The sequence below is a fragment of the Streptomyces sp. NPDC048196 genome (assembly GCF_040652715.1).
Taxonomy (GTDB): Bacteria; Actinomycetota; Actinomycetes; order Streptomycetales; family Streptomycetaceae; genus Streptomyces; species Streptomyces siderophoricus.
Genome location: NZ_JBEZMM010000008.1, coordinates 112,853 through 169,129, shown reverse-complemented (window position 1 = coordinate 169,129; position 56,277 = coordinate 112,853). Strand labels below are relative to the sequence as shown.

Sequence of the window (56,277 nt, the reverse complement as noted above, 5' to 3'; positions counted from 1 at the left end):
CCCGAGCGGAGCGCCCGTTGCGACCCCCTAGCGGCCCGCGTGGTGTGCCCGTCGCGTCGCGTAGGCAATGCCCGCCGCGACCGCGGCGAGCAGGGCGACCGTCGTGAGGGCGACCGGTAGCGTGCTGGTCTCGGCGAGGAACCCGATGGCGGGCGGGCCGAGCAGCATGCCGCCGTAGCCGACCGTGGAGGCCACCGCGACCCCGTGGGACCCGCCGGCCTCACCGGCCCGGGCGATGGCGATCGGGAAGATGTTGGCGAGCCCGATCCCGGCGACGGCGAAACCGAGGCAGGCCGCCCAGGCGGTGGGGGCGAGGGCGCCGAGCAGCATGCCGGCGGCCGCCGTCGTACCGCCCGCGATCAGCGACCGGGCGGCCCCGAACCGCTGCACCACCGCGGTCCCCGACAGCCGCCCCGCGGTCATCGCCAGCGCGAACACCGCATAGCCGGCCGCCGCGAGCCCCGGCCCGGCGGACAGGTCCTGGGAGAGGTGCAGCGCACCCCAGTCGGCCATCGCGCCCTCCCCGTAGGCGGTGCAGAGCGCGATCAGTCCGAAGACGAGGACGAGACGGCGCCCGCGGGACGGGCCGGCGTTCTGCGGGCGGTCCGCGGACGCCGGCAGCCGCTCGGGGACGACGGGGGCCGGGTGGGTGTGCAGGACGTGCCCCGCAACGGCCGTCACCAGCAGGCCGATCACGGCGAGCAGCAGCAGGTGCACGGTGGGGGAGAGGCGGCCCGCGATCAGGCCTCCCAGGCCCGCGCCGAGCATGCCGCCCAGGCTGAAGGCCGCGTGGAAGCTCGGCATCACGGGGCGGCGCAGCGCCTCGATCAGGTCGACGGCGGCACTGTTCATCGCGACGTTGAGCGAACCGTAGGCGGCGCCGAAGACCAGCAGGACGAGTCCCAGAGCGGTCGCCGAGTGGGTGAGCGGCGGGAGCACGATGCTCAGCGCCATGGCGGCCCCGGAGGCGGTCGTCACGGCATGGCTGCCGAACCGGCGGCACAGGCGCCCGGTCAGCATCATGAACGCGACCGCGCCCGCCGACACGCCGAGCAGGGCGAGCCCGAGCGCACCGGCGCCGGCGCCGGTCTGCTGCTTGATCGCGGGGATCCGCACGACCCAGCCGGCGAACAGGAAGCCGTCCATGGCGAAGAACGCGGTGAGGGCGAGCCGGAGTCGGGTCAGGGCGGTGCGGGACGGATCGGAGGGGGACGGGGTCAGGTGTCGATCGGCGGGGGCGGGGCCGTGGTGCTTCCTCCAGGCCCACCGTATTTTGTTTAGCGTCGGCACAAAGTCAGAATAGGGGGGTGACCCAGATTCGGACAACCAGGTTGGAGCGGGGCCGTGGCGCCCTCGGACCCGCACTGGAGCTCGTACACACCGGACGCGCGCCCACCCGTGCCGTGCTGACCTCGGAACTCGGCGTGACCCGCGCGACCGCGGGCGCGGTGGCCGCCGAGCTCGAAGCGCTCGGATTGATCACCGTCGACTCCCGGCCGACCGCCTCGGCCGGCTCCCAAGGGCGCCCGTCCCACCGGCTGTTCGTCAACGAGAACGGCCCGGTGGTGCTCGCCGCACAGATCCACGCCGACGGGTACCGGGTCGCCCTGGTCGGCCTCGGCGGGCGCATCGTGGCGACGACGAGCGGCTGCGGCACCATCCCCGCCGATCCGGCCCTGGTCCTCGCCGAGGCCGTCGCCGCAGGCTCGGAACTGCTGCGCGAGACGGGGCGGCGCTGCCTCGGCGCCGGGTTGGCGGTGCCGTCCGCCGTCGCGGAACCGGACGGCGAGGCCCTCAACCCGCTGCACCTCGCCTGGCCTTCGGGCGCGCCGGTACGCGCCCTCTTCCTCCGGGCGCTCGCCGATGCCGGCATCCCCGGCGTCACCGAGGCGATCGGTTTCACCGGCAACGACGTCAACCTCATGGCGCTCGCCGAACACCGGCACGGCGCCGGCCGGGGTGCCCGTGACCTGCTCTGCGTGGCCTCCGGCCACCGGGGCGTGGGCGGCGCGCTGGTGCTCGACGGGCGGCTGCACAGCGGCAGTTCGGGGTTGGCGCTGGAGGTCGGCCACCTCACCGTCAACCCCGAGGGCGCACCCTGTCACTGCGGCAGCCGCGGCTGCCTGGACGTCGAGGCCGACCCGCTGGCCTTCCTGGTCGCGGCCGGCCGCGAACCGGGCCCCGAGGTATCGCTGCTCCGGCAGGCCGCCGACCTGCTCCGGGACGAGTACGCCGACCCGGGCGTACGCGCCGCCGCCGACCTCCTCGTCGACCGGCTCGGCCTCGGGATCGCCGGGCTCGTCAACATCCTCAACCCCGACCGCATCATCCTCGGCGGACTGCACCGCTCCCTGTTGGAGGCCGACCCGGAGCGGCTGCGCGCGGTGGTCGCCGACCGCAGCCTGTGGGGCCGCAGCGGCGGCGTACCGATCCTGCCGTGCAGCCTCGACTACAACAGCCTGGTGGGCGCGGCGGAACTGGCCTGGCAGCCGGTGCTGGACGATCCGCTGGCGGTGCTGGAGCGGTAGCGATCGCGGCGGCATCGCAGCGGTGGGGATCCCGGCAACGGCCGAGATCCCCGGCAACGGCCGAGATCCCCGGCAACGGCCGAGATCCCCGGCAACGGCCGAGATCCTCGGCAACGGTCGAGAGCCGCGCAACGGTCGCCTGTTTCCCCGCAACGGTCGCCCGTTTCCCCACAACGGTCGCCCGTTTCCTCGCAACGGTCGCGAGCCCCGCAGCGCTGGCGATCTTCGCAGCGGTCGCGGGTGCCGGAACGCTCGCGCCGGCCGCGGCGCGGAAGTGGACCACATACACCCGCCCACCCCCGAAGGGGGGTGGGCGGTGGGGAAAAATGAGGCGGCGGAAAAGCGGAGGAGAGGCGGCGGAGAGGCCGCGGAGAAAGATGCAGCCCAGCGCCGCGAACTAGGCCGAGGAGGCCGCCACTCGCCCCCCACTCCCCTCCCCACTCCGCCCCCACTCCGCCGCGAACGCCCGCGCCGGGTTGTCCGTCAGGAAGCGGGTCACCAGGTCGGCGCCCAGGGCGAGTTCGAGCCGGGCCCGGAGGCGGCGGAGCAGGTGCGGCATTCCGGGGCCGCCGTCGACCGAGCGCGCGGCGGCCGTCGTGGTGTCCCCGCCGAGCAGGATCCGGTCACCGAAGCCCGCCTCCGCCAGTGCGGCCAGCGCCTCGGGCAGCCGCCAGTCCGTCGCGTGGTTCGCCCGCGACGGCCCGTCGAAGGCCAGATACGCGCCCGCCTCCGCGGCCGCCCGGTGGACCGCGAGATCGGGCGAGCGGTTGAGGTGCCCGAGGATCACCCGGTCCGGCGACACCGCCAACTCGCCACAGAGGAGCTCCAGTACGTCCAGCGCCCCGGTGCCCAGCTCCAGATGCACCCCGATGGCCGCACCCGTTGCCCGCTGGGCCTCGGCGGCCGCGGCCATGGTGTACCGGGCGTGCGGGTCCAGCCCGTGGAACCCGCCCGCCACCTTGATCATCCCGGCCCGTGTCCCGGTGCCGCCGATACCCTCGGTCAGCTCGGTGACGAACAGGTCGGCCAGACCCGGACGGACGCGTTCCACGGTCCCCGGCGCGTAGTGCACCGCCTGATGCAGCCCGGTGGCGGCGACCACGGTGACCCCCGACTCCCGTGCCAGCCGCGGCAGTTCGGCAGCACCCCGGCCCATACCGTACGGCGTCCACTGGATCACCGCGGCGCCGCCGGCCGCCCGGAACGCGGCCAGTTCCGCGGCCGCGGCACCGGCGTCGGCCAGCTCCTGCCCCGGCAGTTGGGGGCTGCGCAGGAACAGGTGGTCGTGTGCGTCGCAAACGCCGAGGTCGGCGGGCGAGATGTCGCCCAGGACCGTACGGATCGTCGGCCCGGTCACCACTGCCGCCCCGTACCGAGCCCGGCGATCCCCGGAGCGGACAGATGCAGCACCTGATAGCGATCGCCTGCGGACGGCGGAACGTCCGCCGCGGCGTCCGCCCAGAGGGTGAAGCGGATCAGTTCCCAGTGCCGTGGGTCGAGCGCCACCACGGCACTGTGCACACCGTCCGACGAGGCCAATTCCTCCTGTTCGGCGGCCGTGTCCGCCACTACGGTGGCCAGGTCGGCGCCCTCGGGGACGACCTCGGCCCGCCGTGTGTACGCGCGGGGAACGGCACCGGCCGACGGGCCGGGCCGGTGGAAGAGCCCCCGCCAGTGCTGGACGACCGGCCGCCCGAAGTCCCGCACCACACCGCGGAACCCGTCACCCAGCAGGAAGCGGTTCATCGCCTCGGCGTCCGCCCAGAGGTAGAACGGCGCGTACTGATTGACCGGCGAGCCGTCGACACCCCGCTCCCGCATCCCGTACGCCTTGAGGCCGAGCCCCTCGTAGGCGTCCAGAAGGTGGCCCTTGGACCGCACCCGCTCTCGGATGATCCCCATGTCGTAGTCGGCGGGCAGGGTGACGGCGTATTGCATGGCATGCATCGGATCTCCGAAGTCTCAATACGGGTGCGGAGGGACGGCCGGACGGCCGGGCGGACGTGTGGCCGGGCGGAGGGGCGGACGGGCTTAGGGCGGCGGCGTTCACCGGCCGTCGGCGGCCGGGGCGGGGCCGGGGGCGCTTCCGGTGGCCTGGGCCGCGAGCAGGGCCAGGACGCCGCGTACGGCCGCGTCGAACGGCGCCGGGTCGTCGGCCGCCTGCGCCAGTACGTAACCCCCCTGGACGACGGCTGCGACGGTGGCGGCGGTGGCTTCGGGATCGAGTCCGGCAGCCAGTTCGCCGCGGCGCACTCCCTCGGTGAGGACCTCGGCGATCCGTTCCTGCAGCCAGCCGAACATCTCGTCCAACGGGGCCCGCAGTTCGGCGCTCTGCACCACGTCGCGGTCCTGCGTCATCCGCCCGATCGGGCAGCCGCGCAGCACCCGCCGCTCGCGCAGCAGATAGGCGGCCACCCGGTCGTACGCCGTACCGGGAGCGGCCAGGCACTCCTCGGCGGCCGCCTTCATGTCCTCCGCGGTCCGCCGGATGGCCGCCAGGGCGAGGTCGGACTTGCCGGAGAAGTGGTGGTACATGCTGCCCTGTCCGACGCCGGCCCGCTCCAGGATCGCCTTCGGGCTGGTACCGACGTAGCCGCGCTCCCAGAGGAGCTCCTGAGTGCTGCGCACCAGCCGCTCCTGCGCGCCGGGCCGTGGCTGCGCTGCCGGAGGGGCGGGCGGGTGCTCCTGAGTGCTCATGATCAGGACTGTACATACCAGTAGTTACAGAAATCAAGGGAGAGTGTGGCTGTGGCTGTGGCTGGGGCTTGCGGGGCGGGGGAGCCGACGAAGTAGCCCGCTCGCCCCCGTGTACTCCCCGCGTGGTACCGGCGAAGCCGCTGGCCGTACGACGACGGACGGGCCGCGGGAGACCAGGCTCGGAAGGGCAACGACACCCGTCCCGCAAGGACGGCGGTCCCGTCCTCCCGAGGAGCTGATTGCGATGTTCGAGCTGGCTCAACCCTGGTCCGGTGGCGGCCCCGGCCCCTGGATCCTCTTCGTCCCGTTCCTCTGGGCGCTGGCGGTCTTCGGCGTGGTCACGCTGCTGCGCCGGACGGTCTGGCGCCACGGCGGGCCCGGCCCGCGGTTCGCCGGCGGCCCGCGCTCCGCCACCCGTACGGGCCGCACCGCCGGCCCTTCCGGTGCGGACGTCCCGTCCCCGATCGCCGTACTGGGGCGTCGATTTGCGGCGGGCGAGATCGACGAGGAGGAGTACTGGCGCCGGCTGTCCGTCCTGGAGGAGCACTTCGCCACCGGCGGCCCCAAGGGCGGCGCGGCCTAACCGGCCGCAGCGTCTTCGTCGCGCCTGTCCGCGGCGGCCGGTGGTCAGTGGCCCGGTGGCCCGGTGGCCCGGTCGTCAGCGGGCCGGTGGCCCGGCGCCCGGCGGCTTCCTCGGCTGGGCGCCGGTACGGACCGCCGGCCGTGAGCGGGGTGTCGTTTCCGCGTTTCTGCCCTACCTCCAGGGCAGTTGGCGGCTGTCGCCCTGTCGCCCTGTCGCCCTGTCGCCCTGTCGCCCTGTCGCCCTGTCGCCCTGTCGCCCTGTCGGATCGGCGGGGGCGGCGGGGTCGGCGGGGGTCGGCGGGATCGGCCGGATCGGTCGCCCGCTGGGTCAGCCGACCCGGGCGCCCCGTACGCCGCTCCGGTGTGCGGTCTCGGCGGGCGTACGAGCGGGGGCGCCGTCCAGCGGCAACGGGTCCCAACGGGAGCGGACCGTGCGGGCCTCCCCGGGCGCGGCGGTCAGGGCCGGAAGGGTGAACCACACGACCTTGCCGCCGCCCTCCGGGCGCATCCCCCAGCTCTCGCTGAGCGCTGCGATCAGCGCCAGGCCGCGACCGCAGGTCTCCCAGTTGCCGGCGGTCCGGATCCGTGGCAGCCGGGGGTCGTCGTCGTGCACGGAGACCGTCAACTCACCGATGAGCAGGCACAGTTCGACGGTGCAGCGTTTGCTGGGGCTCGCGTGCCGGTGGACGTTGGCGAGGAGTTCGGTCACCCCGAGCGTCACGGGGTCTATCAGGGCGTCGAGATGCCAGCGCCGCAGCTGGGCGGAAACCATTCTTCGCACATGTCCGATGCGTGCCGGAACGGCGTGGAGCTCCACCGTGCAGTGCCTGCTGGGCTGCGTGATCACGACCGCGACTCCCTGATGAGGCCGGGCGCCCCCCGTTCCTGGCAGGGCGAAGATCGGATCCAGCGATGCCCGCTGCACCACAGCGTCACCGCTGGTGAACCCTCAGTGATACGAGTCCAGGGTCAGTCAGACGGTGCGCAACCGCAACCGCACCTCACCGGTCGCGCCGGCGGGTCAGGAACGCGGCGGGCGGGCCGTTTCCAGGGCCTTGAAGAAGAGTTCCGGGGTGTCGAGGGTGAGCGAATAGCGGTGGCCATTGAGGGTGGCCAGCGCCCGGTCCCGCGCCGCGAACAGCGGTTTGTGGGCCTCGACCGACCGCAGCGGGGCGCTGTCGATCTCCGTGCCGTAACTGGTCAGCAGTACCAGTCGGCCGTCGCTGATGACCACCTGTCCGGCGCGGGTCAGCGACCGCAGCGAGCGCTCGATCCGTACGCCGGTCGCGGTGAACTCCGGCTCCGCCATGGCCGGCACCTCCTCGGTGAGACGGGCGGATCCCCTCCACCGCCCCTTGTGCGCAGTTTGCCGGGAGGGCGCCCGGCGCACCAGTGCCGCAGGTCACCGGGCGGGGGCCCGGCCCCTCGGGCGCGCCGGTCGCGGCGGTCCGACGCTCGCCGGCCGCCGCCCTCCTGTACCGGGCAACGCCGCCGGCGATCCCGCCGGGAACTCCACCGCAAGAGGCCCGCCCCAGGGCTGCCTTGGGGTCTCTCAAAGTGATGTTTATGCAGGTGAGAAGGGTGCGGCCGATGGCTATAGTCGGAAACAGGCCCGGCGTCGTGCGCGGGCTCGCAACCGTCTGAGGAGTGCGCCGGTGAGTACCGCACAGCAGCCCACGAGCCGGCCCGGCGACACGGTCGCGGCCGGGGCCCCGATGCCGACCGTCGACGTCGACCGCTCGGATCCGGACTACCGGGACTGGCTGAAAGAAGCCGTACGCAAGGTCCAGGCGGACGCCAACCGCACCGCCGACACCCATCTCCTGCGCTTCCCGCTGCCCGAGGAGTGGGGCATCGACCTCTACCTCAAGGACGAGTCGACGCACCCCACCGGCAGCCTCAAGCACCGGTTGGCCCGTTCGCTGTTCCTCTACGGCCTGTGCAATGGCTGGATCCGGCCGGGCAAGCCCGTCATCGAGGCGTCCAGCGGCTCCACGGCGGTCTCCGAGGCGTACTTCGCCAAGCTGATCGGCGTCCCCTTCATCGCGGTCATGCCGGCCACGACCAGCCGCGAGAAGACCCGGCTGATCGAGTTCCACGGCGGCCGCTGCCATCTCGTCCAGGACCCGCGGACGGTCTACGAGGTCTCCGCCCGCCTCGCGGCCGAGTCCGGCGGCCACTACATGGACCAGTTCACCTACGCCGAACGGGCCACGGACTGGCGCGGCAACAACAACATCGCCGAGTCGATCTACCAGCAGCTGCGGCTGGAGCGGTACCCGGAACCGGCCTGGATCGTGGCCACCGCGGGCACCGGCGGCACCTCCGCGACCATCGCCCGCTACGTCCACTACATGCAGTACGACACCCGGATCTGCGTCCCCGACCCGGAGAACTCCTGCTTCTTCGACGGCTGGCTCACCGGCGACGCCAAGACGGACTGCGCCACGGCCTCCCGCATCGAGGGCATCGGCCGGCCGCGGATGGAACCGAGCTTCGTGCCCGGCGCTATAGACCGCATGATGAAGGTCCCGGACGCGGCCAGCATCGCCGCCGTACGCGCCCTGGAGGCGGCGATCGGCCGCAAGGCGGGCGGCTCGACCGGAACGGGGCTGTGGAGCGCCCTGAGGATCGTCGCCGAGATGGTCGCCGAGGGCCGTACGGGCTCCGTCGTCACCCTCCTCTGCGACCCCGGCGACCGCTACCTCGACAAGTACTACTCCGACGACTGGCTGGCCGCGCAGGGCCTGGACATCACGCCCTATGGGCGCACGCTCGACGAGTTCCTGGCCACGGGGCGCTGGCCCTGCTGAGGCCGCGGGGGCTCGCCTCCTGAGCCCGCTTCGGGGTGAGGGGGGGCCTGGGGTGGCGGGGGTGACGGGCTGACGGGGGCGACGGTGGGTGGCATGCGGCGGCATGCGGCCGACGGGAGGGGCGCGGCGCCGACAGGGCTTGGGCTTCGGGCCGACGTCAGCTACGAGCGGGCCAGGCGGTGGTCCAGCGCCCGTGCCGACTCCCGGAAGGCCCGGCCCAGTCCTGGCCTGGCCAGCGCCATCACCCAGCGGAACGGTGCCGGGCCGTCCGCCGCGAACGTCCACCGCAGTCGGGTACCACTGCCCGTCGGCGTCAGCCGCCAGTCCTCCAACAGGGCACGCAGCCCAGGGACGTTGGTGGTGTCGACCCGGTAGGCGTAGTGCGCGTCCGGCTCGGCCGCCAGCACGGTCTCGGCGAAACGGGTACCTCCCGTGAGCCGTACCTCGCGGCCCCGGCCGTCGTGCGTCGACGACGCCCACGCCACCCCCGTGAACCAGGACGACCACCCGGCCACGTCGTCCACGAGCGCCGCATAGACCGCCTGGGGCGGCGCGGCGACCTCTCCGGTGAACACCAGCCGCACTGGCGCGGACTCGACGAAGTCCAGCTCGACGGCGCGAAGTCGGCGTGCCATGGACGAGCACCCCCTGGGGGACGGGAGAGAACGGGCCGGGACGGGAGGGAAGGGGCCGGACGAGACGGGAGGGAAAGCCGCTGGGCGGCGGTGCGGCGGCGCGGTGGACGAGGTGACGGGAGCGCACACCGTACCTGACGCCCCATCAGGTGACCAGCCCTTCACCGTCCAGGTGGGCGCCGCAGCCGTCAGAGGTCTCCGTCTTCCGGGAGCTCGCCCGCCACCACCAGCTCCGGCGGCAGCTCCGCGAACTCGGCCCGGGCTTCCGCGGGCAGCCCCGAGTCCGTCACCAGCACATCGACCTCGTCCAGCGTCGCGAACGAACTCAGCCCGACCGTGCCCCACTTGGTGTGGTCGGCGACCACCACCACCCGTCGCGCGGACCGGACGAAATGACGGTTGGTCTCCGCTTCCGCCAGATTCGGCGTCGACAGCCCGGCTTCCACCGATATGCCGTGCACCCCGAGGAACAGGACGTCGAAATGGAGCGAGCGGATCGCGGCATCGGCGACCGGCCCCACGAGCGTGTCCGACGGCGTACGCACCCCGCCCGTCAGCACGACCGTCGCGGCCCCCGCACGGGGCGCCGCACCGCCGCTGGCCGCCGCCCGCTGGGCGGTGTAGAACACATCGGCCACCCGGACCGAATTCGTCACCACCGTCAGATCCGGCACGTCCAGCAGCTGCTGCGCCAGTGCGAAGGCGGTCGTGCCGCCCGCGAGCGCGATCGCGCTGCCGGGCGCTGCCATCTGGGCCGCCGCCTTGGCGATGTCCTCCTTGGCGCTCAGCTCCAGCCCGGACTTCGCCTCGAACCCGGGCTCATGGGCGCTCGGCTCGCTGACCGGCACCGCGCCGCCGTGCACCTTCTCCACCATGCCCTGGCGGGCCAGCGCGTCGAGATCGCGACGGACCGTCATGTCCGACACGCTCAGCTTGCGGGTGAGCTCATTGACCCGCACCCCGCCGCGTCGCCTGACCTCGTCGAGAATCAGGGCCCGCCGCTGCTCCGCGAGGAGGTTCTGGTTGTCGCTCACCCCACCCGTCCCTTCCGCCCGGCTCGCCACGTCGGGTCGTACGCGCCGGCTCCCGCTTGCGATCACTGATGCCCTCATCCTCGCACGAGGCACTGACACCGCAGCCGTCCCGACGAACACCGCCGAAGCCGAGGCGATCGACGACGCCCCCTGGAGGCTTCTCTGCGCCTCCGGTTCGCCCGCCCTACCCTCGCGGCGCCCGCCGCCCCGCCCGCCCCCGCTTGCCGCGCCTGCCGGCCCTGGCGGGCCCGCCTGGCCGCCTCATGGCGCCGCTGCACCCGGCGTCCCGCCGCCTGCTGGGCCCGCTGGCCTGGCCGGGGCCCTGCCGGCTTGCGGGGGTCCTGCCGCGCCTGGCTGGTCCTGGCGGCCTGCCAGGCCGACTGCTGGCGCCGCTGCACCTGGCCTCCCGCCGCCTGCTGGGCCCGCTGGCCTGCCGGGGCCCTGCCGGCTTGCCGGAGTCCCCGGCTGCCGCTGCCCCGTTGCCTCCCGGCGCCCTGTTTGCTGCTCTTCGAGGACCTTGCAGGTCCGGGCGCCTGCTGAACGTCCCTCCCGGGGCCGTGTACGTCGCCGCGCCTCGCTGGCCGCCCCTCGGGGCCCTGTGTGTCGCCGCGCCTCGGCGACCGTCCCTTCCGGGGCCATGTACGTCGCCGAGCCGCGGCGACCGACCCTTCCGGAGCCTGTGCATCCCGGGCGCCCGCTGACCGTCCCCCGGGGCCTGTGCGTTCTGGCGCCCGCCGACCGTCCCCCGGATCCCTGTGAGCCCGGGGCGCCGCCGCCCTTCCCCCCCGCCCCTGTGCGTCCTGGTGCCTGTCGATCTCCCCCCGGGCCCCTGTGCGCCCCGGCGCCTGCCGACCGTCCTCCCGGAGTCCTGTACGTCCCGGCGCCTGCCGACCGCGCCTCCCGGGGCCTTGTGCGACCCGCTCCGCGGGCCACCCCTCCCGCCAACCGCCCGCGCGGCGCCTCGGCCCGTCGCCTGCCTCAACCCGCAGTCCCCTGGCCTGGTCCCGGCGCTGCCGCGCCTCCAGCCGCCTTCCGGCGCTTCCCCCGCCCCCTCCCCCTCTCCCCCTTCGGGGGAGGGGGCGGGGGGTGGGTTCGGGGGTGGGGGGATGGGCGTCGCGCGCGAAGCGCACCCGCGGGCGTCCAGGGTCCGCGCAGCCCGCGCAGCCCCCGCAGCCCCCCCCGCAGCGCCTGGAACTCCCGGAGCCCCCCGGAACTCCCGGAACTCCCGGAACTCCCGGAACTCTCGGGACTCTCGGAACTCCTGGAGCCCCCCGGAACTCCTGGAGCCCCCCGGAACTCCCGGAGCCCCAGAACCCCCAGACCCCCCAGAACCCCCGGGCACTCGCTCAAGTCGCCTCCGTCCCACGCGGCATGGCGCGGATGCGTTGTCAGCGGGCCGCCGCGCCGGTCCGTGTCTCAGTTCGGGTGGATGGGCTCCCGCCGGAAAGGGACAATCCTTGGTGCGCCGCAATCACGTTCGCGGGCGCACCAAGGGGCCAAGCCCGTACCGAGAACCAAGCCCGCACCAAGACCAACGCAGCACGAAGACAACGCAGCACGAAGACAACCCAGTACGAAGACGATGCAGCACCAAGACCAAGTGCCGCACCACATAACAGGCATCACACAACAGGCATCACACCCCAGGCGCTCCAGGCACCCCACAACAAGCAGTCAGGCACAACAAGCAACCACACACAGCCACCACCCACACCCCACCACGGCCACACCGCACAGGCACCGCGCCCAGTCGCCCCGCCGCCGCGCGGCCGGGCCACACCGACACACACCGACACGGGGGACACCAGTGGAGACCGCAAAACCCACACCGGCCGACGCGCTCGAAAAACATCCTTCAACCGCCCACGTACCAGCCCCAGTTGACGGCCCCACGGACACCTCGCAGCCACAGCCGCAGCCCCAACCCCAACCCCACCCCCGGCCCCACCCCCAGCTCTCCCTGGAGCTTCTGGTGCACGGAGTGGGTGGCACAACCGCCCAGGACATGCTCGGTGATCCGCGGGTGCAGTTGATCACGGGGGACGACACCGCCGCCTGTTACCGGCGTACGGAGGATGCCGACGCAGAGGAGCGGCCCGGTGACTACCGGGGCGAGCCGGTGCGGGAGGCGTACTGCTGGTCCAACCTCACCTCGGGCAACGGGGCGCGTGCCCTGTGGCTGATTCTGGTGCCCTTCATGGTCGCCAACCTCGCGCACTGGATGCGTCCGGCCGCGCCACCCGACCACCGGGCGCAGCGGATCTACGACCTCCTGGTGCGGATGCTCGCCCTCACCCTGACCGTCCTGCTCGCCGCCGCGGCCTGCGAGGTCGCCCTGGACCTCACGGCCTGGCAGTGCGCCGGAACCCCCGTGTGCGTGGCCGGGAAGTCCTGGCTGGGGTTTCTCAGCCCGGACAACGGCGGCTGGTGGAGCGCCCCCGGCCGGCGGCTGGCGCTCGCCGCTGTGGTGCCGCTGCTCGTCATCGGCTTCCTGTGGTGGCTCTCGCACCGCACCTGGAGCGCCTACGAATCCGCCTCGCCGCCACCACGGGTGCCGGGCAGCTCCCGTTACACCCCGGACGCCGAACGCACCGCGCTGAGCCTGGAGGGCTTCTGGTACGGCCGTCGGCTGGTCGCCCGGCTGCGTGCCGCGCACACCACCGCGGGGGTGCTCACCATCGCCGCGGTGCTGCTCGCGGCCGGTGCGAAGGCGGACGGGGCCGGAGGCCACTATTCCGTTCTCGCGGTCACCGGGCGGGCGCTGACCGCCGTGGTCATCCTGCTCGCCGCGGCCACCCTGGTGGTCGTCTGGCGCACCGCGCGCAGTGAGGCCGCGCCGGACGAGGAGTCCGACCGGCTCGTCGTCCGCGCGCTGCCCTACGCCGCCCTCGTGGTGCTCGGGCTGATCGCCGTGCATTCCGGTTGGGCGCGGCCCGGATCGCACAGTTACGGCCCGCTGCCCGGCGCCGCGGCCTTCGGCGGTATCGCCGTCTTCCAGGGGGTGCTGGTCCTCGCCCTCGCGGTGACCGCCTGGGTGCTGCAGCGCGCCGCCGCCCGGGACGACGACGCACGGACGGCGCTACGAGGCATGGGCGGCCCGGCCGTCGCCCTGCTGGCGTGCGCGGTCGGCGGGGTGCTCTCCGGGGGAGTGGCCCAGCGCTTCGCCGACTGGATGGACGGCGGGGCGACGCCGGGTCAGGCGCACGCGCCCATTCCCGGCCCGCCGGTGCTGCTGTCCTGGCAGGCCTCGGTCATCCCGGCGCTGCTGGTCGTGTGCGCGGTCGCCGCGGTGCTCGCCGCCGTCCGCGTGCTGATCGTCCGCCGCCGCGTCGCCGCGGACGTGCCCGGCCTCTACGACCCGCGCGAACACCCCGACCACCGCCGTACGCGGGCGATCGCGGGCACCATCGCCCGGGCCGGGCTCACCGACGCGGCGCCCGTCCTGGTCGCCGCCACCTCCGCGGTCACCCTCGTCCTCGGCGCGGGCGCGGTGGCCGGCGCCTGGCTGACCGACCGCGCGCCCGGCCGCGCCACCGAGGGCGCACCGCCCGTCGTGCACGCCGCCGCCGAGACCGCCGAGTCCCTCGGTTCCTGGCTGATGAGCGCCGGCGTCATACTGCTGCTCGCCATGGGGCGGCGTGCCTACCGCGACCACTCCGCCCGCCGCACCATCGGCATCCTCTGGGACGTCGGCACGTTCTGGCCGCGCGCCGCCCACCCCTTCGCGCCGCCCTGTTACGCCGAGCGCGCCGTACCGGACCTCACCTGGCGGATGGCCACCTGGACCGAGCGGTTCGACGGCCGGCTGGTGATCTCCGGGCACTCCCAGGGCAGCGTGCTCGCGGCCGCCGCCGTATGGCAGCTGGACCTGGTGACCCGCAGCCGGGTCGCCCTGCTGACGTACGGCAGCCCTCTGGAGCGGCTCTACGGACGCTGGTTCCCGGCCTTCTTCGGGCCGCCCGCGCTCACCGGACTCCACCGCGAGATGGACGACTGGCGCAATCTGTGGCGGTTCACCGACCCCATCGGCGGGCCGATCCGGCTCACCTGCGAGGACGGCCGCCGGGTCGACCAGGGGCCGCTGCGCGACCCGCTCGCCTTCGGCCGTACGCTGCGGAACCCGCTGCCCGCCCAGATACTGGGCCACGGCGACTACCAGGCCGACCCGGTCTTCGACACCGTCCGGGCCGAGCTGATCGCCCGCCTCGGGCCGGGGCTGCCGGGGATGCCGGAGCAGCGGCCGGCCGGCGGCCACCCGGACGGCCGCCCCGCTCAGGGCAGTTCGGGCAGGTCCTCGGCGTAGAGCAGGGTCAGGTCGTCGGTGCTCGGGTCGGTCAGCTGCGCCACCCGGCCCGCGTGCCGTTCGACCATCGCCTCGAAGGTCTGCCGCGCGGTGCGGCCGTTGCCGAACGACGGGCCCTTCGGCAGTACGGTGAAGTACTTCAGCAGCGCCTCGCCGGCCCCCTCGGCGAGGTGGTACTCGTGCTCCTCGCCCTGCTGCTCGACGATCCGCAGCAGCTCCTCCGGGGCGTAGTCGCCGAACCTGATGGTGCGTGAGAAACGCGACGCCACACCGGGGTTGACCGCCAGGAAGCGTTCCATCTCGGCGGTGTAGCCGGCCACGATCACCACCACGGCCTCCCGGTGGTCCTCCATCAGCTTCACCAGGGTGTCGATGGCTTCCTTGCCGAAGTCCCGCCCGGAGTCCTCGGGGGAGAGGGCGTACGCCTCGTCGATGAACAGCACCCCGCCGCGCGCCCGGTCGAACGCCTCCTGGGTGCGGATCGCGGTCGACCCGATGTGCTCGCCGACCAGGTCCACCCGGGACACCTCGACCAGATGGCCGCGCTCCAGCACCCCGAGGGAGGCCAGGATCTCGCCGTAGAGCCGGGCCACCGTGGTCTTGCCGGTGCCGGGGGAGCCGGTGAAGACGAGGTGGCGGCGCACCGAAGCGGCCTTCAGGCCGGCCTGCTGCCGGCGGCGGCCCACCTCGATCATGTTGATCAGGCTGCGCACCTCGCGCTTGACGCTCTCCAGCCCCACGAGGGTGTCCAGTTCGCCCAGCACCTCGTCGGACGGCCGGCTGTGCACGGCCGGCTCCGGTTCGGGGACCGCGGCGGCCGGCGGCGGGCTCTGTGACGGGACGTTGCCCAGCAGCCCGGCGGTCTGCGTCGCGTGCTGCACGGTGGGCGCGGTGCCGGTGCCGGGCGCGGGCACGGCCCGGCTCTCGTCACTGGTGCAGTCCTGGACGGTCGGCCCGTCGCCCTGTCCGGCGCCGCCCTCGGCGAACTCGTAGCCGCCGCGCGCGCACCGCTCCGTACGGCACCGGGTCAGCGTCGTACGGCAGCCGTCGATCACATGGAAGCCGAAGCCGGAGCTGCCGGTGACCCGGCAGCCGTGGAACGTGCCGCGCCCCTCGGCGGAGACGTAGAACCCGGCCTCCGCCGGGGAACTGACCGTGCAGCCCTCGATGGTGGGGTCCGCGCCCTTGGTGACGATCACGCCGGTCTGGGCGCCGTCGATGGTGCAGTTGGCGAGCGTGCCGCCGCTGCCGTGGTCGCGGAACCAGGCGCCGGTCGCGGCCTCCCGGATCCGGCAGTCGTCCAGCTGGACGGTGGCCCCGTCGCTCACCGACACCGCGGTGTTCCGCACCTGGGCGAGGTCGCAGTCCACCACGTCGGCCCGGGAGCCGCGGTCCAGGACGAACAGCGCGTCCGGTACGTCGTGGACCCGGGTCGCGTCCAGTACGGCGGTGGCGCCGTCGCTGACCCACACCGCCGGGTAGTCGCCCGTACTGTCGTGGATCTCGCACTGGTTGGCGTCCACCCGGGTGCCCGGGTCCCATACGGACAGGCCGTTGCGCCCGAAGTGGCGCACCGTGCTGCGGGTCAGCGTCAGCACCGAACGGGAGCGCAGATCGACCGCGTTCTCCGGGATGTCGTGGATGTCGCAATCGGCGAGGGTGAGCACCGCGTCGGTGTCCAGGGTGACGCCGTCGGCGGAGGTGCGGTGGACGGTGCAGTCGGTGAGATGGCCGGTGGCCCGCGCGGCCACCTGGATGCCGGTGCCCTTGATCTCGTACAGCTCGCAGCCCACCGCCTCGACCGCGCTGCCCTCGCCGTTGACCGCCAGGCCCGCGCCCGAGGCGTGGTGGACCTTGCAGTTCTCCAGGCGGGGGTGGGCCCCGTCGCGCACCGTGATCCCCGCCTGGCCGGCGGCCATCACCTCGCAGCCCTCGAAGAGCCCGCCGGCGCCGTCCAGGACGCTGATGCCCACACCGCCCGCGTTGTCGACGGTGCAGCGGCGCACCGTCGGGCGGGCCCCGCCGCGCACCTCGATGCCGGACGCGGACCGGGTCACCACCCGCAGCCCGGACAGCTCGGGGGCGCCGTCCTCCACCAGCAGCGCGGGCGCGGCCGAATCGGTGGCCTCCAGGTGGAGGTCGTGCACGGTCGCCGACGACCGTATCGTCAGCGCCACGCCGTCCGGCGGCGCGATCCGCACCGAGCCGCGCGACCCGTCCGCGCCGCGCAGCGTCACCGCGCGCGCCAGGACCAGGTTCTCGCGGTACGTACCGGCCGGGACGGTGAGCACATCACCGTCCCCGGCGGCCTCCAGGGCTGCGGCGAGCGAGCTGTACTCCCCTGTACGGCGCCGCCATCGCGACGTGCCGGAGTGCGTCACCTGGACCGAGCCCTGTGCCATGGCGCTGTCGTGTCCCCACTTCGTGCGGCTGATGTCGGCCCGGCACGCTCCGTCCGCGGATGTCCGCATTCGGGTCCGCCGGGCCCCAGCCGGGAGGCTGGCGCCCCCACCGTAGCGCGCCCGGAGGGCGGCAGTTGACACGGTCAGCCGCTGGTCAGCCGGCGGGGCCCCGGGGCCTCAACTCCCGGCGTCCGCCCGGCCCCAGGTCTGGCCCGCGCGCTCCCACTCCTGGTCCCACCGGCGGAAGCGACGCGCCATCAGCTGCCCGACGAGCAGCCGCCGGCCGGCCTCGATCAGTCCGCCGGCCGCGGCGGCGGTGCCCAGACCGGCCAGCACCGCATGCGTACCGGCCGTGCTGACGTCCATCGGGCGCGGCATCACCCGGCCACGGCCGTCCGTCCAGATCCGGAACCCTTCGCCCGGCTCCACCGGATGCGGCGCCGCGATCTGCCCGATGTGCCCACTGCCGTCGACGGCCGTCCAGCGGGCGATGACCCGGAGGTGCGCATCGCGCTGCGACGACGTCTCCGGATCGGGGTCGAGCGGGGCGCGGGAGACCAGCCGGTCGACGCTGACCCGGACCAGATGCCGCTGCTGGTGCTGCAGCCGTACGGTCTCCAGCAGGGCGCCGTGCGCGGCCCGGCCGGTGAACCAGCCCGCCAGGGGCGCCGCGAGGACGATCAGGAGCGCGGCCGTGAGGGCCGCCCAGGCCTCGATCCGGTCCGTGCGGCGGCGCAGCGGATTCCGCCGCCAGCGCCAGACTCCGGTCATCGCGCGCATCGTCGCCCCCTCTCGTGTCCGTTGAATACCGCATCAGGGGCGGTCCACGCGAGGGTTGTGCGAAGAGAGAGCGACATCACGCCCCCGGCGCACGGCGTCCGGCCGCGGGCGGAAGGGCGGTCCGGCCGTGCGGCACGGGCCCGCCGTACGGCGCCGGCGGGGTCAGCGCAGACGGACGGCCAGGGTCACCTCGGCCCCCGGCATGCCCGTCCCGGCCGGCCCCGAGGCCACCGAGAAGCGGTCCGCCACCAGGCGCGCGAGCCACAGCCCGCGCCCCTTCGGCGCGCCGTCCAGACCGGGCAGCAGCTCGGGGATCACCGCCTCGCTGAACCCGGGGCCGGTATCGGTGATCCGGCACTCCAGTTCGTCGCCGATCCGGCGCAGCACCAGCCGTCCCGAGCCGCCCGCGTGTTCCACGGCGTTGCCCGCGATCTCGTCGACCGCGAGCACGAACTCGCCCCGCCGGGGCTCGCACAGGCCCTCCCGGGCGGCGCATTCCTCGACCAGCAGCCGCAACTGCGGCAGCAGCCGGGCGGTGAACCGCCGCTGGAGCAGCCGGCGGCCGGACCCCTCGGTCGGGTCCGCCGGATCCGCGTTCACCACGGCCGTACCACCTCCTCGCACACCAGCCGCGGCAACTCGTCGCCGCCCAGCCGGCACAGCATCCGGCGCTGCCCGCCGTCGCAGCGCACCTCGACCACATCGTGGCCCACGGCGCCGCGGACCAGTAGGAGCAGGCCGACGGCGCTGCCCACCGACAGGAAGTGCAGACCGGTCAGATCCACCGTCAGCCGCCGGGCCGGTGCGGTGTGCGCCAGCGCGAGCTGCAGCGCCCGGGTGAAGGCGTCCTGCTGGGCGGCGTCCGCCTCACCGATGAAGCGCAGCGTGCCGTCCGGCTCGCGCTCCCGGCGCAGGCTGCCCAGCCGCTCCAGCAGCGCGCGCGGATGCGCCCGTTCCATGGCGGTGAGCACCGCGCGGTCGAACCGGCGGCGGTCGTAGGCGCAGATCTCGGTGTACGGCCGGCCGGTGAACAGTGCCTCGGCGTCGGTCTCACGGTGCATCATCGCCTCGACGCCGGCGCCGAGCGCGGCCACCCAGCCCATGTCGATGAACGCCCGCAGTCCCGCGTACCCCTCGGCCGTCGCCCGGTCCGTCTCGGCGTGCAGCCGGCCCATCTGGCGGGCGGCGGTGAACTCCGCGTCGGGGCGGATCACTTCGCGCATGCTGCTCACCACCAGCTGACCGCGCCGGCGGGCGCGCAGCGTGCTGCGGCTGGGGAAGTCGAGGCGGGCCAGCACCTCTTCCTCGGGCACGTCGGGGCAGGGCAGCACCAGGACCTTCTCGCCGCGGGCCAGTCCGAGCCGTACGAAGGCCGTGACCACGTCCCAGCGCACCTCGTCATTGCCGTAACTCACAAAGGCGTGGTCCCCGGGGCGCAGCTGCTGGACGGGAAGGAGATGGACGCTCCCAGGGGCGTTCGCAGGCATCGACACGCAGTTCTTTGTCTCCCGTCGCGCTGCGCCGGCGGCGGGCGCGGCCGGGTGGGGGCCGCGCCGGCCCGTCAGTCGAGTATCTCGAACGGGTCGCCGACGCGGATCGTGCCGACCCCGCGGGGTATCAGGTTCTGGCCGAAGACCAGACGGTCACCGAAGCGGCGGTGCCGGGCGAGGGTACGCAGCGGTTCCTTGCCGCGCTCCGCGGTGAGCTGGTCGGTGGTCGTGACGACACAACGGGAGCAGGGCTTGACGACCTGGAAGACCACCTCGCCGATCCGGACCCGGCGCCAGTCGTCCTCCGCCCAGGGGGCCGTGCCGTCCACCACCACATTGGGCCGGAAACGGTTCATGGGCAGGGGGCCCTCGTCGGCGTGGTCGCCCTGCGCGATGAGGGAGTTGAGGGCGTCGAGCGAGGACGTCGTGGTCAGCAGCAGCGGGAAGCCGTCCGCGAAGCTGACCGTGTCCCCGGGCGCGGAGTACTCCGGATCGACCGGCCGGCGCTTCTCCGGGAGGTCGAGGTACATCAGCCGGCACTCGACGCCCAGATACGCGCTGAACCACTCCGCGGCGGCGGTGCCCGCGGGCACCGCCTCGACCACGTCCCGCCAGACCTCCACCGGGAGGGTCCCGGTGTACTCGGGCACCTCCACCGTCAGCGGCTCCTTGCCGGGCGCGGTGAGGCGCAGGCCGCCGCCCGGCAGCTCCTCGGCATGCGCCAGCGCCAGCGTCGGCTGCTGCCGCTGGGTGATCTGCCGGCGCTCGGCGTCCACCAGCAGCCACCGTCGGTCCCCGGCGAGCCCCCACGGCTCCACGACCGCCTCGCCGGGACCGGACCCCGCAATGGATTTGACCGGATAGAGATGGATCGACTGGAGCGCAGGCTTGAGCATGCGTTCCATCCTGCCAGGCACCTCTGACAGCCGATCCGGTGACCGGGTCAGTACCCGCGCGGATACTGCCGGCCGTACGGATCGTCGTACGCCGGGGCCGGCCGGGGCGCGACCGGAGCGGCCGGCCGCATGGCCTCGTAGCCCGTGCCCATGCCCGGGGCCGGGCGCTGGGGTTGCGGCGCCTGCTGCGGCTGGTAGCCGCCGCGGGACCCCGCCTGCTGGGGGATGTAGGGCGCCGGCGCCTGCTGCAGGGGGGCGACCGGATGCGCGGAGGCAGCCGGGTAGCCCTGCGCGGGCGACGAGTGGGACGGAGCGGCCGGAAGTGCCGGCAGCGCCGAGGGCAGCGCCGGCAAATACGACGAGCCCGTGTCGTAGGGCGAGGGGTTCACCCTGATCGGCGCGATCTGCGGTGTGCCGCGCTCGGCCACGAGGCTGTCGTAGATCGGGGTGTCGGGGAAGGAAGGCGAAGCGTAGTAGCCGCCGCCGTAGGTAGAGCGGGGGGAGGTCATGCGTCATAAGTTAAGCCCACGATGTGTCGATTGGGGAGCCTGAAAAGAAGGTTGTTTTACGTGTGCGGAGTGGCCATGGATCCCCAATGCGAGCGAACTTGGGAAAATCGGTCGCGATCGCCCGTTGGAATCGTGTAAAGACCTCGCTTCTCACGGGTGAACAACGGACGTTCGGCGCGGTCCGGGGCACGTTAGGTTGAGGGAGGTCGCGTACGTGGGGCGCCACGGGTGGCACCGCGCGCGGCCGGCGGACGAGAGGAAGGCGCAGCATGTCGATGCCCAAAGGCGGCAACGTTCCGGTCCCGGCCCCGGCGGTACGGGTGGAACTGGGCTGGCGGGCCGGCCCCGGCACACCGGCCGTCGACGCCTCCGCGCTCCTCCTTTCGTCCGGAAAGGTCCGCGACGACGGCGACTTCGTCTTCTACAACCAGCCCGTGCACGCCTCCGGCGCGGTGCGCCACGAGGGCAAGCACGCCGCGGGCGGGGCTCCGAGGGACGGCCTGACGGTGACCCTCGGCGCCGTGGAGCCGGCCGTCGACAAGGTGGTGCTGGCCGTCTCCGCCGACGGCGGCACCTTCGGGAGCGTCCCCGGGCTCCACATCCGCGTACTGGACGCGGCCGACGGCACCGAGCTCGCCCGCTTCGACAGCCAGGACGCCACCACGGAGACCGCGTTCGTGCTCGGGGAGCTCTACCGGCGCCAGGGGGCGTGGAAGTTCCGCGCGGTCGGGCAGGGGTACGACAGCGGACTCGCCGGTCTGGCCACCGACTTCGGCATCAGCGTCGAGGAGCCGCCCGGGGCCCCGGCCGCCCCCGCAGCGCCCGTTCCGCCGCCCGCCGCACCCCCGGTCGCGACGCCCGCGCCTCCCGTCGCGCCGCCGCCCGCGGCGTTCGCGCCCCCGTTGCCGGCCGGTCAACCGGCGGTGTCAATGGCGCCCCCGTCGGGGCAGCCCGCGCCGGTCCCCGCGCCCCCTGCCGTTCGTCTGACAAAAGTCACCCTCACGAAGGAGGCCCCCGCCGTCTCGTTGACGAAGCAGGGCGGCACCTCCGGGGTGATGCGGGTGAACCTCAACTGGAGCGGCGGCAGCGCCGGCAAGCGGCTGACCCAGAAGCTCGGCCGCAAGGCGATGCAGGCCATGGGCGCCCGCGGCGCCCTGCTGCCCCCGTCCGGCGAGCTGGACCTCGACCTGTGCGCGCTGTACGAACTCACCGACGGCGCGGCCGGGGTGATCCACCCGCTGGGCAACAACTTCGGTGCCCTGCACGCTCCGCCGTACATCCAGCTCGACGGGGACGACCGCACCGGCGCGGTCGCGGCCGGCGAGAACATGACCATCAACCTCGACCACCAGGCGCGCATCAGGCGCATCCTGATCTTCGTCACCGTCTATGCCGGCGCCCGCACCTTCGAGGGCCTGAACGCGACGGTCACCCTCCAGCCGCAGCACGGCGCCCCCGTCGACTTCACCCTCGACGCCTGCACGGTCCCGTCCAACGTCTGCGCACTGGCCCTGATCACCCACACCGGCGGCGAACTCGTCGTCCAGCGCGAGGCCCGCTACCTCGTCCCCCAGCCGGGCGTCAGCCCGCAGCGCACCGTCGACCACGCCTACGGCTGGGGGCTCAACTGGTCGCCGGCCAGCAAGTGACCGCACCCCGGCGGGCGCGGCTCACGGCGCCCCGTACGTCCGGCCCTTCCAGGCCGCGCCGCGCCCCCGGTAGTGCTGCACCGCCGAGTCCACCGTCATCAGGAGGTAGAGCAGCGCCGTGAACGGCAGCAGGGGCGCGGTCCACAGCGGCTGACCGTAGTAGCGCAGCATCGGCAGGTACGTCCCGCACATCACCGCCCAGGCCGCCCCGCCCAGCGCCGCGAGCACCGGCCCGCCGCCGGCCAGCCCCGCCACCAGCGCCACCGGCGGCGCCAGATAGACCAGGGCCAGCCCCAGGACCGTGCCGAGCAACAGCACCGGCCGGTGCAGCAGCTGGGCGTACGCGCTGCGCGAGACCATCCGCCACAGCTCGGCCAGCCGCGGATACGGCCGCACGCTGTCCACCCGGTCCGCCAGCCCCAGCCAGACCGCGCCGCCCGACCGCTTCACCGCCCGCGCCAGCGTCACGTCGTCGATCACCGCGTGCCGGATCGCCTCCGGGACGCCCGCCCGCTCCGCCGCCTCCCGCCGCAGCAGCACACAGCCGCCGGCCGCCGCCGCGGTCCGGGCCCCCGGCCGGTTGACCCGGCGGAACGGATACAGCTGCCCGAAGAAGTACACGAACGCCGGCACGATCAGCCGCTCCCAGAACGTCACCACCCGCAGCCGCGCCATCTGGGACACCAGGTCCAGGTCCGCCGACCGGGCCGCCGCCACCAACTCCCGCAGGCTGTCCGGGGCGTGGGCGATGTCCGCGTCGGTCAGCAGGAGATAGTCCGGTGCGGTCCGCTCCCGCGCGAGCGCGATCCCGTGCCGGAGGGCCCACAGCTTCCCGGTCCACCCCGGCCCCGGCTCCCCGGGCGAGGTGACCGTCAGCGGCAGCCCGCCCCGCGCGGCCGCCAGCTCCCGCGCCAGCGCACCGGTCCCGTCGCTGCTGCCGTCGTCGACCAGGAACACCTCCGCCCGGCCCGGGTACTTCTGGCCGAGCAGCGAGGGCAGGCTCGCCGGCAGCACCGCGGCCTCGTCCCGGGCCGGCACCACCACCGCGACCGACGGCCAGCGGTCCGGGTCCCCCCGTTCCGGCAGCCGGACGTCGGTCCGCCAGAAAAAGCCCTGGCCGAGCAGCAGCCACAGCCAGGCCAGCAGCGACCCGGCACCGATCCACTCCATCGCTCCCACGGCCGCAGTCTGCCGCACCGGCCCCGCCGCCGGACGTCCCCGGCGCGGGCCCGGACCCACGTGTCTCTCCGGACGGGGCGCGTTCCGGGGGAACGTGAGGCCCGGGCCACCCGCTCGCCGGGCCGGTATGACAAGTGGGACCCGTCGCCCGGTAAAGTGTCCGGGTGAAGATCGCGCTGATGGACTCCGGAACCGGCCTGCTCGCGGCGGCCGCGGCCGTACGGCGACTGCGGCCGGACGCCGATCTGATCCTCTCCTCCGACCCCGACGGCATGCCCTGGGGCCCGCGCACGCCCGAGGACGTCACGGCACACGCCCTCGCGGTGGCCCGGGCGGCCGCCGCGCACCGCCCCGACGCGCTGATCGTGGCCTGCAACACCGCGTCCGTGCACGCCCTGCCCGCGCTGCGCGCCGAACTGGAACCGGCCGTCCCGGTCATCGGCACCGTCCCGGCCATCAAGCCCGCCGCGACCGGCGGCGGCCCGGTCGCCATCTGGGCCACCCCCGCCACCACCGGCAGCCCCTACCAGCGGGACCTGATCGAACGCTTCGCGCGCGGCGTGGACGTCACCGGCGTCGCCTGCCCGGGGCTCGCCGACGCGGTGGAGCAGGCCGACGAGGCCGCCATCGACGCGGCCGTCGCCGTCGCCGCGGGCCGCACCCCGCGCGACGTGCGGGCCGTCGTCCTGGGCTGCACCCACTACGAGCTGGTCGCCGAACGCATCCGTGCCGCCCTCCAGCAGCCCGGCGCCCCGGCGCTCGTCCTGCACGGCTCGGCCGAGGCGGTCGCCGCCCAGGCGCTGCGCCGTATCGGTGCCGAGCCGGCGCCCGCGGCCACCCCGGCCGGCGGACTCACCGTGCTCCTCAGCGGCCGTACGGCGGAGCTCCCCGCGACCACGCTCGCCTACGCCGAGGGCCGGCTGCTGGCGCAGTCCCGTACGGACACCGCCGGGGCGCTGAGCGGCTGAACGGGGCGTTCGACACCCTGCCGCAGCGTGCGAAGACGCGTACGCTGCGTCTCATGAGGGACCACCCCCACGAGGGGGCAGCAGCCCCCGGCGCAGACGGCAGCACGGACGACGGTACCGACGGCGGTACCGACGGCACCGGCCGGCCCGTGGGGCCGGGGCGGGTGCCCGGCGGCTCGCACGCGGAGATCCCCGAGGTCTGGCACGGCAGCGCCACCAACCGCGTCCAGTGGCTGCTGGCCGCGATCGGGGCGGCCTGTCTGGCGCTCGGCATCGAGCTGGCCGTCGACAGCAGCTGGACCTCCGGTCTGGCGCCGCTGGTGATGGCGGTGGTCGGTTGTGTCGCGGCCGGCCTGCTGGTCCTGTTCGGCACGCTCGCCTTCGTCCACGTCGCGGTACGGGTCGACAAGGAATGCCTGGAAGTGCGCTGCGGCCACATCGGTGTGCCGCGCCGCCGGATCCCCCTCGACACCGTCGTGGGGGCCGAGTTCGCGCCCCGGGTCACGCCCCGCCACTGGGGCGGCTGGGGCTACCGCTGGCGCCCGGACCAGGGCACGGCGGTGGTCGTCCGCCGTGGGGAGGCCGTGGTCCTCCGGCTCGGCGACGGGCGCACCTTCACGATCACGGTCGACGACGCCGAGGGCGCGGTCCGGGCGGTCCGCGGCCGGCTGCGGCCGCGCAAGGGGAGCCCGGCGGGCGCCTGAGCGCGCGGCGGGGGTGTGCGGGGCGGGCCGCGCTCCGGGATCGGGGAGCCCTCCGGGTCGTCCCGTAGGGTCGGAGCATGGCAACACCCGAATTCATCCGTGACCTCCGGAGCTCCATCGGCCGGCAGCTGCTGTGGCTGCCCGGGGTGACTGCGGTGGTCTTCGACGACGACGGGCGGGTCCTGCTGGGCAAGCGGGCCGACACCGGCGGCTGGTCGGTGATCGGCGGCATCCCCGAGCCCGGTGAGCAGCCCGCCGAGACCGCGGTGCGCGAGGTCTACGAGGAGACAGCGGTCCGGGTCGTCCCCGAGGGGGTGGTCCTCGTCGAGACCATGCCGCCCACGGAGTACCCCAACGGCGACATCTGCCAGTTCATGGACGTGACGCTGCGCTGCCGCGCGGTCGGCGGCCGGGCCCGGGTCAACGACGACGAGTCGCTGGAGGTCGGCTGGTTCGCCATGGACGCCCTGCCGGAGCTGGACACGTACGCGCTGACCCGCATCCGCCGGGCCGTCGCGGCCGGTCCGACGTGGTTCCACGGGATCGACGAGGTCTAGAAGGGCCCGCCCGAAGGCACGGCTGCCTCAAGCTCTTTCGTCGCCGACAGCTCCTCCGTCGACCACCGCTCTTTCGTCGACTACAGCTCCTCCGTCGACGGGTCGTCCATCGGGGCGGAGGGATCACCGGGCAGCGGGGGCAGCTGCGAGCCGTCCGGGGCGTCCGGTTCGTCCGGCCCGTCCGGGCCGGTGTCCTGGTCGTCCGCCTCCTCCGTGTGCATCTCCCGTTCGTCCTTGCTGCAGGCCGAGATCCAGGTGCCGGTCGGCCCGCTCTCGTAGTGGCAGAACCAGCCGCGTACGGACAGCGTGCCGCGGTCGTCACCGGCCTCCCGCGGTGCCCGCAGGAAGAACTCGGTCATCACGTCCCGGGCCTGCGCGCACGGCACCGTGCCCCCGGCCCCGGGATCCGCGTACAGCGCGACGTCCCCCTCCTGGCCCAGCGCGTCCTTCAGCCGCCCGCAGCTCACCGGCTGGCCGGGCACCCCCGGTGAGCCCTCACCGGTGCGCTGCGGCCCGGGCCCGGTACCGGTGGACGACGCCGAGCGGGTCCCGCTGTCGTCCCCGTCCGCACAGCCCGCCGCGGTCAGCGCGAGCAGCACGGTCGGCACGGTGATCAGCCTGCGCATGTGGGACTCCCTCGTGGCGGCGGTGCAGGCGGCGCGCTGCGTCGTACGACGCTAGGAGCCCGGCGGAAGCGCGGCGAACCGGGACGGCCGATCAGGTGATCCGGCGCGTCGCGCCCACCGGCACCGGGCCCGGGCCGCCGCGCACCGCCCGCTGCCCCGGCCGCCGTCCGGTGCCGCGCTTCCCGGGTGGCCGGCCCCCATCTCCCGCCCGCGAACTGTGGTGCCACGGCACATCGGTGCCGGGTCCGCCCGTGCCTAAGGTGCGGTCATGACCACGATCGGCACCCCGGGCCCGGTATCCCTCGACCTCGGCGGCCGCACCGCCCTCGTCACCGGCGCGGCCGGAGGCATCGGACGCGCCTGCGCCCTGCGGCTGGCGGCGGCCGGCGCCACGGTGCGGGCGGTCGACCGGGACGCCGCCGGCCTGGCCGCACTGGCCGCGGACCTCCCGGACGGCGCCGGCGGCACCATCGAGCCGCAGGTCCTGGACCTGACCGACCTCGACGCCGCCGAGCGGGCCGCGGCCGGCACCGACCTGCTGGTCAACAACGCCGGACTGCAACTCGTGCGCCCCATCGAGGAGTTCCCGCCCGAGGTCTTCCACCAGGTGCTGACCGTGATGCTGGAGGCGCCCTTCCGGCTGCTGCGCGGTGCCCTGCCCCACATGTACGAGCGGGGGTGGGGGCGGATCGTGAACATCTCGTCGGTGCACGGGCTGCGGGCCTCACCGTTCAAGTCCGCCTATGTGGCGGCCAAACACGGTCTGGAGGGCCTGTCGAAGACCGCCGCCCTGGAGGGCGCCACGCACGGCGTCACCAGCAACTGCGTCAACCCCGGCTACGTCCGCACCCCGCTCGTCGAACGGCAGATCGCCGACCAGGCCGTCGCGCACGGCATCCCCGAGGAGCGGGTGCTGGCCGACGTCCTGCTCGCCGACACGGCCCTCAAGCGGCTGCTCGAACCGGAGGAGGTCGCCGAGGCCGTCGCCTACCTCTGCACCCCGCAGGCGTCCTTCGTGACGGGGACCTCGCTCACCCTGGACGGCGGCTGGACCGCGCACTGACGATCCAGGGGGCGCCGAGCGGCAGCAGGGGAGAGGCCCCCGAGCCCCTGGCGCCCGGCGACGACCCGAAGGTATCCCTGTGACCATGCCCACCGATCCGTCCTCGTCCGCGCCCACCACCGAACCGGCCGAGGCCCCCTTCCTCGCGCTGCTCGCCGCCGACGCCCCCGCCGAGGACTACGAGCGGCCGGTGCTGCGCGCCCGTGCCGAGGGTGCCGCGCCCGGCCGGCTCGCCGCCCTGGAGCGGGCCAAGCGCCAGGCGCTGCGGATACGCACCGAACTGGAGGGCCGCCGGCGGCGCGAGGCCGAACTGTCCGCGCTCTACGCCACCGCGCACGACCTGGCGGGACTGCGCGACCTGGACGCCGTCCTGCGGGCCATCGTGCGCCGGGCCCGCTCCCTCCTGGGCACCGAGGTCGCCTACCTCACCCTGCACGACCCGGCCGCCGGCGACACCTACATGCGGGTCACCGACGGCTCGGTCTCCGCGCGGTTCCAGCAACTCCGGCTCGGCATGGGTGAGGGACTGGGCGGACTGGTCGCACAGACCGCCCGCCCGTACGTGACCGACAACTACTTCCACGACGAGCGGTTCCGGCACACCGGCACCATCGACGCCGGCGTCCGCGACGAGGGCCTGGTGGCGATCCTGGGCGTGCCGCTGATGCTGGGCAGCGGCGTCATCGGGGTGCTCTTCGCCGCCGACCGCCGCGAGCGGGTCTTCGAACCCGGCCAGATCGCCCTGCTCGCCGCCCACGCGGCGCATGCCGCGGTCGCCCTCGACACCGCCCGCCTGCTCGCCGGGACCCGTAAGGCGCTGACCGAACTGGAAGCGGCCAACGAGATCATCCGTGACCGCAGCGCGGTCATCGAACGCGCCTCGGACATCCACGACCGGCTGACGGAACTGGTGCTGCGCGGCGGCGGGGTGCAGGACGTCGCGGCCGCGGTGGCCGAAGTGCTGCACGGCGACGTGGAGTTCACCGAACCCGCCGACGCCCCGGCCGCCGCCCTGGACCGGTCCCGGGCCGACGGGCACGCCGTACGGGACGGTGCCGACTGGGTCGCCGCGGTATCGGCGGGCGGGGAGGTCCTGGGCGCGCTGGTCCTGCGCGGCCACCCGGCCCTGGACCCGGTCGACCAGCGGACCCTGGAGCGGGCCGCCGTGGTCACCTCGCTGCTGCTGCTCGCCCGCCGGACCGCGGGCGAGGCCGAACAGCGGGTCCGCGGCGAGCTGTTGGACGACCTGCTGGACGCCGCCGGGCGCGACCCCCGGCTGCTGCGGGAACGCGCGGCCCGGGTCGGTGCCGACCTCGACGCGCCGCAGGTCGTGCTGGCCGCCCGGGTCGACGCCGCCGCGGCCCAGGACGCCGCCGGCGACCGGCGGCGCCTGTGGTCGGCGGCGTCCCATCTCGCCGCCACCCGGCACGGGCTGGCCGCGGTCCGCGACGGCGGCGCCGTCCTACTGCTGCCGCTCGGGCCCGACGGCGATCCGGCCGGCCGGGCACGGGAGATCGCCGCCCGGCTGGGCGCCGCGCTCCACGTACCGGTCACGGTCGGTGCCTCGGCCCCGGTCCCGGCCCCCGCCGGACGGCCCGCGGCGGTCGCCGACGCGTACGCGGAGGCCCGGCGCTGCCGGGAGGCGCTGCGGGTGCTGGGCCGGGCCGGCCAGGGCGCGGCCGCCGCCGACTTCGGCTTCCTGGGACTGCTGCTCGCCGACACCCGCGACGTCGACGGCTTCGTGCGCCGCACGCTCGGCACGGTCGCCGACTACGACGCCCGCCGCGGGACGGAGCTGCTGCGCACCCTGCGGGAGTACTTCGCCTGCGGGATGAGCCCCGGCCGCACCAAGGACGAGCTGCATGTCCACGTGAACACCGTGGCGCAGCGCCTGGAGCGGGTGGGCCGGCTGCTGGGGCCCGACTGGCAGAGCCCGGCGCGCGCCCTGGAACTCCAGCTGGCGCTGCGGCTGCACCAGCTCTCGTCCGCCGTGGAGCACGCCGGCGAGCGGTAACGGCACAGCGGACGCGCCGGTGGGCGCGGGTGCGAAACGGAGGAGTAACGGGCCGTCGCTCCGGGTGCGCCCCGGTGGGCCGTGCGGCAGCCTGGGATGCGGAGCCCTCCATTCCGCGAGTGCTCCGCACGTCCCGTGGCTTCCCGGCCCGTACGCGGACCACGGGCCCCAGATCACGCACGAAGGAGTTGGACATGGCCGGCAAGGGCGCCAAGGACAAGATGAAGGGCAAGGCCAAGCAGGCCACCGGCAAGATCACCGGTGACGACCGCCTGAAGGCCGAAGGCCGGATGGAAGAGGCCAAGGGCAAGGCCAAGGACACCATGGACGACGCCGGGGAGAACATCCGCGGCACGAAGGAGTCCATCAAGCGCAGGACCGAGCGGTCCTGACGTCCGGCGGGGGCGCGGCGGGCGAGCTTGCCCCGTCTCCCGGAGCGTCCCACGGCCCGCCGCGCCCCCGCCGCACATCAGACCCTCATCTCCCGCCCGTCGCCGGTCCGCCCGGAGGCGGGCCGCGGCTCGTCCTCCGCCACCGCCGCCAGGTCCCGGTTGCGGGTCTCCCGGGCCGCACCCACCGCGACCAGCGTCAGCAGCGCGGCCGCGACGACGTACAGCGCGATCGGCGCCGGGCCGCCGAAGTCGGCGAGCAGCGCGGTCGCGATCAGCGGGGCCGGCGCACCGGCGGCGACCGACGCGAACTGGGCCCCGATCGAGGCGCCCGAATACCGCATCCGGGTCGCGAACATCTCCGCGAAGAAGGCCGCCTGCGGCGCGTACATCGCACCGTGGAAGAACAGCCCGACGCTCACGGCGAGCAGCAGCGGGCCGAACCGGCCGGAGTCCACCAGCGCGAAGAACGGGAACGCCCAGGCGCCGACGCCGGCCGCGCCCAGCAGATAGACCGGCCGGCGCCCGATCCGGTCCGACAGCGCGCCCCAGGCGGGGATCACCGCGAAGTGCAGCGCCGAGGCGATCAGCACCGCGTTCAGCGCGGTCTGCTGCGCCACCCCGGCGTGCGAGGTCGCGTAGACCAGCACGAACGCCGTGAGGACGTAGTACGAGATGTTCTCGGCCATCCGCGCGCCCATCGCGATCAGCACCTCGCGCCAGTGGTGCCGGAGCACGGCGACCAGCGGCGGCTTCTCCACGCGGGTGGCCGCCCCCTCCGCCCGGCGGGCCTCGGCACGCGCCAACGCGGCCCGGAACACGGGGGATTCGTCCACCGACAGCCGCATCCACAGCCCGACCAGGACCAGGACGCCGGAGAGCAGGAACGGCACCCGCCACCCCCAGGCGGCGAACGCCGCGGCCGGCAGCAGCGCCGTCATCAGCGAGAGCACGCCGGTGGCCAGCAGTTGCCCGGCGGGCGCGCCGGTCTGCGGCCACGAGGCCCAGAACCCGCGCCGCCGCGCATCACCGTGCTCCGACACCAGCAGCACCGCGCCGCCCCACTCACCGCCCAGCGCGAACCCCTGGACCAGCCGCAGCACGGTCAGCAGCACCGGCGCCGCCGTACCGATCGTGGCGTGCGTCGGCAGCAGCCCGATCGCGAACGTGGCACCGCCCATCATCAGCAGGCTCAGCACCAGCAGTCTCTTGCGGCCCAGCCGGTCGCCGAAGTGCCCGAAGACCAGCGCACCGACGGGCCGCGCGGCGAACCCCACCGCGTACGTCAGGAACGCCAGCAGGGTCCCGACGAGCGGATCCGAACCGGGAAAGAACAGCTTGTTGAAGACCAGCGCGGCGGCGGAGCCGTAGAGGAAGAAGTCGTACCACTCGATGGTGGTCCCGATGAGGCTGGCGGCGACGATGCGCTTGAGGTCGGTGGGGGGTGGGGGAGCGGTTGCTGCGCGGGCCATGTGCACCACTTCCAGGCGGTCGGCGGGATGTGCTCGTGCCGCCACACGGTAGGAACGCGCAGGTCAGTGGCACATGTGGTGGGACGCCATAGTTCCGGTCACGGGGGTGCGCGGGCCCACCATGAGGGACCGCACGGCCCCGCGGCAGCGCCGGAGCCGGCACCTCAGGTGACGGCCCGACGGTAGACCTGCCGGGAACCGCCTTCCGGGCCGGGCGCGGCAGCCTCGGCGGGGTGGAAACCGAGACGCCGGTAGAAGACGCGGGAACCGCCGGCAACGGCGCCCGGGTGGTCTTCTCCGAAGGTGACCACCTCGATGGTGCCCGGGCCCCGCACGAACCTGCCCAGTGCCTCGCTCATCAGGGCGCGACCGGTGCCCTTCCCGCGTTCCTGTTCCGAGACGACGAGCCAGTGCACGTGGTGGACCGGGGCGTTGGCACCGAACAGCAGGCCGCCGAGCACGTCCGCGTCCGGGGAGACCGCGACGAGCGCCGTGGACCGGCGGATGTGCTTCTGTACGGCCCGGTGGAATCCGGGGTCCTCGACCATCGGGCCGAACCAGTGCTCCACCTGGGCGGCCAGGGCGAGAAAGCCGGGAAAGTCCTGCTCCCGGGCGAGTCTGACGATCACCCGAGCAGTCTGGCAGACGGATTTTGCTTGGCTGCGAAACGATCACCGGTTACGCTCCCCCGGCGCGCATCCGGCGCGAATCAGCAGATGGGGGAAGTACGGGAAGTGGGGGAAGCGGGGGAAGTGGGGGAAGCGGGGGAAGTGGGGGACATGGACGGGGAATTCGACAGATCCGCGACCGGATCCGCGACCGGATCCGCGACCGGATCCGCGACCGGATCCAAGGCCGGGCCCGAGAAGGGGATGAACGCCGGGGCGCAGGTGGTCGCGGCGGTGGTGCTGGTCGGGGGCCTCGCGGGGGGCATGTGGGTCATGGCGACGGCTTCGGGGCAGGAGGTCGAGGAGAGCAAGCCGGCTGCTTGCTCGCCCCCGCATGACGACGCCCGGCCGCCGCGGCATGCTGCCTCGAAGCGCGTTGCGTCGAAGCACGTTTCGGGGGCTCAGCTGTGCACGGCGCTGAACCGTTCGGACCTGCCGGAGCTCCTCGGAACGCCGGCGGAGCGGGCCGAGACCGCGGACGGCAGCGAGAGCACGACCAAGCTCGCCGGCGGCACCGAGATCGTCACTCCCGAGGCGAAAGTGACGCTGAAGACCTACTCCGTGCAGCTCTCGGCGTCCTCCGACGACCTCTCGGTCGCCCGGACGGCCGACCTGCTGGGCAATACCGCGGAGAAGCGAACGGTGCTGGGGCGTCCCGCGGTCCTCTCCTCGGACCGGACCATCGCCATCCGTTTCAACTTCGAGGGTGGCAAGCCCGGCAAGGCCGACACCGCGCCCGGCGGCATCGCCCGCCGCCTGCAGGTCGCCAGGAACGCCAAGGACGGCGGCGGCTCCTTCGAGGTCGTCGTCTGGCGGGAGGACGAGGGGATGCCCGATGACGCGGCCTTGCTCCGCGTCGCCGAGAAGGTCCTGCCGACGGTTCCGGGCTGGGACGCCGGCTGACGTATGCCGTGGGACCGCTTCCGGGATGCGGGGGGCGCGGCGGCGGCCGACCCTGGGACCAGGGCCCCGCGCCGGACGAGGAGGAGCTCACGTGCCGGATCGTGCGCACCAAGGCGAGGCGTCGCCGCCCGGGGCCCGGCACCGCATGTCCGAGGCGGCCTTCCGCTCCCTGTACCGCCGGCTGCGTGAGCAGGCGCTGGACGGCCCGGATGCCGGGCGCGGAGCGCTGGGCCACCTGACCCCCGAGCGGGTGGTGGCCGCCGCCACCGAGGTGCGGGCCGGCCGGACCGTATCGCTGGCCGCCCCGATCGAGACCTCGCCGGGGCCGGACGACCCGCAGCCCGCCACCCACCGGATGACCGCACCGGCGCCCGGCGAGGCCGACGCCCCGGGACTGCACTTCGCCCTCGACCGGTTCGCCATGAACGTGCACGGGGACGCGGACAGCCACCTCGACGCGCTGTGCCATGTGATGTTCGACGGCGAGCTCTACGGCGGTGTTCCGGCGAGCAGCGTGACGCCGGACGGGGCCGGCGCGCTCACCGCGGACCTGGTGCGCGACGGGATCGTCGGCCGCGGGGTGCTGCTGGACGTCCCGCGCCTGCGCCAGGTGCCGTGGCTGGAGCCCGGCGACCACGTGACCGCCGATGACCTCGTGGCGGCCGAGGCGGCCCAGGGCGTCACGGTCGGGCCGGGCGACCTGCTGTTCGTGCGCGTCGGGCACCGCCGCCGACGCCGCAGCCTCGGCGCCTGGAACGCCGCGCAGCAGCGGGCCGGCCTGCACCCGGCAGCGGTGCCCTTCCTCGCCGAGCGGCGGGTGGCCGCCCTGGGGTCGGACGGCAACAACGACACGGCCCCCAGCGCGGTCGCCGAGGTCCCGTTCCCGGTGCACGTGCTGGCCATGAACGCCATGGGGCTGCATCTCATGGACTACCTGAACTTCGAGGAGTTGGTACCGGTGTGTGCGCAGCTGCGCCGCTGGCACTTCCTGTGCGTGGTCGCCCCGCTGCGGCTCCCGGCGGCCACCGGCTCCCCGGTGAACCCGATCGCCGTCCTCTGACCGGCCGGGACGCCCGGCGCCTTCCAGGTGCCGCGCCGTCCCGGGGCGTATACGTTCGAAGGAGCGGAGAAGGCTACCGGCAGGTCCCGGCAGCGGCCGGCGACGCAACGGCAAGGACGGTGGTCGCTGTGGGCGACACCTCCCACTACGACGTCATCATCATCGGCACCGGAGCCGGCGGCGGCACCCTCGCCCACCGGCTCGCCCCCTCCGGCAAGCGGGTGCTCCTCCTCGAACGCGGCGGCTGGCTGCCGCGCGAACGCGACAACTGGGACTCCACCGCCGTCTTCGTCAAGGCGAAGTACCGGGCCCCGGAGTTCTGGCTCGACCGGCACGGCAACGAGTTCCCGCCCGAGGTCAACTACTACGTCGGCGGCAACACCAAGTTCTACGGCGCGGCACTGTTCCGGCTGCGCCCCGAGGACTTCGGCGAGCTGCGCCACCACGACGGCGTCTCTCCCGCCTGGCCGCTTCGCTACGAGGACCTGGAGCCCTACTACACCCAGGCGGAACACCTCTATCTGGTGCACGGCCGGCACGGCGAGGACCCCTGGGAAGGGCCGTGCAGCGGACCGTACGCCTATCCGCCGGTGGAACACGAGCCGCGCATCCAGCAGTTGAGCGACGATCTGGAGAAGCGCGGACTGCACCCCTTCCACCTGCCCATCGGCGTCGACCTCACCCAGGACGGGAACGGGCGGGCGGCCCACTCCAGCGTCTGCATCCGCTGCAACCGGGTGGACGGCTTCCCGTGCCTGGTCCGCGGCAAGTCCGACGCCCAGGTCATCTGTGTGGAGCCGGCACTGCGGCACCCCGGCGTCGAGCTGGTCACCCACGCCCGGGTGACCAGGCTCGAAACCGGTCCGAGCGGACGCAGCGTCACCACCGTCGTCGCCGAGCTCCCGGACGCGGAGCAGGCCCGGTTCTCGGCCGACATCGTGGTCGTGGCCTGCGGGGCGGTCAACTCCGCGGCCCTGCTGCTGGCTTCGGCCGACGACCACCATCCCCACGGGCTGGCCAACGGCTCCGATGTGGTCGGCCGCCACTACATGCGGCACAACAACCTTGCGCTGATGGCGATTTCGAAGGAGCCCAACGACACCCAGTTCCAGAAGACCCTCGCCCTGCACGACTGGTACCTGGGCGCGGACGACTGGGACTACCCCCTCGGCGGGATCCAGATGCTGGGCAAGTCGGACGCCGAGCAGATCCACGGCGAGGCGCCGCGCTGGGCCGGCGCGGTCACCCCGGACATGCCCTTCGAGGTCCTGGCCCACCACGCCGTCGACTTCTGGCTGTGCGGGGAGGACCTGCCGCAGCCGGACAACCGGGTCACCCTGGACGCCGACGGCCGCATCCGCCTCGCCCTCGACGAGACCAACAACATCGCCGGCCTGACCCGCCTGCGGCACAAGCTCCAGCACATGCTCGGCCACCTCGGCATGCACGAGCACCAACTGCTGTCGCACAGCATCTACCTGCACAAGGGCATGCCGATCGGCGCCACCGCCCACCAGGCGGGCACCGTGCGGTTCGGCGACGATCCGGCGTCCTCGGCCCTCGACCTCAACTGCAAGGCCCACGACCTGGACAACCTCTACGTCGTGGACACGAGCTTCTTCCCGAGCATCGGCGCGGTCAATCCGTCCCTGACGGCCATCGCGAACGCCCTGCGGGTGGGCGACCACCTGCTCGCCCGGCTCGGCTGACCGGCCCGCGGCGACGCACCACCGATCGGGCGAAGATCGTCAGTCGGGCAGCGCAAAGCGGACCGCTCCGCCGCGCCGTCGCCCCGCCCCGGTGGTTGTGTGACGCCTGCACCTCCGGGCCACGGCCCGGCTGATCCCGGGCCACGCAGTGGAGGAGTAGGGCATCGTGAGTTCCCCCGAGGGCGCACCCCAGGACGTGATCCCCGCGGATCTGCTGAAGGGCCAGAAGGCGCTGGTCACCGGTGCGAATTCGGGCATCGGCCGGGCCACCGCCGTCGCCCTGGGCCGGGCCGGCGCCGACGTCGTCGTGAACTACGTGGCCGGCCGCGAGGAAGCCGACAAGGTGGTCGAGGAGATCGCGTCCTTCGGAGTGCGGGCGGCGGCCTACGAGGCGGACGTCTCCGACGAGGGACAGGTCGTCGCCATGACGGACCGGATGGTCAAGGAGTTCGGCACCGTCGACATCCTCGTGGCCAACGCCGGACTGCAGCGTGACGCGTCGTTCACCGACATGTCCCTCGCCCAGTGGCAGAAGGTCCTGGACGTCAACCTCACCGGGCAGTTCCTCTGCGCCCGCGAGGCGACCAAGGAGTTCCTCCGGCGCGGGGTGGTTCCCGAGGTGTCGCGTGCGGCGGGCAAGATCATCTGCATGAGCTCGGTGCACCAGATCATCCCGTGGGCCGGCCACGTCAACTACGCCGCCTCCAAGGGCGGTGTGCAGATGATGATGGAGACGCTGGCGCAGGAACTCGCCCCGAAGAAGATCCGCGTCAACGCGATCGCCCCCGGAGCCATCAAGACCCCCATCAACCGCGACGCCTGGGACACCCCCGAGGCCCGGCAGGACCTCCTGAAACTGATCCCCTACGACCGTGTCGGCGCCCCCGAGGACATCGCCTGCGCGGCCGTCGCGCTCGCCTCCGACCTCCTGGACTACGTCGTGGGCGCCACCCTCTACGTGGACGGCGGGATGACCCTCTTCCCCGGGTTCGCCACCGGCGGCTGACCGACCCACCCACGTCGGTCCCGAGGAGACTCCATGCACACCACGCTCGCGCTGCTGACGGCCGCGCCCGCGCAGCTGCTCCCGGCCAGATCGATGATGGCCTTCACCCTCGCCGCGCACATCATCCTGGTGCCGCTGGGGGTGGCGTTGCCGCTGATCACGATCGTCATGCACGGTTACGGACTGCGCCGGAACGACCCGGCCGCCCTGCTGCTGGCCCGGCGCTGGTCGGCGGTCATGGCGGTCCAGTTCGCGATCGGCGTCGTCACCGGCACCGTGCTGTCCTTCGAGTTCGGGCTGTTGTGGCCGGGCATGATGGGCCGGTGGGGCGATGTCTTCGGGCTCGGTTTCGGGGTGGAGGCGTGGGGTTTCTTCCTGGAGGCGGTCCTCATCGCCGTCTACCTCTACGGCTGGCGGCGACTGCCCTCCCGCGCCCACTTCCTGCTCGCGGTGCCGCTGCCCTTCGTGGCCCTGCTGGGCGCCTTCGGGATCCTGGCCGCCAACTCGTGGATGAACACGCCCCGCGGCTTCGTCCTCGACGCCGCGGGCAACCCCGTGGACGTGGACGTCCGCAAGGCGATCTTCACGCCCATGTTCGGCCCGGAGTACTGGCACTTCGTCGTGGCGATGTTCGTCACGGCGGGCTACGTCACGGCGGGCGTCTACGCCGTGGGTTGGCTGCGGGGCCGCCGCGACCGTTACCACCGGCTCGGCTTCACGATCCCCTTCACGCTCGCCGCGGTGTTCACCCCCGTGCAGTTCGTCCTGGGCGACTCCATCGCCCGGCAGGTCTTCCACAAACAGCCGGTGAAGTTCGCCGCGATGGAGATCGTCTGGAGGACCGACACCCACGTGCCGGAGTACCTCTTCGGCCGGCTGCATCCCGACGGGACCGTCTCCGGCGGCCTCAAGATTCCCCAACTCGACTCCATCCTGGCCGGCTTCCGGCCGGACACCAAGGTCACCGGGCTGACCACGGTCCCGGCGAGCGACCGGCCGACGGCCACTCAGGCCACCATCGTCCACTGGACCTTCGACATCATGGTCGGGATCGGCTCCCTGCTGCTCCTGCTCGCGCTCTGGTACGGCGTTCTGTGGCTGTGGCGCCGCCGGCTGCCGGCCTCCCCGTGGTTCTTCCGCGGCGCGGCGTGCGCGGGCGTGGCCTCCGTCGTCGCCGTCGAGTGCGGCTGGATCACCACCGAAGTGGGCCGCCAGCCGTGGATCGTCTACCAGAACATGCGGGTCGCGGAGGCGGTGACGGCGACCCGCTCCACCAGCCTGTGGATCATGTTCGCCCTGGTCGTCGTGGTGTACGTCTTCGTGTTCGGGTCGTTGCTGCTGATCCTTTTGAAGATGCGCTCCCGCTGGCGGCTCGCCGATGGGACGGGCGGGCCGCAGCCACCGACGGAGACACCGGAGACGGACACGCCGTACGGGCCGCGGTCCGTCGGGAGCCGGCCGTGATCGCCGGGGTCATCGCCGTCGTCCTGCTGCTGGGCGTCGTCGCCTACGCCTGCGCCGGCGGCACCGACTACGGCGCCGGGTTCTGGGACCTGACCGCGGGCGGAGCGGCGCGCGGCGAGCGCCCCCGCAGGCTGATCGACCACGCCATGGAGCCCGTCTGGGAGGTCAACAACGTCTGGCTGATCTTCGTGCTGGTCCTCATGTGGACGGGTTTCCCGGTCCTCTTCGCGCGGGTGTTCCAGGCGATGTGGCTCCCCCTGGCGCTGGCCGCGGTGGGCATCGTGCTGCGCGGTGCCGGCTTCGCCCTGCGCAAGCCCGCCAGGCGGCTGGCCGGCCGGCGCCTGTACGGCGCGGTCTTCGCCGTCTCCTCGCTGCTGACGCCGTTCTTCCTGGGCGCCGCCGCCGGGGGTGTGGCCTCGGGCCGGGCGACGGCGGGCGCGACGGCGTCGACGGACGCCTGGGCCAACCCCACCTCCGCCCTGTTCGGGCTGCTCGCCGTGGCGACCACGGCCCTGCTCGGAGCGGTGTTCCTCGCCGCGGACGCCCGGCGCTTCGCCGCGCCGGACCTCGACCGGTACTTCCGGCGACGGGCGCTGGGCGCCCTGGCCGTCGTCGCCGTGCTCGCCGTCCTCACCCTGTTCGTCACCCACGGGGACGCGCCGTACGTCTGGCACGGGCTCACCCACGGCGTGGGGCTCGTCTTCGTCGTCCTCGCGGCGCTGGCCACCTGCGCCACCGGCTGGCTGCTGATCCGGTCCTCCGGGGCCTGGTCCCGCATCGCGGCGGTCGGTCTGGTCGCCTCCGCCGTGCTCGCCTGGGGGATGGCGCAGCGCCCGTACCTGATCCCGACCTCGCTCACCGTGGCCGAGGGGGCGGGCGCGCACACCACGCTCCGCTGGCTGGGCCTGGTCACCCTCGTCGCCGTCGTCCTGGTCGTTCCCGCGGTGGCCCTCCTGTACTGGCTGGACACCCACGGTGAGCTGGCGGGTCTCACCGATGCCGACCTGCGGCGCACCGGTGCCGGTGACGAGGGCTGACCTCGCGCGCCGAACGGCGGCGGCCCGATGAGCACGGACCAGATCCTGCTGGGCGTCGGACTGACCGTGGCCCTCGCCGTCGGTTCCCAGATCCTCGCCGGCCGGCTGCGGATCCCGGCCCTGATCCTGCTGCTGCCGGCCGGGTTCGCCGCCGGAGCGCTCACCGACACCGTCCGCCCCGACACACTCCTGGGGCCGGCCTTCGCACCCCTGGTGTCGCTGTCGGTGGCGCTCATCCTCTACGACGCCGGCCTGGGACTGGACCTGCGCCACCTCAAGGGCGCGACGCGGAGCGTCGTCGTGCGCCTCATCGTGCTGGGCGTGCTGCTCACCGCGGGCAGCGTGATGGCCCTGGGGCCGGTCCTGTACGGGGTGCCGTTCGCCGTCGCCTGCATGATCGGCGTGATCCTCGTGGTGTCCGGGCCGACCGTCGTCGCTCCGCTGCTCGAACACGTCGGGCCGTCGGCCACGGTGCGGCGGGTCCTGCTGTGGGAAGGGTCCCTGGTGGATCCCGTCGGCGGCATCCTCGGCGCCGTCGTCTTCCACTCCGTCATCTCCGGCGGCTTCCGGACCGGACACGGGTTCCGGGCCGCGGACTTCGTCGCCGGTATCGCCCTGGGGACCGCGGCCGGGGTGGCCGGTGCCGCACTGCTGTGGTTCACCCTCCGGCGGCTCAGGCTCGGCGAGACGCTCGGCACGCTCGCCCAGCTGGCCACCGTCGTCGCGGTGGCCGCGGGCTGCGACATGGTCTACGACGACACCGGGCTGATCGCCGCGGTCGTCACCGGGCTGATCGTCGCGAACCTCCCCGGCTTCGACATGCCCGCCCGGCGGCCGTTCTTCGAGACGCTCGTCCAGCTCATCATCGGCCTGCTGTTCGTCTCCATCTCGGCGACGGTGACGCCGAGGTCCGTCGTCCCCGTGCTGCTGCCCACCCTCGCGCTCGTCGCCGTGCTCGTCCTGGTGGTCAGGCCCCTGGTCGCCCTGCTGTCCACGGCGGGGACCGAACTCAGCACCCCGGAACGGGCCTTCACCGGCTGGATGGCCCCGCGCGGCATCGTCGCCGCGTCCACCGCCACGACGTTCTCCGCGTCGTTGATCGCCGCGGGACTGCCCGGCGCCGACAAGATCCTCCCGGTGACCTTCCTGGTGATCGTCGGAACGGTGGTGCTCTACGGCCTGACCGCCAGGCCGGTGGCCACCGGCCTGGGCGTCGTCCGCCCCGCACGGGCCCGTCCGCTCCTGGTGGGCGGCGACCCCTGGGTGATCGACCTCGCCCGGTCGCTGCGCACCGCCGGACTCGACGTGCTGATGTGGGCCGGCCTGGCCCACGAGAGGGACCGGATCGCGGAAGCCGGGATCGAGCTGGCGGCCGGGGAGCTGATGGCCGCGGCCACCGATCCGCAGGCCCGGCCGGAGGGGGTCACCGCGGCCTTCCTGCTGACCGACGACGACGACTTCAACGCCCTCGCCTCGATCGTCATGCGGGACAGCGTCGACGGCCCCGTCTACCGCATCGGCCCGCCACCGGGCGGCCACGGCGTCGTCGCGCCCTATACGGCCGGGGACACCCTCTTCGGCGCCGGCCTCCTCCGCCACGCCCTGGTGGCCCGGCACGGGCAGGGCGCCCGCTTCCACGTACGGCCCGCCTCGGACCCGCCCCCGCCGGGGTACGCGACCCTGTTCGTCGTCCGGCGCGACGGCCGGCTGGACCCGGTCACCGCGGCCCTGCCGGTGACCGCGGAGGAGGGCGACACGCTGATCCTCCTCGGGCCGGCGTCCGCGACGGGGGCGGAACCGGCCGGCTGAACCGGTCCGGCTACCGCCGGTCGAGCGCCGCGTTCAGGGTGAGGGCCGCGTCGATGAGGGCGAGGTGGGTGAACGCCTGCGGAAAATTGCCCAGTTGACGACCCGTCAGGTCGATCTCCTCGGAGTACAGGCCCAGGTGGTTGGCGTACCCCAGCATCTTCTCGAACACCAGCCGCGCCCGGTTCAGGCGTCCCGCGCGGGCCAGCGCGTCGACGTACATGAACGTGCACAGCGAGAAGGTGCCCTCCGAGCCGCGCAGGCCGTCGGGGGAGGCCCCGGGGTCGTAGCGGTAGACCAGGCTGTCGCTGACCAGCTCCTGATCCATGGCGTCCAGGGTCGATGCCCACATCGGATCCTCGGGGGTGAGGAACCCGACGGTCGCCATGCGCAGCAGCGAGGAGTCCAGTACGTCACCGCCGTAGTGCTGGACGAAGGCCTGCCGTTCCTCGCTCCAACCCTTGGCCATGACCTGCTCGTAGACGGCGTCCCGCTCGGCGCGCCAGCGTTCGGACGCCGACGGCCACCCCTTCGACTCGGCGAGTCGTAGCGCGCGGTCGAACGCGACCCACGACATGACCCGGCCGTAGGTGAAGTCCTGGCGACCGCCGCGGGTCTCCCAGATGCCCTCCTCCGCCTGGTCCCAGTGGTCGGCGAGCCAGTCCAGGTCCGCCCGCATCGAGGTCCATCCGCCGTGCCCGACCTGGAAGCCGTGCCGGTGCGCGAAATAGATGCTGTCCAGCGCCTCGCCGTAGATGTCCAGTTGGAGCTGGGTCGCGGCGCCGTTGCCGATCCGCACCGGCGCGGAGCCCGCATAGCCCTCCCAGTGGTGGAGGATCTGCTCGTCCAGGTCGGAGGAGCCGTCGACCTTGTACATGATGTTGAGCGGGCCGGTGTCCCCACCGCTGCCGGCGCGCTCCTTGACCCGGTCGCTCAGCCAGATGATGAACGCCCGGGCCTCGGCCGTGAAGCCCAGTCCCAGCAGGGCGTACACGGAGAAGGAGGCGTCCCGGATCCAGGTGAAGCGGTAGTCCCAGTTGCGTTCGCCGCCCAGTTGCTCCGGGAGAGCCGCCGTCGGGGCGGCCACCACGGCGCCGCTGGGGGCGAAGGTCATGAGCTTCAGTGTGATCGCGGAACGCTCCACCACCTCCCGCCAGCGTCCGGTGTAGCGCGACTGCGTCAGCCAGGAGCGCCAGAACGCCACGGTCTCGTCGAAGAGGCGTTGGTGTGCGTCGAGGCGTACCTCCGCGGGCGGCCCCTCGCCCCCCATCTCCAGAATCAGCCCCCGCTGCTGCCCGGCCTGCAGGGTCAGCGAGAGGTGCAGGTCGGCATCCCGGTCCGTGAGAACGTCCACGAGCCGCTCGTCCTCCGGTTCGCGGATGGGGTGCACGGTGAGTTCCGTGCCGTCCTCCGCGACGAAGACCGCTCCGTGCTCGGTGATGTGCAACTGGTGGGCCGTACGCCCGTAGTTGAAGCGCGGGGCGATCTCGACCTCGAAGGACATGCTGCCGCGCACGCAGCGGACCATGCGCACCAGCCGGTGGTCGGCCGTGACCGTCGTCCCGGTCACGGGCATGAAGTCGAGCACCTCACCGGCGCCCGCCTCGGTCATGAAGCGGGTCACCAGGATCGCCGTGTCGGGCAGGTACAACTGCTTGGTCGAGTGGGTCCGGTGCGCCGGCCGGACCGTGCAGTGCCCGCCCTTCTCCTTGTCCAGAAGCGCCCCGAACACACTCGGCGAGTCGAACCGTGGGGAGCAGAACCAGTCGACCACGCCCTCGGTGGTCACCAACGCCGCGGTCTGCAGATCGCCGATGAGACCGTGGTTCTCGATCAGTGGGTAGTCGTCCATCGGGGCGCCCCTTTCGGCGTGCGAGCCACCCGATTGCCGCCCTCCGCCCAGGGTAAGGCGGGGTCCGGGTCCCGGCGCGCCGAGCCCGGGGTGCCGGTCGCGGGCGGCCGGCCCCTACTGCCGGGGCTTCGTCGTGGCACGCCGGCCCGCGCGGCGCCACAGGCGTCGCTGCAGACGGAGGGTGAGGACGCCGACCGCGACCAGCACGACGACGTTGAGCAGGAGCTGGAGCAGCGAGCCCCATGCCTCGTGCCAGTCGGCGAAGGCCAGCGAGACGGCGATGTCCGAGGCGGCGGGGATGGTGGTCACGGAGATGAAGACGCCGAGCAGGGCACTGCCGCGCGCCTCGGTGAGCGAGACGATGCCGACCACGCCGGCGAGGAAGGCGACGACGAGGGAGAAGAAGTCCGGGGTGTCGATGAGGTGGGAAACGGGCCGCAGGCCCAGGTCGAAGGCCTCGGACTGCAGGTGTGCGGCCCGCGACAGCGCGGCGAAGCCCAGGGTGACCACGATGGCCAGCAGGAAGCCGACGGTCAGCGCACGGAAACCGTCCCGGACCCGGCGCCGGGTGCCCCGGTCGAGGCCGAGGGCGATGCTGGTGATCGCGTGGTACTCGGGGCCGACGACCATGGCCGCCACGATCAGGATCTGCGAGTTCGACATGATGCCGACCGCGCTGATCAGGCCGGCGATCACCAGGAACAGGTAGAAGGACGGCAGATAGGTGCCCTCCGACCGGATGTGGGCCTCGACCGTGGCCCACAGCGGTGCGTGGACCAGGGCGCTCGGCTGGTCGGCCTCGACCTGCTCGGCGCGGTGCGAGAACATCATCTCCACGCCGTCGACGGCGATCGATCCCGCCCGGTCCACGCCCAGCGCGCGCAGCTCACCCAGGACGTCGTTCGCGGCGCCCTTCATCACATCGCATTCGAGCGCGTCGCCCTCCGGGAGGTGCGCCGACCTCACGACCATCAGGTTGAGGACGCGGTCGTCCGAGCTGAGCAGGTCGACGGCCGGCGGGGTGAGTGCGGGCGGCATGACCATGCGCAAGTGGATCAAGTCCATCCGGACCTCCGGCGGCAGTCGGACACCGGCACATGTCCACTATCGCCTGCCGCTCCGCCACCCGCCGCACAGGCAAAACCCCCGCCCGGGCCGGCAGGCCGGGGCCGTCCGCTAGGCGCAGTCCGCGTCGAGCAGGTCGCCGTCCAGGTGCCGTACGAGCGCCTCGCGGTGCAGGTCGGCGACCGGGGCGAGGAGGTCGGGGTGGCGCAGCAGGGCCGCGGCCCGGCGGTCGCGGTCGTCGGGGTGGGTCAGCCGGCGGAAGTCGGGGGAGACCCCGGCGACGTGCTCACCGTCCACGAGGGCGGCCACCGCGTCCTCGGCGAGCCGGGGGGTGGTGAGCAGGCAGGCCGCCCAGCTGGCCACGACCTCGTCGACCCAGCTCCGCCAGGCTTCCTCGGGGGCCTCGGGCCCGGACGCGTCGGCACCGGTGAGCCAGTCCAGCCGGGCCGAACCGCCGGGACCGACCAGCGCGACCAGTGCGGCGTCCGCCGCCGTGGGGTAGCGCAGCCAGGCGGCGACCGTTGCGGCCTGCCGCGCCTGGGCCTGCGCGAGGGCCGTGTCGAGGGCGCCGCCGGTGACGGGGTAGGAGCGCAGCAGCCACTGCGCGGTGGAGGCTATGACCGGCGAGATGTCGGCGGACAACGGCACGGGGTCCCTTCTCTGGTGACGCCGGCAGCACCGGCGTCCACGGCTGTTCGGCGTCTTCGGTGTCTTCGGCGGTGAAGGCGTCCGGGGCGCGGAACGGGGAGGGGTGCGGAACGGGGAGGGCGCGGCCCGCTGAACCGGGCCTCCGGCAGCCTAGGCGCCCGGCCTATCGGGCGAAATGACGCAGCTCACGCGAAAGCCCCGAAATTCTGGCCGCCCCCCTCACGGCACCCCCGCCGCGCCCGCCCACCGCCTCCCCGTCCCCGCCTCCGGGTGACAACGCGGCGCCAACCAGGGCCAAGACACCCCTCTCCCCGTTAGGAAGCGCCGTGCCCGGGAACCCGTGGTGAGGCCCGCCGCACGGTGCGCGGGCGGCACGGCACACCGTTTCAGGAGGCACTCATGGCACACGGCGGCAACATCATCGACGAACTGACCACCGACCACCGCGAGGTCGATGACCTCTTCCGCCGGATCGAGGCCATGCCCAGCGGCCACAAGGACCGCAAGAAACTCATCGACCAGGTCACCATCGAGCTGGTACGGCACTCGGTCGCCGAGGAGCAGTACCTGTACCCGGCGGTCCGCGAGCACGTGGCGAACGGCGGCCCGATGGCCGACAAGGAGCTCAAGGACCACGCCGAGGTCGAGAAGATCCTCAAGAAGCTCGAAGGCTGTTCCGCCGACGACCCGCAGCTGGACCAGCTGTTCATGCTCCTGAAGGACTCGGTCACCAGCCACGTCCAGGACGAGGAGGCCAACCTCTTCCCCCAGCTGCGCGCGGTCTGCTCCGCCGACACCCTGGACACCCTCGGCGACAAGATCCGTACCGCGAAGAAGATGGCCCCCACCCGCCCGCACCCGTCCGCGCCCGACACCCCGCCGGCGAACAAGCTGCTCGCGCCGGGGGCCGGGCTGGTGGACCGGACCAGGGACTTCATCAGCGGCCGTGGGAAGTCCGCGTAGCGGCGCTGCGGAGCGGCGACGGCAGCACGCCCGGCCGGACGCAGACGCACGCCCGATCGCGGGCGTATCGTCCCGATATGGTCCATGCGCGGTGCGGCAGATGCGGCAACCGGCCGGGGAGGCTGACGCGGTGACGGACATCTTCGGGTCCGCTGCCGCCGGGGGCTCCGACATGCTGCTGGACGCCCCCCTGGTCCAGGCCGTCCAGGAATCGGGGGCCTCCGCCGGTCTGGTGTTCCTGCTGCCCCCGGGCGACAGCCGGCTGCATCTGACCGTCATGACGGGCATCTCCCAGCGGATCGTCGCCCCCTGGGAACGGATGCGGCTGGCCGGATCGGTCCCGGTGACGGACGCGGTCCGCGAGCGGCGCCTGGTCTGGGTCGCCGGACACGAGGAGATGGCCCGCCGGTACCCCCGGGCCGCCCTCGCCCTGCCGTACGCCTTCGCGCTGGCCACCGCGCCGATCACCGCCGACGGGGCCGACTGGGGCGGCCTGGCGCTGCTCTGGCCCGGCTCGCACCCGCCGGAACTCTCCCCGCGCGAGCACGACAGCCTCCGCGCCTGCTGCCACCACCTGGGACTGCTGCTGCAACACGCCGCCGACACCGGCCACCCGGTCCTCCCGGGCCCGGAGCCGCGGATCATCCCGGCGCTGCGGACCCGCGCGCCCGGTGCGGCCGAGGCGCTGGCCGCCTTCGACTTCGCCGAGCGGCTGCCCGAGGGCGCCTGCGCGCTGGACCTCGACGGCCGGATCACCTTCATCACCGCCACCGCCGCGGAGCTCGTCGGCGCCACCGTCGGCGAGCTGCGCGGCGCGCTGCCGTGGGAGGCGCTGCCCTGGCTGCACGACCCGGTCTTCGAGGACCACTACCGGGCCGCGGTCATCAGCCGGCAGCCGGTGTCCTTCACCGCGCTGCGCCCGCCGGACCGCTGGCTGTCCTTCCGCCTCCACCCGGACGCCGGCGGCCTCAGCGTCCTGATCGCCCCGGCACCCACGGACCGGCCGACGGACCGGCCGACGGACCGGACCGAGGGCGGGCCCGCGGACCCGGCCACCGCCGCGGACCGCCCCGCGGACGGCTCCGGCCCCAGCCGGCCGGCCGGGCCCGCCGGGCCGAGCCGCACGGACGTGCTCTACCACCTGCTGCACCTGGCCGCCGCGCTGACCGAAGCGGTCGGCGTGCAGGACGTGACCGAACGGGTCGCCAACCAGATCATGCCCGCCTTCGGCGTACACGCCCTCGCCCTGACGACCGCCGCCGAGGGACGGCTGCGCATCGTCGGCCACCGCGGCTTCACCGCCGACGTCCTGGACCGCTTCGAGGGCCTGACGCTGACCGCCGACACCCCGGTCGTCCGCGTGCTGAGCAGCGGCGTCCCCAGCTTCTTCGCCACGTTCGAGGACCTCAGGCGGGCCTACCCCGAGGCCGTCCTGCAGGACGACATGGCCGCCTGGGCCTTTCTCCCCCTGATCGCCTCCGGCGCACCCGTCGGCTCCCTCGTCCTCGCCTACGACCGGCCCTTCCCCTGGTCCCCGCAGGAGCGCGCGATGCTGACCTCCCTCGCCGGGCTGGTCGCCCAGGCCCTGGACCGGGCCCTGCTCTACGACACCAAACACCGGCTCGCCCGCAGCCTGCAGGCCGGACTGCTGCCCACCGGCCTGCCCCGGATCCCCGGCCTGGACGTGGCCGCCCGCTACCTCCCGGCCGGCCGGGTCACGGACATCGGCGGCGACTTCTACGACCTCATCCACCTCGGGGACCGCACCGCCGCCGCGGCCATCGGCGACGTCCAGGGCCACAACGTCAACGCCGCCGCCCTCATGGGCCAGGTCCGCACCGCCGTCCACGCCACCGCCGGCGCGCCCCCGGGCGAGGTCCTCGCCCGCACCAACCGCCTGCTCACCGACCTGGACGCCGGACTCCTGACCAGCTGCCTCTACGTCCACCTCGACCTCGCCGAGCACCGCGCCCGGATGGCCAGCGCCGGCCATCCGCCCCCGCTGCTGCGCCACCCGGACGGGTACACCGAGGTCCTCACCCTGCCGCCCGGCCTGCTGCTCGGCATCGACCCCGACACCGACTACCCGACGACCGAGATCACCCTCCGGCCCGGCAGCGTGCTCGCCCTCTACACGGACGGACTCGTCGAATCGCCCGGCGGGGACATCGAGGAGGAGATCGCCGGCCTCGCCGGCCACCTCGCCCGCTCCGGGCCCCCGCCCATGGAGACCCTCGCCGACGACCTCCTCCGCCGCACCGGCCTCACCTCACCGCGGGGCGACGACATCGCGCTCCTGCTCATCGGCGCTCAGGCCGACGACGACGGCGGCACGGCCCCCGGCACCGGACGTGACACACCTGGAAGGGACCGCTCCGATGGCTGACCGGACCACCGATGTGTGGGGGGCACGCACCCCCTACGGCGCGGGCGACCGGTGGCCGCCCCGCGGGGACCGGTACCTGACCGTGCCGGACGACGAGGTCGAGCGCTGGGTGCCGTCCGCCTGTGTGCTGTGCTCGAACGGCTGCGGACTGGACATCGCGGTCGCCGGCGGACGCATGGTCGGCGTACGCGGCCGGGAGGACGACCGGGTCAACCACGGCCGGCTGGGACCGAAGGGCCTCTACGGCTGGCAGGCCAACCACTCCGGCGACCGGCTCACCCGGCCGCTGGTCCGCACCGACGGCGCCCTCCGGCCGGCGGACTGGGAGACCGCGATGCGTGCGGTGACCGACCGGTCGAAGGCGGTGCTCGCCGAACACGGGCCGCTGGCCATGGCGTTCTACACCAGCGGCCAGCTGTTCGCCGAGGAGTACTACGCCCAGGCGCTGATCGCCCGCGCCGGCATCAGCACCCCGCACCTGGACGGCAACACCCGGCTGTGCACCGCCACGGCGGAATGGGCGCTGATCGAGAGCTTCGGCAGCGACGGCGCCCCCGGCTCGTACACCGACATCGACGTCTGCGACACCCTGCTGCTGGTCGGCCACAACGTCGCGGAGACCCAGACCGTGCTGTGGTCGCGGATGCTGGACCGGCTGCACGGTCCGGACCGCCCCCGGCTGGTCGTGATCGACCCGCGGGCGACGCCCACCGCGCGCGAGGCCGACGTCCACCTGGCCCTCCGGCCGGGCACCAACGTCGCCCTGCTCAACGCCCTGCTCCACGAACTGATCGACCACGACCGGATCGACCGGGCCTTCCTCGACGCGCACACCGTCGGCTTCCCGGACCTGGCGGAGGTGACCACGCAGTACCCCGCGGAGAAGGCGGCCGCCATCTGCGGCGTACCGGCCGACGACATCCGCGCGGCCGCCCGGATCATCGGCACCGGACAGCGGCTGGTCTCCACCGTGCTGCAGGGCGTCTACCAGTCCCACCAGGCCACCGCCGCGGCCGTCCAGGTCAACAACCTCCACCTGGTCCGCGGCATGATCGGCCGCCCCGGCTGCACCGTCTTCCAGATGAACGGCCAGCCCACCGCCGAGAACACCCGCGAGACCGGCGCCGACGGCACCCTGCCGGCGTACTTCAACTGGCAGAACGACGCGCACGTACAGCAGCTCGCCGACGCCTGGAACGTCGACGCCCTGCAGATCCCGCACTGGTCACCGCCCACCCACGCCATGGAGATCTTCCGGCACTGCGAGAACGGCTCGATCCGGTTCCTGTGGATCACCGGCACCAACCCGGCCGTCTCCCTCCCCGAACTCCACCGCATCCGCGCCATCTACGGCTCCGACCGGCTGTTCCTCGTGGTCTCCGACGCCTTCCCCACCGAGACCACCGCCCTGGCCGACGTCGTCCTGCCGGCCGCGATGTGGGGCGAGAAGACCGGCTGCTTCACCAACGCCGACCGGACCGTGCACCTGTCCGAGCGGGCCGTCGACCCGCCCGGCGAGGCCCGCAGCGACTTCGACGTCCTGCTGGACTACGCCCGGCGCATGGACCTCACCGACCGGGACGGCCGCCCCCTGCTGCCGTGGAGCCGCCCCGAGGAGGCCTGGCACGACTTCATCGCCCTCACCCGGGGCCGCCCCTGCGACCAGTCGGCCCTCACCTACGACCGGTTGCGCAACGCCGGCGGCATCCAGTGGCCGTGCACCGACCGGGCGCCCGACGGCACCGAACGCCTCTACACCGACCACTTCTTCCCCACCGCGGCCGACCGCTGCGAGGACTACGGCCACGATCTGACCAGCGGCGCCCAGAAGGACGCCGACACCTACCGGGCCCACGACCCCGACGGCCGGGCCGTACTCAAGGCGGCGCACTACCTGCCGCCGCACGAACCGGTCGACGAGCGCTACCCCCTGCAGCTCACCACCGGCCGCACCGTCCACCACTGGCACACCCGCACCAAGACGGCGCGCAGCCCGCAACTCCAGGACGCCGCGCCCGAGATGTGGGTCGAACTGCACCCCGAGGACGCCGCGCGCGCCGGCATCGCCGAGGGCGACCTGGTACGCGTCGCCTCCCGCCGCGGCGACCTCGTCGCCCCCGCCCTGCTGCGCGGACCCCGGCCCGGCGTGGTCTTCGCCCCGTTCCACTACGGCTACTTCGACCAGGCCGACCCCGACCGCCACAACCGGGCCGCCAACGAACTCACCCGCACCGAATGGGACCCGGTCTCCAAACAGCCGGTCTACAAGGTCACCGCCGTCCGCATCGTCAAGGTCGCCGATGCCGCGGTCGGCGGCCGGCCCGTCGTCATCAGCGAACCCGGCCTCAGCGCCGTGGCCCCGCCCCAGCCCCCGAAGGAGCGGCCATGAGCAAGACCGGCCTCCTGCTGAAGGAACTCCACGCCTCCGAAACCGAGTTGGCGGCCGCCTACCACGCCGTGGCCGAGCGCCACACCGCCGACCACGGCACCTACTACCCGTGCCACACCCTCGCCGCCCAGTGCGACGCCCACGCCGAGCAGATCCGCGGCTGGGGCGAACGCTACGGGGCCGCCCTCCACCCGCCGGTCCACTCCGACCTGCTGACCGCGGCCAGGGACGCCCTGCGCCACGAAGGCTCCGAACTCCTCGGCCGCCGCCCCGAGTCCGGCCTCCTCCTGCTGCGCGATCTGCGCCGGCTGTACGTCAAGGCCGAGGCCACCTACATCAACTGGATCATGCTCGGCCAGGCGGCCCGGGCCCTCCGCGACCAGGACCTGCTGACCGCCCTCGGCCCGCTCCAGCAGCAGACCCGCACCCAGGCCACCTGGATCACCACCCGCATCAAGGAAGCCGCGCCCCAGATCCTGGTGGCCACCGACTGATCACGGCTCACGCACCGCCGGTGGGGCGGGAGTCGGCGTGGTCCGGGAAGAGGGTGCGGGCCACGTGGTGGGTGTCGGCGTACTCGATGACCGAGGTGATCCGGCCGTCGCGGACGGTGTAGATGCCCAGGCAGCGGTTGTCGTACCGGTCGCCGTGCACGGTCGTGGCCTTCGCCGTCCACTCGGCGACCACCCGGTCGCCCTCGGCCACGGTGCTGACCAGCGCGATCTCCATGGTGCCGGGGACGAAGGCGGGCCCCATGCCGCCGAGGAAGTCGTTGACGATCGCGTCGCGGCCCTGCCACACCCGGGAGACCGGCAGATCGCCCGGGTAGTCCCAGGTGGCGTCCTCGGCGAAGCTGTCGCGGATGACGTCCGCGTCGCCGTCGCGGACGGCCTCGACGTAGCGGATGACGACGGACCGGGGGTCGGTGAGGGTGCTCATGAGTGTGCTCCTTCGTTCGGGTTGGGTTCCCGGGCCGGGAGCTTCCGGCCCGGGGGAGGGGTTCAGGACAGGGTGAGGACGGCCTTGCCGCGGATACGGCGGTCGCGCAGGTCGGTGAGGGTGGCCGCGGTGTCGGCCCAGTCCGCGACCCGGCCGATCTCCGGGTGCAGCCGGCCCTCCTCGGTCAGCCGGACCAGGGCCGCCAGGTCGTCGTCGAGGCGGGTGTCCGCGTCGAGGTAGTGGAAGTGCCGGAGCACGGCCGATTCCGGGCCGCGGAAGAAGTCGAAGAAGTCGAGCGTGGCAGGGGTGCGGCTGGCCTGGCCGAACCAGATGAGCGTGCCGCGCCGGGCCAGCCGCGCCAGAGCGAGCGGGAGGGCCCGGCCGCCGGTCGACTCCAGCACCAGGTCGTACGGACCGCTCGCGTCGGCGACCTCATGGACGATCTCCGCGGCGCCGAGTCCGGCCAGCCGGGCGCCGCGTTCGGCGTCCCTCGTCACGGCGGTGACCTGCGCCCCCGCCGCGGCCGCGAGCTCGGTCACGTAGTGGCCCACACCGCCGGACGCACCGGTCAGCAGGACCCGCCGGCCCACCACCGGTCCGGCGGCGCGCAGCAGCCGCAACGCGGTGAGCCCGGCCAGCGGCAGCGCCGCGCCCTGGAGCACCGGGACCCCGTCCGGCAGTACCGCGAGCGCATCGGTGGGAACCGCCACGTACTCGGCCCAGCCGCCCGCCATGGGATGGCCGACGACCCGGGTGATCCCGGACGGTCCGCTTCCGTCGGCGGCCGGCTGCACCACCAGCCCCGCGACGTCCTTCCCCGGGCGCTCGCCGGCGACCGGCCGCTCCAGCTTGAACGTCTCGCCCCGGTTGACCGAGAACGCCTCGACCTTGACCAGCGCCTCATGGGGGCGCGGGGTCGGCTCGGGAACGTCGGCGAGCACGACCGGCTCGGCGGGATCCCCGGTCGGTATCAGGGCTTTCATCGTGGTCGGTCCTCCTCGGTGGCCTCCGGGGGCCGTCCCCGGTGCGGCGCCTGGTGCGGCGTCAGGACCATCTGACCGGTCGGCGGGCCGGCCCGGCCAACAACCGGACCACCCGGCCGACAACGCACGGTTGTCGCATAAGGTCAGCGGCATGGATCTCGACCTCGCCCTGGTCCGCGCGTTCACCACGACCGCCGGGACGCTGCACTTCGGGCGGGCCGCCGAGGAGCTGATGACCAGTCAGCAGGCGCTGTCGAAGCGCATCGCACGGCTGGAGGAGCTGCTGGCCGTGCGGCTCTTCGTGCGCAAAGGGGGCATCCGGCTGACCGAGGCGGGCGAGCGGTTCCTGCCGGCCGCGCACGAAGCGCTGGCGGCGGGCGAGCGCGCGATCGCGGCGGTGAGCGGGTCCGGCCCGGCCGTACGGATCGACACCTGGGGCCATCTCTACGCACCGATGCGCACCGTCGCCCAGGCCGTGCAGGCGCTCGGGCCGGTACGGCTGGAGCCCGGCCCGGGACGCGACTGGCCCTCGGTCGCGCAGGCCCTGCTGCACGGCGGGACCGACCTGGGCTTCGGCCGGGTGCATCCGCTGCCCGGCGGCCGCGACGCCGGGCTCACCCAGCGGCTGGTGCGGCTGGAACCGGTCGACGCGGTGGTCGGCCCCGAGCATCCGCTGGCCGGCGCGGACGCGCTGCGCCCGGCCGACCTGCGCGAGTGCACCCTGTGGTGCCCGGCCGAACTGACCCGGCTGGACTTCCTGCGCCGCTTCGCCGACGCCTTCGGCATCACCCGGCGGCAGGACGGCCCCAACCTCGGCCTGGACCACCTCGTCCAGCACCTCCGCGGCGACCCCGCGTGCTTCACCCTCTTCCCCGCCGACGCCCCGCTCCCCGACCACGCGGGCCTGCGCGCGATCCCGCTCGTCGAGCCGGTCCCGCTGTACGCCTGGTCGCTGGCCTGGCGCGAGTCCGCCCGCCACCCGCTGCTCGACACCCTGCTCCGCGGCTTCACCGAAACCGGCCGCTCCCGCCGCTGGCTGGACTACACGCCCCGGCGCGACTGGCTCCCCGAGACCGACCACGCGAAGCTCGCCGTGGACCAGGAATGACGGGGACCAGGGGCGTCACGGCCGGGGACGGAAACCCCTAGGGCGCTGCTGACGGATCTCCGCGGCGTCGCGACGCCTGGCACGCACGCTCGCGGCGCCGAAATGCCCCCATAGCTCCGCTATGAAGACATCCCGGCGCCTTGCGATCGCACGCACCAGGCGCCGCTCCTTCCTCCACGGAGATCCGTTCAGAAGCGCCCTAGTCGGCGCGCGGGCCCTCGCGGTCGATCAGGGCCTGCACCCCGTCGAGGATGCGGTCCAGACCGAAGGCGAGCGGGTCCTCGTCGGTGGGGGCGAAGGCGCCGGCGGCGACGGCCTTGGTCAGGGCGGGGAAGCGGTCGGCGTGCCGGTCGAGGAGCTCGCCGGTGAGGCGGTTCCACTCCTGGTCCTGCTCCGCGTCGAAGTCGACCAACTGCTGGGCGAGGTTGCGGATCAGCCCGACGACGAGCAGGAAGACCTGGTGCCGCTGCGCCGGGGCCAGACCGGTCGGCTCCAGGGCCGCCAACGCGGCGTCCAGCCAGCCCAGTTGGTGGGGGCCCATGGCCTGGCGGCGCATCGCGGTGGCCGCGAGCAGCCAGGGGTGGGCCTGGTGGACGGCCCAGGACCGGCGGGCCCACTCGGTCAGCTGCGGCCGCCAGCCCTCTCCCGCCACCGAGAGGTCGGGCCGCTCCACGAGCACGGCCTCGACCATCAGCTCGACCAGCTCGGCCTTGCCGGGGACGTAGCGGTACAGCGCCATCGCCGAGACGTCGAACGCGCCGGCGACCTTGTTCATGGAGACGGCTTCCAGGCCCTCGGCATCGGCCAGCGCCACGGCGGCCTCCGCTATCCGGTGGGGGGTGAGGCTGGGCTTGGGCCCCCGGGTGGGCCGGTCCTGCTCGCCCCACAGCAGCGCGAGGCTCGCGCGCACGTCCCGCGCCTCCTTGGCCTTGGTGGTCCTGGCCACGGCGGTCCTCCTTCTCCTCGCGGTCGGCGGAAGCCGGTTGACGTCCGCTCCAACTGTATATACCGTAAAGCTCACTGCTGATGGCATAAACAGTTTAGGGGGGACACCCATCATGCTGGGAACCGTTCTTGGGGCTTCTGCCGCCGCCGTCGTTGCCGCACCTGCGGCGGGGCTGCTGGGATACCGCCAGGTCAAGCGCGCCGCTCTGGCGCGGCGGCTGCGCATCACCGCACCCGGGGGGATCGACGAGGCCGGCTTCGTCCGGATCGGCGGCGTCGACCAGTACGTCTCCGTCCGCGGCGAGGACCGCCGCAACCCGGTCGTCCTGGAGCTGCACGGCGGCCCCGGCGCGTCCAACCTGGTCTTCGTCCCGCGCACCCGCGCATGGGAGAAGCACTTCACGATCGTGCGGTGGGACATGCGCGGCGCCGCCAAGACCTTCGGCCGCGGCGGCCCGGCCGGGCAGGGCGAGATGAGCCTGGCGCGGCTGCAGAGCGACGCACTGGAGCTGACCGAGCACATCCGGGCCCGGCTCGGCGTCGGCAAGGTCCTGCTGGCCGCCAACTCCTTCGGCACGTTCGTCGGCCTCCGCCTGGCCCGCAGCAATCCGGAGCTGTTCTCCGGCTATGTCGGCACCGACCAGAACATCGCCGCGGGCGGCCGCGACCGGTCCTCCTACCGCGCCCTGTGCGAGCGCCTCCGGGAAGCCGGCAAGCGCAAGGAGCTGGCCGCCGTCACCGCCATGGGGCCCGACGCCTCCGCCTGGAGCCCCGAACAGTGGTCGCGGTACGCCAAGTTGGTCGTCACGTCCGACCCGCTGACCTACGACACCATGAAGACCGTGGTGGTCCGCTCGCTCTGGTTCTCCCCGCTGCACAGCCTCCGCGAGCTGCGTACGTACTTCCAGGGCATGAGCTTCTCCGAGCAGCTCGGGCCCGAGGCCATGGGCATCGACGAATGGGTCGAGGGGACCGCGTTCCGCATCCCGTTCTTCCTCTTCCAGGGCGACCGCGATGTGCTCACCCCGCCCGAGCCCGCCCGGCGGTTCTTCGACGACGTCACCGCGCCGGTCAAGGACTTCGCGCTCATACGCGACGCCAGCCACTTCGCGTCGTTCCGCCACCCGGACCAGTTCCTGGACCTGATGCTCACCAAGGTGCGGCCCGTGGTCACCGGCCAGCCGATCGCCTCCTGACCGCGCGGGGTGGGAGGCGGGCCCCGGCAAGGCCCGCCCGTACGGCTCCGCCCATACGGCTCCGCCCATACGGCTCCGCCCGTACGGCTCCGGCCGCAGGTGCCGGACTGCAGGTGCCGGACCGCCGGTGTCAGACCGCGGGGGTCGCCGCCCAGCTGGCCAGCAGCCGCAGCCGTTCCTCGGTCTGCGAACCGGGCTCCGGGGTGTAGACGACCAGCATCTGGTCCGGCTCCCCGGAGACGGTCAAGGTCTCGTACGGCATGGTGAGTTCACCCACCACGGGATGTCTCATGCGCTTCGCCCCGGCGGTCTTCTCCTTGACCAGGTGGTCCGCCCACAGCCGGCGGAAGTCCTCGCTGCCCAGCGACAACTCGCCCACCAGCGTGGCCAGTTGCCGGTCATGCGGATGACTGCCCGCGTCCAGGCGCAGATAGGCCACCGTCTCCGCGGCCACCGCCGGCCAGTCGGGGTAGACCTCGCGCGCCTGCGGGTTGAGGAACACCTGCCGCGGCATATTGCGTTCCGCGGGCGGCATCTGGGAGAAGCCGACGACGGCGTCGCCCAGCGCGTTCCAGGCGAGCACGTCCATGCGCCGGCCGAGGATGAACGCGGGCACCTTGTCGATGCTGTCCAGGAGGAGCCGCAGTCCCGGGCGGACCTTCTGGGACGCGGAGCCGGCGGCGGCCCTCCGGCGGGCGGCGGGTCTGGCCACCGTGCGCAGGTACTCCTGCTCGGTGTCGTCGAGGCGCAGCACGCGCCCGACGGCGTCGAGCACGGCATCCGAGACGGAGGGGCCACGGCCCTGTTCGAGGCGGATGTAGTAGTCGACGCTGACGCCCGCGAGCTGGGCGACCTCCTCA

The 56,277-nt window shown here is 73.6% G+C and carries 49 protein-coding genes (1 of these 49 running past the window's edge); 24 read left to right on the top strand and 25 right to left on the bottom strand.

Annotated elements, in window-relative coordinates; genetic code table 11:
• Positions 1-27: 27 nt before the first annotated feature.
• A complete protein-coding gene (locus AB0E02_RS12440) occupies positions 28-1,146 on the bottom strand; it encodes an MFS transporter (RefSeq protein ID WP_362138137.1) in 1,119 nt (372 codons plus the stop codon).
• A gap of 161 nt (positions 1,147-1,307) precedes the next feature.
• On the opposite strand from AB0E02_RS12440, the gene AB0E02_RS12435 reads away from it, so the two are divergent.
• Positions 1,308-2,528, top strand: a complete 1,221-nt coding sequence (locus tag AB0E02_RS12435; protein WP_362138043.1) for an ROK family protein — start codon at positions 1,308-1,310, stop codon at positions 2,526-2,528.
• A 397-nt stretch (positions 2,529-2,925) separates the two neighbouring features.
• Here the strand turns inward: AB0E02_RS12435 and AB0E02_RS12430 are convergent, their stop codons facing one another.
• The 3 genes from AB0E02_RS12430 to AB0E02_RS12420 form a co-directional block, all read right to left on the bottom strand.
• Entirely contained in the window at positions 2,926-3,885 is a 960-nt protein-coding gene (locus tag AB0E02_RS12430) for a phosphotriesterase (protein WP_362138041.1), read from the bottom strand.
• Positions 3,882-4,475 carry a DUF4865 family protein gene (locus AB0E02_RS12425; protein ID WP_362138039.1) on the bottom strand — a complete coding sequence of 198 codons (594 nt, stop codon included), beginning with the start codon at positions 4,473-4,475 and terminating at the stop codon, positions 3,882-3,884. The genes AB0E02_RS12430 and AB0E02_RS12425 overlap by 4 nt, the downstream gene beginning before the upstream one ends.
• Positions 4,476-4,574: 99 nt before the next feature.
• Positions 4,575-5,225: a TetR/AcrR family transcriptional regulator gene (locus tag AB0E02_RS12420; protein WP_362138037.1), complete on the bottom strand. Its 651-nt coding sequence runs from the start codon at positions 5,223-5,225 to the stop codon at positions 4,575-4,577.
• Between the two features lie 244 nt (positions 5,226-5,469).
• Between AB0E02_RS12420 and AB0E02_RS12415 the strand changes: the two genes are divergently transcribed.
• The gene (locus tag AB0E02_RS12415; RefSeq protein ID WP_362138035.1) at positions 5,470-5,808 is read left to right on the top strand and encodes an SHOCT domain-containing protein; all 339 of its coding nucleotides are present in this window, start codon (positions 5,470-5,472) and stop codon (positions 5,806-5,808) included.
• A 327-nt stretch (positions 5,809-6,135) separates the two neighbouring features.
• Here AB0E02_RS12415 and AB0E02_RS12410 read toward each other — a convergent pair whose 3' ends face one another.
• Complete coding sequence (locus AB0E02_RS12410) at positions 6,136-6,654, bottom strand: ATP-binding protein (RefSeq protein WP_362138032.1); 519 nt, start codon at positions 6,652-6,654, stop codon at positions 6,136-6,138.
• Positions 6,655-6,828: 174 nt separating this feature from the next.
• Positions 6,829-7,116 (bottom strand): hypothetical protein, encoded by a 288-nt coding sequence (locus tag AB0E02_RS12405; protein ID WP_030416707.1) that lies wholly within the window; start codon positions 7,114-7,116, stop codon positions 6,829-6,831.
• Positions 7,117-7,522: 406 nt separating this feature from the next.
• Between AB0E02_RS12405 and AB0E02_RS12400 the strand changes: the two genes are divergently transcribed.
• Positions 7,523-8,620 carry a PLP-dependent cysteine synthase family protein gene (locus AB0E02_RS12400; protein ID WP_362138135.1) on the top strand — a complete coding sequence of 366 codons (1,098 nt, stop codon included), beginning with the start codon at positions 7,523-7,525 and terminating at the stop codon, positions 8,618-8,620.
• Positions 8,621-8,781: 161 nt separating this feature from the next.
• Here AB0E02_RS12400 and AB0E02_RS12395 read toward each other — a convergent pair whose 3' ends face one another.
• Both AB0E02_RS12395 and AB0E02_RS12390 read right to left on the bottom strand, forming a co-directional pair.
• Entirely contained in the window at positions 8,782-9,255 is a 474-nt protein-coding gene (locus AB0E02_RS12395; protein WP_362138029.1) for an SRPBCC family protein, read from the bottom strand.
• A gap of 188 nt (positions 9,256-9,443) precedes the next feature.
• A complete protein-coding gene (locus tag AB0E02_RS12390; RefSeq protein ID WP_030416704.1) occupies positions 9,444-10,289 on the bottom strand; it encodes a DeoR/GlpR family DNA-binding transcription regulator in 846 nt (281 codons plus the stop codon).
• A gap of 2,005 nt (positions 10,290-12,294) precedes the next feature.
• On the opposite strand from AB0E02_RS12390, the gene AB0E02_RS12385 reads away from it, so the two are divergent.
• Positions 12,295-14,592, top strand: coding sequence for a hypothetical protein (locus AB0E02_RS12385; RefSeq protein ID WP_362138133.1), 2,298 nt, complete (start codon positions 12,295-12,297; stop codon positions 14,590-14,592).
• Here AB0E02_RS12385 and AB0E02_RS12380 read toward each other — a convergent pair.
• The 6 genes from AB0E02_RS12380 to AB0E02_RS12355 all read right to left on the bottom strand — a co-directional run bounded on the left by AB0E02_RS12380 (position 14,562) and on the right by AB0E02_RS12355 (position 20,669).
• Positions 14,562-16,994: a right-handed parallel beta-helix repeat-containing protein gene (locus tag AB0E02_RS12380; protein ID WP_362138027.1), complete on the bottom strand. Its 2,433-nt coding sequence runs from the start codon at positions 16,992-16,994 to the stop codon at positions 14,562-14,564. The two genes, AB0E02_RS12385 and AB0E02_RS12380, sit on opposite strands and share 31 nt — an antisense overlap.
• Before the next feature lie 177 nt (positions 16,995-17,171).
• The gene (locus AB0E02_RS12375; protein WP_362138025.1) at positions 17,172-17,774 is read right to left on the bottom strand and encodes a hypothetical protein; all 603 of its coding nucleotides are present in this window, start codon (positions 17,772-17,774) and stop codon (positions 17,172-17,174) included.
• Between the two features lie 162 nt (positions 17,775-17,936).
• On the bottom strand, positions 17,937-18,374 hold the full coding sequence (locus tag AB0E02_RS12370) for an ATP-binding protein (RefSeq protein WP_307811059.1): 438 nt from the start codon (positions 18,372-18,374) through the stop codon (positions 17,937-17,939).
• Positions 18,371-19,261 carry an MEDS domain-containing protein gene (locus tag AB0E02_RS12365; RefSeq protein ID WP_362138023.1) on the bottom strand — a complete coding sequence of 297 codons (891 nt, stop codon included), beginning with the start codon at positions 19,259-19,261 and terminating at the stop codon, positions 18,371-18,373. The genes AB0E02_RS12370 and AB0E02_RS12365 overlap by 4 nt, the downstream gene beginning before the upstream one ends.
• A 74-nt stretch (positions 19,262-19,335) precedes the next feature.
• Positions 19,336-20,160, bottom strand: coding sequence for an MOSC N-terminal beta barrel domain-containing protein (locus AB0E02_RS12360; protein ID WP_362138021.1), 825 nt, complete (start codon positions 20,158-20,160; stop codon positions 19,336-19,338).
• 47 nt (positions 20,161-20,207) lie between these two features.
• On the bottom strand, positions 20,208-20,669 hold the full coding sequence (locus AB0E02_RS12355; protein WP_362138019.1) for a DUF6643 family protein: 462 nt from the start codon (positions 20,667-20,669) through the stop codon (positions 20,208-20,210).
• A gap of 269 nt (positions 20,670-20,938) precedes the next feature.
• On the opposite strand from AB0E02_RS12355, the gene AB0E02_RS12350 reads away from it, so the two are divergent.
• Positions 20,939-22,318 (top strand): TerD family protein, encoded by a 1,380-nt coding sequence (locus AB0E02_RS12350; protein WP_362138017.1) that lies wholly within the window; start codon positions 20,939-20,941, stop codon positions 22,316-22,318.
• 21 nt (positions 22,319-22,339) lie between these two features.
• On the opposite strand, the gene AB0E02_RS12345 is transcribed toward AB0E02_RS12350, so the two are convergent.
• Positions 22,340-23,488, bottom strand: coding sequence for a glycosyltransferase (locus AB0E02_RS12345; RefSeq protein WP_362138131.1), 1,149 nt, complete (start codon positions 23,486-23,488; stop codon positions 22,340-22,342).
• 173 nt (positions 23,489-23,661) lie between these two features.
• Here AB0E02_RS12345 and AB0E02_RS12340 point away from each other — a divergent pair, with 173 nt between their 5' ends.
• The 3 genes from AB0E02_RS12340 to AB0E02_RS12330 all read left to right on the top strand — a co-directional run bounded on the left by AB0E02_RS12340 (position 23,662) and on the right by AB0E02_RS12330 (position 25,726).
• Entirely contained in the window at positions 23,662-24,465 is an 804-nt protein-coding gene (locus AB0E02_RS12340; RefSeq protein ID WP_362138015.1) for an aspartate/glutamate racemase family protein, read from the top strand.
• Between the two features lie 53 nt (positions 24,466-24,518).
• Positions 24,519-25,169: a hypothetical protein gene (locus AB0E02_RS12335; protein WP_362138013.1), complete on the top strand. Its 651-nt coding sequence runs from the start codon at positions 24,519-24,521 to the stop codon at positions 25,167-25,169.
• Positions 25,170-25,246: 77 nt separating this feature from the next.
• Positions 25,247-25,726 (top strand): NUDIX domain-containing protein, encoded by a 480-nt coding sequence (locus AB0E02_RS12330; protein ID WP_362138011.1) that lies wholly within the window; start codon positions 25,247-25,249, stop codon positions 25,724-25,726.
• Positions 25,727-25,806: 80 nt separating this feature from the next.
• On the opposite strand, the gene AB0E02_RS12325 is transcribed toward AB0E02_RS12330, so the two are convergent.
• On the bottom strand, positions 25,807-26,352 hold the full coding sequence (locus AB0E02_RS12325) for a hypothetical protein (protein WP_362138009.1): 546 nt from the start codon (positions 26,350-26,352) through the stop codon (positions 25,807-25,809).
• A 268-nt stretch (positions 26,353-26,620) separates the two neighbouring features.
• Between AB0E02_RS12325 and AB0E02_RS12320 the strand changes: the two genes are divergently transcribed.
• The 3 genes from AB0E02_RS12320 to AB0E02_RS12310 all read left to right on the top strand — a co-directional run bounded on the left by AB0E02_RS12320 (position 26,621) and on the right by AB0E02_RS12310 (position 29,821).
• Entirely contained in the window at positions 26,621-27,415 is a 795-nt protein-coding gene (locus AB0E02_RS12320; protein WP_362138007.1) for a 3-hydroxybutyrate dehydrogenase, read from the top strand.
• 85 nt (positions 27,416-27,500) lie between these two features.
• A complete protein-coding gene (locus tag AB0E02_RS12315; protein ID WP_362138128.1) occupies positions 27,501-29,429 on the top strand; it encodes a helix-turn-helix domain-containing protein in 1,929 nt (642 codons plus the stop codon).
• A gap of 194 nt (positions 29,430-29,623) precedes the next feature.
• The gene (locus tag AB0E02_RS12310; protein WP_362138005.1) at positions 29,624-29,821 is read left to right on the top strand and encodes a CsbD family protein; all 198 of its coding nucleotides are present in this window, start codon (positions 29,624-29,626) and stop codon (positions 29,819-29,821) included.
• Positions 29,822-29,898: 77 nt separating this feature from the next.
• On the opposite strand, the gene AB0E02_RS12305 is transcribed toward AB0E02_RS12310, so the two are convergent.
• Entirely contained in the window at positions 29,899-31,290 is a 1,392-nt protein-coding gene (locus AB0E02_RS12305; protein WP_362138003.1) for an MFS transporter, read from the bottom strand.
• A gap of 164 nt (positions 31,291-31,454) precedes the next feature.
• A complete protein-coding gene (locus tag AB0E02_RS12300; protein WP_362138001.1) occupies positions 31,455-31,919 on the bottom strand; it encodes a GNAT family N-acetyltransferase in 465 nt (154 codons plus the stop codon).
• 150 nt (positions 31,920-32,069) lie between these two features.
• Here AB0E02_RS12300 and AB0E02_RS12295 point away from each other — a divergent pair, with 150 nt between their 5' ends.
• From AB0E02_RS12295 to AB0E02_RS12265, 7 genes are all read left to right on the top strand, one after another.
• On the top strand, positions 32,070-32,861 hold the full coding sequence (locus tag AB0E02_RS12295) for a DUF6215 domain-containing protein (protein ID WP_362137999.1): 792 nt from the start codon (positions 32,070-32,072) through the stop codon (positions 32,859-32,861).
• A 145-nt stretch (positions 32,862-33,006) separates the two neighbouring features.
• A complete protein-coding gene (locus AB0E02_RS12290; protein WP_362138126.1) occupies positions 33,007-33,921 on the top strand; it encodes a cyclase family protein in 915 nt (304 codons plus the stop codon).
• 128 nt (positions 33,922-34,049) lie between these two features.
• Positions 34,050-35,630: a GMC family oxidoreductase gene (locus AB0E02_RS12285; RefSeq protein WP_362137997.1), complete on the top strand. Its 1,581-nt coding sequence runs from the start codon at positions 34,050-34,052 to the stop codon at positions 35,628-35,630.
• A gap of 166 nt (positions 35,631-35,796) precedes the next feature.
• On the top strand, positions 35,797-36,636 hold the full coding sequence (locus tag AB0E02_RS12280) for an SDR family oxidoreductase (protein WP_362137995.1): 840 nt from the start codon (positions 35,797-35,799) through the stop codon (positions 36,634-36,636).
• Positions 36,637-36,669: 33 nt separating this feature from the next.
• A complete protein-coding gene (locus AB0E02_RS12275) occupies positions 36,670-38,100 on the top strand; it encodes a cytochrome ubiquinol oxidase subunit I (protein WP_362137993.1) in 1,431 nt (476 codons plus the stop codon).
• Entirely contained in the window at positions 38,097-39,137 is a 1,041-nt protein-coding gene (locus AB0E02_RS12270) for a cytochrome d ubiquinol oxidase subunit II (RefSeq protein ID WP_362137991.1), read from the top strand. Before AB0E02_RS12275 ends, AB0E02_RS12270 begins: the two co-directional genes overlap by 4 nt.
• Positions 39,138-39,164: 27 nt before the next feature.
• A complete protein-coding gene (locus AB0E02_RS12265) occupies positions 39,165-40,946 on the top strand; it encodes a cation:proton antiporter (protein WP_362137989.1) in 1,782 nt (593 codons plus the stop codon).
• A gap of 10 nt (positions 40,947-40,956) precedes the next feature.
• On the opposite strand, the gene AB0E02_RS12260 is transcribed toward AB0E02_RS12265, so the two are convergent.
• The 3 genes from AB0E02_RS12260 to AB0E02_RS12250 form a co-directional block, all read right to left on the bottom strand.
• The gene (locus AB0E02_RS12260; RefSeq protein ID WP_362137987.1) at positions 40,957-42,795 is read right to left on the bottom strand and encodes a glycoside hydrolase family 15 protein; all 1,839 of its coding nucleotides are present in this window, start codon (positions 42,793-42,795) and stop codon (positions 40,957-40,959) included.
• Between the two features lie 114 nt (positions 42,796-42,909).
• Positions 42,910-43,860 (bottom strand): DUF389 domain-containing protein, encoded by a 951-nt coding sequence (locus tag AB0E02_RS12255; protein WP_362137985.1) that lies wholly within the window; start codon positions 43,858-43,860, stop codon positions 42,910-42,912.
• A gap of 111 nt (positions 43,861-43,971) precedes the next feature.
• Positions 43,972-44,502 (bottom strand): hypothetical protein, encoded by a 531-nt coding sequence (locus AB0E02_RS12250; protein ID WP_362138124.1) that lies wholly within the window; start codon positions 44,500-44,502, stop codon positions 43,972-43,974.
• A 405-nt stretch (positions 44,503-44,907) separates the two neighbouring features.
• Here AB0E02_RS12250 and AB0E02_RS12245 point away from each other — a divergent pair, with 405 nt between their 5' ends.
• The 4 genes from AB0E02_RS12245 to AB0E02_RS12230 all read left to right on the top strand — a co-directional run bounded on the left by AB0E02_RS12245 (position 44,908) and on the right by AB0E02_RS12230 (position 50,740).
• Positions 44,908-45,471: a hemerythrin domain-containing protein gene (locus tag AB0E02_RS12245; protein ID WP_362137983.1), complete on the top strand. Its 564-nt coding sequence runs from the start codon at positions 44,908-44,910 to the stop codon at positions 45,469-45,471.
• 172 nt (positions 45,472-45,643) lie between these two features.
• Positions 45,644-47,857, top strand: a complete 2,214-nt coding sequence (locus tag AB0E02_RS12240; protein ID WP_362138123.1) for a SpoIIE family protein phosphatase — start codon at positions 45,644-45,646, stop codon at positions 47,855-47,857.
• Positions 47,850-50,246: a nitrate reductase gene (locus tag AB0E02_RS12235; protein ID WP_362137981.1), complete on the top strand. Its 2,397-nt coding sequence runs from the start codon at positions 47,850-47,852 to the stop codon at positions 50,244-50,246. Before AB0E02_RS12240 ends, AB0E02_RS12235 begins: the two co-directional genes overlap by 8 nt.
• Positions 50,243-50,740, top strand: coding sequence for a hypothetical protein (locus AB0E02_RS12230; RefSeq protein WP_362137977.1), 498 nt, complete (start codon positions 50,243-50,245; stop codon positions 50,738-50,740). Before AB0E02_RS12235 ends, AB0E02_RS12230 begins: the two co-directional genes overlap by 4 nt.
• Positions 50,741-50,747: 7 nt before the next feature.
• On the opposite strand, the gene AB0E02_RS12225 is transcribed toward AB0E02_RS12230, so the two are convergent.
• Both AB0E02_RS12225 and AB0E02_RS12220 read right to left on the bottom strand, forming a co-directional pair.
• A complete protein-coding gene (locus AB0E02_RS12225; RefSeq protein ID WP_362137975.1) occupies positions 50,748-51,185 on the bottom strand; it encodes a nuclear transport factor 2 family protein in 438 nt (145 codons plus the stop codon).
• A 62-nt stretch (positions 51,186-51,247) separates the two neighbouring features.
• Entirely contained in the window at positions 51,248-52,168 is a 921-nt protein-coding gene (locus AB0E02_RS12220) for a zinc-binding dehydrogenase (RefSeq protein ID WP_362137973.1), read from the bottom strand.
• Between the two features lie 151 nt (positions 52,169-52,319).
• On the opposite strand from AB0E02_RS12220, the gene AB0E02_RS12215 reads away from it, so the two are divergent.
• Positions 52,320-53,276 carry a LysR family transcriptional regulator gene (locus tag AB0E02_RS12215; protein WP_362137971.1) on the top strand — a complete coding sequence of 319 codons (957 nt, stop codon included), beginning with the start codon at positions 52,320-52,322 and terminating at the stop codon, positions 53,274-53,276.
• Between the two features lie 199 nt (positions 53,277-53,475).
• Here the strand turns inward: AB0E02_RS12215 and AB0E02_RS12210 are convergent, their stop codons facing one another.
• On the bottom strand, positions 53,476-54,222 hold the full coding sequence (locus AB0E02_RS12210) for a TetR/AcrR family transcriptional regulator C-terminal domain-containing protein (protein ID WP_362137969.1): 747 nt from the start codon (positions 54,220-54,222) through the stop codon (positions 53,476-53,478).
• Positions 54,223-54,334: 112 nt separating this feature from the next.
• Here AB0E02_RS12210 and AB0E02_RS12205 point away from each other — a divergent pair, with 112 nt between their 5' ends.
• Complete coding sequence (locus AB0E02_RS12205; protein WP_362137966.1) at positions 54,335-55,417, top strand: alpha/beta hydrolase; 1,083 nt, start codon at positions 54,335-54,337, stop codon at positions 55,415-55,417.
• A 130-nt stretch (positions 55,418-55,547) separates the two neighbouring features.
• Here AB0E02_RS12205 and AB0E02_RS12200 read toward each other — a convergent pair whose 3' ends face one another.
• Positions 55,548-56,277, bottom strand: partial view of a helix-turn-helix transcriptional regulator gene (locus tag AB0E02_RS12200; RefSeq protein ID WP_362137964.1) — the 3' portion only. It continues 119 nt past the right edge of the window; only the last 730 of its 849 coding nucleotides appear in the window; the start codon falls outside the window, past its right edge — the gene reads right to left on this strand; it ends in the stop codon at positions 55,548-55,550.

Excerpts from the sequence above, each read along its gene's own strand:
- AB0E02_RS12440 (WP_362138137.1), bottom strand. The coding sequence starts at position 1,146 with ATGGACGGCTTCCTGTTCGCCGGCTGGGTCGTGCGGATCCCCGCGATC.
- AB0E02_RS12425 (WP_362138039.1), bottom strand. The coding sequence starts at position 4,475 with ATGCATGCCATGCAATACGCCGTCACCCTGCCCGCCGACTACGACATG.
- AB0E02_RS12420 (WP_362138037.1), bottom strand. The coding sequence starts at position 5,225 with ATGAGCACTCAGGAGCACCCGCCCGCCCCTCCGGCAGCGCAGCCACGG.
- AB0E02_RS12415 (WP_362138035.1), top strand. The coding sequence starts at position 5,470 with ATGTTCGAGCTGGCTCAACCCTGGTCCGGTGGCGGCCCCGGCCCCTGG.
- AB0E02_RS12405 (WP_030416707.1), bottom strand. The coding sequence starts at position 7,116 with ATGGCGGAGCCGGAGTTCACCGCGACCGGCGTACGGATCGAGCGCTCG.
- AB0E02_RS12400 (WP_362138135.1), top strand. The coding sequence starts at position 7,523 with ATGCCGACCGTCGACGTCGACCGCTCGGATCCGGACTACCGGGACTGG.
- AB0E02_RS12395 (WP_362138029.1), bottom strand. The coding sequence starts at position 9,255 with ATGGCACGCCGACTTCGCGCCGTCGAGCTGGACTTCGTCGAGTCCGCG.
- AB0E02_RS12385 (WP_362138133.1), top strand. The coding sequence starts at position 12,295 with ATGCTCGGTGATCCGCGGGTGCAGTTGATCACGGGGGACGACACCGCC.
- AB0E02_RS12380 (WP_362138027.1), bottom strand. The coding sequence starts at position 16,994 with ATGGCACAGGGCTCGGTCCAGGTGACGCACTCCGGCACGTCGCGATGG.
- AB0E02_RS12375 (WP_362138025.1), bottom strand. The coding sequence starts at position 17,774 with ATGCGCGCGATGACCGGAGTCTGGCGCTGGCGGCGGAATCCGCTGCGC.
- AB0E02_RS12365 (WP_362138023.1), bottom strand. The coding sequence starts at position 19,261 with ATGCCTGCGAACGCCCCTGGGAGCGTCCATCTCCTTCCCGTCCAGCAG.
- AB0E02_RS12360 (WP_362138021.1), bottom strand. The coding sequence starts at position 20,160 with ATGCTCAAGCCTGCGCTCCAGTCGATCCATCTCTATCCGGTCAAATCC.
- AB0E02_RS12355 (WP_362138019.1), bottom strand. The coding sequence starts at position 20,669 with ATGACCTCCCCCCGCTCTACCTACGGCGGCGGCTACTACGCTTCGCCT.
- AB0E02_RS12350 (WP_362138017.1), top strand. The coding sequence starts at position 20,939 with ATGTCGATGCCCAAAGGCGGCAACGTTCCGGTCCCGGCCCCGGCGGTA.
- AB0E02_RS12345 (WP_362138131.1), bottom strand. The coding sequence starts at position 23,488 with ATGGAGTGGATCGGTGCCGGGTCGCTGCTGGCCTGGCTGTGGCTGCTG.
- AB0E02_RS12335 (WP_362138013.1), top strand. The coding sequence starts at position 24,519 with ATGAGGGACCACCCCCACGAGGGGGCAGCAGCCCCCGGCGCAGACGGC.
- AB0E02_RS12330 (WP_362138011.1), top strand. The coding sequence starts at position 25,247 with ATGGCAACACCCGAATTCATCCGTGACCTCCGGAGCTCCATCGGCCGG.
- AB0E02_RS12325 (WP_362138009.1), bottom strand. The coding sequence starts at position 26,352 with ATGCGCAGGCTGATCACCGTGCCGACCGTGCTGCTCGCGCTGACCGCG.
- AB0E02_RS12320 (WP_362138007.1), top strand. The coding sequence starts at position 26,621 with ATGACCACGATCGGCACCCCGGGCCCGGTATCCCTCGACCTCGGCGGC.
- AB0E02_RS12315 (WP_362138128.1), top strand. The coding sequence starts at position 27,501 with ATGCCCACCGATCCGTCCTCGTCCGCGCCCACCACCGAACCGGCCGAG.
- AB0E02_RS12310 (WP_362138005.1), top strand. The coding sequence starts at position 29,624 with ATGGCCGGCAAGGGCGCCAAGGACAAGATGAAGGGCAAGGCCAAGCAG.
- AB0E02_RS12305 (WP_362138003.1), bottom strand. The coding sequence starts at position 31,290 with ATGGCCCGCGCAGCAACCGCTCCCCCACCCCCCACCGACCTCAAGCGC.
- AB0E02_RS12295 (WP_362137999.1), top strand. The coding sequence starts at position 32,070 with ATGGACGGGGAATTCGACAGATCCGCGACCGGATCCGCGACCGGATCC.
- AB0E02_RS12290 (WP_362138126.1), top strand. The coding sequence starts at position 33,007 with ATGTCCGAGGCGGCCTTCCGCTCCCTGTACCGCCGGCTGCGTGAGCAG.
- AB0E02_RS12275 (WP_362137993.1), top strand. The coding sequence starts at position 36,670 with ATGCACACCACGCTCGCGCTGCTGACGGCCGCGCCCGCGCAGCTGCTC.
- AB0E02_RS12265 (WP_362137989.1), top strand. The coding sequence starts at position 39,165 with ATGAGCACGGACCAGATCCTGCTGGGCGTCGGACTGACCGTGGCCCTC.
- AB0E02_RS12260 (WP_362137987.1), bottom strand. The coding sequence starts at position 42,795 with ATGGACGACTACCCACTGATCGAGAACCACGGTCTCATCGGCGATCTG.
- AB0E02_RS12255 (WP_362137985.1), bottom strand. The coding sequence starts at position 43,860 with ATGGACTTGATCCACTTGCGCATGGTCATGCCGCCCGCACTCACCCCG.
- AB0E02_RS12245 (WP_362137983.1), top strand. The coding sequence starts at position 44,908 with ATGGCACACGGCGGCAACATCATCGACGAACTGACCACCGACCACCGC.
- AB0E02_RS12240 (WP_362138123.1), top strand. The coding sequence starts at position 45,644 with ATGCTGCTGGACGCCCCCCTGGTCCAGGCCGTCCAGGAATCGGGGGCC.
- AB0E02_RS12235 (WP_362137981.1), top strand. The coding sequence starts at position 47,850 with ATGGCTGACCGGACCACCGATGTGTGGGGGGCACGCACCCCCTACGGC.
- AB0E02_RS12230 (WP_362137977.1), top strand. The coding sequence starts at position 50,243 with ATGAGCAAGACCGGCCTCCTGCTGAAGGAACTCCACGCCTCCGAAACC.
- AB0E02_RS12225 (WP_362137975.1), bottom strand. The coding sequence starts at position 51,185 with ATGAGCACCCTCACCGACCCCCGGTCCGTCGTCATCCGCTACGTCGAG.
- AB0E02_RS12220 (WP_362137973.1), bottom strand. The coding sequence starts at position 52,168 with ATGAAAGCCCTGATACCGACCGGGGATCCCGCCGAGCCGGTCGTGCTC.
- AB0E02_RS12215 (WP_362137971.1), top strand. The coding sequence starts at position 52,320 with ATGGATCTCGACCTCGCCCTGGTCCGCGCGTTCACCACGACCGCCGGG.
- AB0E02_RS12205 (WP_362137966.1), top strand. The coding sequence starts at position 54,335 with ATGCTGGGAACCGTTCTTGGGGCTTCTGCCGCCGCCGTCGTTGCCGCA.